Source organism: Paraburkholderia phytofirmans OLGA172 (genome assembly GCF_001634365.1).
In the GTDB taxonomy this organism is placed as follows: Bacteria; Pseudomonadota; Gammaproteobacteria; order Burkholderiales; family Burkholderiaceae; genus Paraburkholderia.
The window spans coordinates 4,145,740-4,202,714 of the sequence record NZ_CP014578.1 but is presented as its reverse complement, the minus strand read 5'-3'; the positions used below and the strand labels follow the sequence as shown (position 1 = coordinate 4,202,714).

The window sequence follows — 56,975 nt, the reverse complement described above, 5'->3', positions numbered from 1 at the left end:
CGGCAAGAATCGGCCCGCAGCCCGGGCCGTAGGTCTGGCTGGCCGCGTACACGCCTTCGATCATCAAAGCCAGCCCGTTGGCCAGCGCTACGGGATCATCGGCGTCCGCCGCGGTCGTCAGTTCCAGAAGCCGGGCCATCAGCCGTTCCTTGGTGCGGAACACGAATTGCCGCACCGGATGCGCCGGGTCCGGAAACTCAACCGATAAATTCACGAAAGGACAGCCGCGGTAGTCGTCAATCGATGCGCGCACCGTCAGGTCGTCGAAATATTGCTGAAGCTGTTTTGCCGGCTCGCCTGGATGCTTCGCAAAGCTCTTCTCTACGTTGCTGAAAAACTGCGCGTCGTTGCGCTCCAGATACGCCATCACCAGTTCGTCCTTCGACGAAAACTGGCGGTACAAGCTCATCTTGTTCACGCCCGCGCGCTCGACCACCGCGTCGACGCCGACCGCCCGCACACCCTCGCGATAAAACAGTTCGTCTGCGGCGCGCAACAGATGCTGCTGTGCCTCCGGGCCGGCCGTCTGCGCGCCGCGTGCTCGCCGTGCCGCGGCTGGTTTGAGGGTTTCTCTGTCGGACATGGCATGCCACCTGAATTGAATAGACGCCTTGACATGTTACCGACCAGTAACTAATATCGCAATACTCATTGTGACTGATCTGTCACAAATCCTTTACCAAAGTCGTAGCAATGCGAGCGGCGCGCCCTGTGGGGCGCGTGTCGATTGGAGAACCGATGAACTGGGTGGCGAGACTGATTGGCGGACGTTTCCACTACGCCTGGTTGACCGTGGCGGTGGTGTTTCTGGTATTGCTGGCAGCGGCCGGAACGCGCGCCACGCCGAGCGTGATGATGGTGCCGTTGGAGCATCAATTCGGCTGGAGCCGCGCGACGATTTCGCTCGCCATCTCTGTGAACATCGCGCTCTACGGCTTGATGGGGCCGTTCGCGGCCGCGGCGATGCAGCGCTTTGGCGTGCGTCCAACTTTGCTGGCCGCGCTCGGCACGATGGCGGCGGGCGTGGCGCTGTCGTCGCTGATGACGCATCCGTGGCAAATGGTTCTGATTTGGGGCGTGTTGGTGGGCGGCTCGACCGGGGTGGCGGCGCTGTCGTTGTCGGCGACCGTTGTGACGCGCTGGTTCACCACGCATCGTGGCCTCGTGATGGGGATTCTCACCGCCAGTTCGGCGACCGGCCAACTGGTGTTCCTGCCGATGCTCGCGGCCATCACCGAGCATTACGGCTGGCGCCAGGTGGTGTGGGTCGTCGCGGGCGCGGCGGCGATCGTCTTGCCACTGGTCGCGTTTCTACTCCCGGAGCGGCCCGCGGATATGCAACTGCGCCCGTTCGGTGAACCGGCCGATGCACCGGTCTCCACCTCGGTGACGAAGCAAAACCCGCTGGCCATCGCCTTCGGCACGCTCGCCATGGCGAGCAAGACCCGTGACTTCTGGCTGTTGTTCTTCAGCTTCTTTATTTGCGGCGCTAGCACCAATGGTTACGTCGGCACGCACCTGATCGCGATGTGCGGCGACTACGGCATGACCGAAGTGCAGGGCGCCTCTTTGCTCGCCGCCATGGGCATCTTCGATCTGTTCGGCACGACGCTGTCGGGCTGGCTGTCGGACCGCTTCGATAGCCGCGTGTTGCTGTTCTGGTATTACGGTCTGCGCGGTTTGTCGCTGATGTATCTGCCGCACGCGTTCGGCATCGATTTTTTCGGCCTGCCGTTGTTCGCCTTGTTTTATGGACTCGACTGGATCGCCACCGTGCCACCCACTGTGCGTCTCGCGACCGATGTCTACGGCGAGGAAGCGGCGCCGGTCGTGTTCGGCTGGGTGGTCGCCGGCCACCAGCTCGGCGCGGCCTTCGCGGCGCTCGGCGCGGGCATCCTGCGCGCGAGTCTCGGCACGTACACGGTGGCGTCGATGATTTCTGGCGGGCTGTGCCTGGGTGCTGCCGTGATCGTGCTGCGGATCAACCGGCAGGCTAAAGTGCCGGAGCCGCAAGCGGTATGAAGCTGCGCCCTTGCGCGCGGTGAATGAAGCGAAGCAGCGCAAACGGCCTCATACGAGGCCGTTTGCCATTGCAGCCGACGTGAAAACTAAAGCGCACTTGGTGGAGCGCGAGCGGCTCAGCCCGGTTATGCTATGAAACCCCGGGCAGCCGCCCGTCGATCATGAATTTCGACCGAGAGAAGCGCATGACCAACAAACCCGCCCCTACCGCAGTTGCCATTCACGAGCTGATTGCAGGTCGCTGGAGCCCGCGCGCGTATTCGAGCGAGCCGGTGAGCCGCGAGCATCTGCATTCGGTGCTCGAGGCGGCACGCTGGGCGCCGTCTTCGTATAACGCGCAGCCGTGGCGTTTCCTCGTATTCGACCGCCGTGTCGATGAAGTCTCGTTCAAGCAGGCCTTCGCCACACTGGTGCCGTTCAACCAGGGCTGGAATGCACCGGCGCCGGTGCTGATCGCGGTGACCACGCATACGCTCACCAACAAGGGTGAAGTGAACCGTTGCGCGCCGTACGACGCGGGTGCCGCGGCAATGGCGCTGGTGCTGCAGGCGCATGCGCTCGGTCTCGCCGCGCATCAGATGAGCGGCTTCGATCCGAACGCGTTCCGCGCGGCGTTCAAGCTGCCGCATGATGTCGACGTGATCGCCATCATTTCGCTCGGCCATTACGGCGAAGTCGACAAGCTCGATCCGGTGCTGCGCGAGCGCGAGAAGTCGGTGCGTCAGCGTTTGCCGCTTGCCGACATCGCTTATGGCGGCGGCTGGAAGAAGGCGTTCTGAGCGCCTTGCGGCCTTGGTGGTGATAAAAACGCGCGGTGCTGACCGTGCGTTTTTATTCCGCATTGCCCGCGACGCTACAAGGCGCGTGGTTCGTTCCCCGCAGCCCACGAGGCTCAAGGCGCGTGGTTCATTGCACGCCGTCCGCGACGCTCGAAAGCGGCGCGGCGACATTCTCGAGCGACTTGCGCTCCGCATCGATGCCCCAGATCGCGGCGATTACCGCAGCGGCTAGCATCAGCCCCGAGCCGACCAGATAGCCCAAAAACACTTCGCTGCGCTGATGCGTGTCGATCAGCCGGCCGAAGAACGCCGGGCCGATGATGCCGCCCAGCGCTGTGCCGAACGCGTAGAACACCGCGATCGCCAGCGCGCGGATTTCCAGCGGAAACGATTCGCTGACCGTCAGATACGCCGAACTCGCTGCCGCGGAGGCGAAGAAGAAGACCACCATCCAGGCGATCGTCTGCGTCACGACGGTGAGCATCTGCTGCTCGAACAGGTAGCCGCTTAGCGTCAGCAGGATGCCGGACAGAGCGTAAGTCACAGCGATCATCTTGCGTCGCCCGATTACGTCGAAGAGCCAGCCGAGCGCGAGCGGTCCAAGGAAGTTGCCGAGCGCGAACGGCAACAGATACCAGCCGATATGGTCGCCCGGCACATGATAGAAATCGGTCAGCACCAGCGCGTAGGTAAAGAAGATCGCGTTGTAGAAGAACGCCTGAGCGGTCATCAACGACAGGCCGACCAGCGCGCGCCGTCGGTGCACGTTGAACAGTGTGTGAAACACCTCGCGTAGCGGCGTAGGTCCGCGTGCCCGCAGTTTTAGCCGCGTGAGGTCATCGTCGGCGAGTGCATGGCCTTCGTCGCGAAAACGCGTTTCGATGCCCTCGACGATCGCGTGCGCATCGCGCTCGCCGCCATGCGTCAGCAACCAGCGCGGACTTTCGGGCACCCAGATGCGCATCGGCAGAATCCCCAGCGCCAGCACCGCGCCAATGAAGAAACAGGCGCGCCAGCCCCAGTCGCCCGGCAGCAGATTCGGATCGAGCAGGATCAGCGAGCCCGCCGCGCCGAGTCCCGCGCCGACCCAGAAGGTGCCGTTGATGCCGAGATCGGTCCAGCCGCGCACCCGCGCGGGCGTGAACTCCTGAATGGTCGAATTGATCGCCGTATATTCGCCGCCGATGCCTGCGCCGGTGAGAAAGCGAAACAGCAGGAAACTAGCGAGATTCCACGACAAAGCGGTCGCCGCGGTGGCGGCCAGGTACAACGCGAGCGTCATGAAGAACAGCTTGCGACGGCCGAGCCGGTCGGTCAGCCAGCCGAAGCCGAGCGCGCCGAGCACGGCGCCGGCAATATAAGCGCTGCCGGCGAGGCCCACGTCGGCGTTGGTAAAGTGCAGCGATGGACTAGACTTCAACGCACTTGCCACCGCGCCCGCCAGCGTCACTTCAAGACCGTCCAGCAGCCACGTGACACCCAGTGCAACGACGATCAGCGAGTGAAAGCGTCCCCACGGCAAACGGTCGAGCCGCGAAGGCAGGTCGGTGTCAATGACGGCAGCGGTTCTCTCGGGAACAACGGCAGTAGGCGGCGCGCTCATTGCTGTGAGTCTCCTGATTACCGAAAATTGGCGGCGTATCCTGTCGAATTCAGCAATTTTTGTTCCGCCGGGCGGGATTTGGACAGTGTTGCGGGCGTCCTGAAAGCGTCAGTTGATGCTGATTGGGCTTTCGTGATACAAAGCCGCTCCCCTTTCTGTCCGCGCCAGCCGTGAGCGGCGATTCCTGCCATGAACTATTGCGCGATTGACTTCGGTACTTCCAATTCGGCCGTGGCCGTCCCTGACGGCGCTGCGCTTAGGCTTGCGCCGGTCGAGGGCGCCTATACGACGCTGCCGACCGCCGTCTTTTTCAACACCGACGAGAACACCCGCGAGTTCGGGCGCGCGGCGTTGGCGGCGTACATCGACGGTTTCGACGGCCGTCTGATGCGTTCGATGAAAAGTATTCTCGGCTCGCCGCTCGCCGAGAATTCGACCGATCTGGGCGACGGCTCGGCGATCAAGTACACGGACATCATTGCGATTTTCGTCGACCATTTAAAGCGCTCGGCCGAGAAGAGCGCCGGCGGTCCGATCAGCCGCGCCGTGCTGGGCCGCCCGGTGTTCTTCGTCGACGACGATCCGCGCGCGGACCAGATGGCGCAGCAGCAGCTCGAAGCGGCGGCGCGCTCAGTCGGGTTGCGGGAAATTCACTTTCAGTATGAGCCGATCGCGGCCGCGTTCGACTACGAATCGCATCTTACCGAAGAGGGACTCGTGCTGGTGGCCGACATCGGCGGCGGTACGTCGGACTTCTCGCTGGTGCGGGTGGGACCGGAGCGGATGACGCGCGTCGAGCGTAAAGACGACGTGCTGGCCCACCACGGTGTGCACGTCGCGGGTACGGATTTCGACCGCCGCGTCGAACTGGTGACGATCCTGCGCGAACTCGGCTATCAGACGCTCGACCCTGAAGGCCGCGAGATTCCGAACCGCATCTATTTTGATCTCGCGACCTGGCACCTGATCAACACCGTCTACGCCCCGAAGCGCGTCAGCGAACTCGCGCTCATGCGGCATCTCTTTACCCAGGTCAAACATCACGACCGCCTGATGCGCGTCGTGGAACGCCGCTTGGGCCATGCATTGGCTGCTCATGCGGAAGAGGCGAAGATCGGCGTGGCGGCAGGCGGCGAGACCCTGATCGACCTCGACGAGGTAGAAGACGACCTGCGCCTCGCATTCGACGAAGCGCAGCTGATCAAGGCCGGCCAGGACGAGACGCAGCGCATCGTGCAGGCGGCGCGCGACACGGTGCAGGCGGCCGGCGTAGCCCCGCGCGACGTCGAGGCGATTTACTTCACGGGTGGCTCGACCGGATTGGCGTTTCTATCAGATGCGTTGGCAGCGGCATTTCCGGGTGCCAAAGCGGTATTCGGAGACCGTCTCGCCAGTGTCGCGACAGGTCTCGGTATTCACGCGCGCCGTCTGTTCGGATAACCAGACTAACCAATCGCATACAGCGAAGATAATCGCCGCATGTAGATGCCATTCAGTTGCGACGGATATAAAAAAACCCCGCCGAGGCGGGGTTTTTTGCGTCCAGAAGGAAGCGTGCTTGCTTACACCGGCTTGATGTTAGCAGCTTGCTTGCCCTTCGGGCCCGTCTTCACTTCAAACGTAACCTTTTGGTTTTCTTGCAGCGTCTTGAAGCCTTCCGTGCGGATTTCCGAGAAATGCGCGAACAGATCTTCGCCGCCGCCGTCCGGCGTGATGAAGCCAAAGCCCTTTGCGTCATTGAACCACTTGACGGTACCGGTTTCCATATTACTTGTTCCTAAAGATGGTAAATAAGGCCGAAGCCCAATGGGTGCGCATGAAAATCAAGGAAGGGGGTAATGGGACCAACCGGAGTACCGTTGATGGGCGAACTACGAAAGACCAATTCACTCGCCGCTTGAAATCCTGCCCGAACGTTATACGGCGATTTCGGGCGAAGGTCAACACTCTTATCCCATTTTTACAATGTTTTGATGGATTGGTGTAAAAATTGCTTACAAAGCTTGCTATTCGCCCGAAAATTTTGCCAGGGAGAACCCTTGGTTTCGCTGCAGCGTGAGGGTGCAACCGTTAAACTACGCGCCGCGCGTCGGTTGCACCTCATTGGAATGAGTCGTCGCGTATGCATGCGCGTCACCCCGTCTCCAGCGCCACAAGCGATGTCACGTGGTGCCGACGTGGTTATGATGCAATCTGCATGGGATCGGAGTCAGTGCTAAAGCACCGGCTCCGGTCGTCATACGGTGTATGGGACCAGAGTAAGTGCTAAAGCGCTAACGCTGGTCGACACAGGAGAAGATGTGAAAAGTTCTATACAACGGAACATTGGACCGGTCGCGCTGTTGCTGACCGGCTTGGGTTCGATCATCGGATCGGGCTGGCTGTTCGGCGCGTGGAAGGCTGCAAAAATTGCCGGGCCGGCTGCCATTTGTGCATGGATCATCGGCGCGGTTGTGATTCTCGCGATTGCCTTGACCTACGCAGAACTCGGCGCGATGTTCCCGGAGTCTGGCGGCATGGTGCGTTACGCGCGCTATTCGCACGGCGCGCTGGTTGGGTTCATCAGTGCATGGGCCAACTGGATCGCCATTGTCTCGGTGATTCCAATCGAGGCTGAAGCATCCATTCAATATATGAGCACCTGGCCGTATCCATGGGCGCATGCGTTATTCGTGGATGGGTCATTAACGACCAATGGGCTGTTGCTGTCCGCAGCCCTCGTGATCATTTACTTCCTGCTGAACTACTGGGGCGTGAAGCTGTTCGCGCGCGCCAATTCGGCGATTACGGTCTTCAAGTTCCTGATTCCGGCTGCGACAATCCTCGGCTTGATGCTGACGGGCTTCCACAAGGAAAACTTCGGCGAAGCGAGCACCTTTGCGCCGTACGGCTGGTCGGCGGTGCTGACGGCGGTGTCGACGAGCGGTATCGTGTTTGCGTTCAACGGTTTCCAGAGCCCGATCAACCTCGCCGGTGAAGCGCGCAATCCGGCGAAGAGCGTGCCGTTCGCGGTGATCGGCTCGATCCTGCTGGCGCTGGTGATCTACGTGCTGCTGCAGATCGCGTATATCGGCGCGGTGAACCCGAGCGACGTGATGAAGGGCTGGAGCCACTTCAACTTCGCCTCGCCGTTCGCTGAACTGGCGATCGCGCTGAACCTGAACTGGCTGGCGATCCTGCTGTACGTCGACGCATTCGTCAGCCCGAGCGGCACGGGCACGACCTACATGGCGACCACTACCCGCATGATCTACGCAATGGAGCGCAACAACACGATGCCGAAGATGTTCGGCAACGTGCACCCGTTCTACGGCGTGCCGCGTCAGGCAATGTGGTTCAACCTGCTGGTGTCGTTCATTTTCCTGTTCTTCTTCCGCGGCTGGAGCTCGTTGGCGGCGGTGATCTCGGTCGCGACCGTGATCTCGTACCTGACTGGCCCGATCAGCCTGATGGCGCTGCGCCGCGCGGCGACCGATCTGGAGCGCCCGCTGCACATTGTTGGCATGAAGATCATTGCGCCGTTCGCTTTCGTGTGCGCGTCGCTGATCCTGTACTGGGCGAAGTGGCCGCTGACGGGCGAAATCATTCTATTGATGGTCGTCGCGCTGCCGGTCTACTTCTACTTCCAGGCGAAGTCGGGTTTCGGCGGCTGGGGACGTGACCTGAAGGCTGCATGGTGGCTCGTGGCCTACCTGCCGGTGATGGCGATCCTGTCGCTGATCGGTAGCAAGGAATTCGGCGGCCGCGGCATTCTGCCGTATGGCTGGGACATGCTGGTGGTGATCGCGTTTTCGCTGGTGTTCTACTACTGGGGCGTGAATAGCGGCTATCGCTCGGAATACCTGGAAGAGCGTCAGACGCACGACGAAGTGCTCGAGGGCATGGGCGCACATTAAGTTGCTGCGCTGAGTCTCGCGCCGGGTCGTCGGACAGTCGGATCGACATTGTCCGGCAAAGCACGAAAAAAGCCTGCCTGAGTTGTGAGCTGCACCCCAAATCGTTGGGCGAGTGTCCAACTTTTGGGGTGCAGTTCATTTCTCAGGCGGCTTTGTTTACTGCGCCTCGATCGTGGTCCGACGCTGCGGTTGGCGTTGGGTTGGCGTTGAGTCAGGCAGTGCCGAACACGTAATTCGTCATGGCGAGCGAGCGCTGATAGGTTCCGAGCGACTGGATCGCCAGCGAATAATCATCGTCCGCCGCACCTAGCGCCGCGAATACGGGGAGCAGGTGTTCGTCGGTCGGATGCATCAGCACCGCATGCGGCGCCTGACGGCGGTAGTCGAGCAACGCGTCAATGTCATGCGCGGCGAGCCTGGCCTCGAACCAGTCGGTGAATTCGGCCACGCGCGGATCGGCGTCTTCGGGGCGCGCGGAAAAATCCGCAGCGCGCAGGTTGTGCGTGATCTGACCCGAGCCGATCACCATCACGCCATCGTCTTTCAGCGAGCGCAACGCGCGACCCACACGGAAGTGATGGGCGGCGTCCATGTGCGGCTGGATCGACAACTGTGCGACCGGCAGGTCGGCTTCCGGGAACATCAGCAGCATCGGCACCCACGCACCGTGGTCGAGCCCATGCGGCTGGGTGGTGGTGAGGATGCCGTGTTCACCGAGCAGCACAGCGGCACGGCGCGCCACGTCGGGCGCGCCCGGAGCCGGATATTGAATTTCATACAACTGACGCGGGAACCCATAGAAATCGTGGATGGTTTCCGGCGCCGTGGACGTGCTCGCCACAGGCTGCGCCGTGCCCCAATGTGCCGACAGCATCAGCACGGCTTCAGCGCGCGGCAATTGCGCCGATAGCGAGCCGAATTCGGTGGACGGCAGGGCAGGGTCGATCGGCAGCGTAGGCGCGCCGTGGGAGAGGAAAAGCGACGGTAAGCGATTCATGGCAGCAACGCCGCCGCGGGAACGCGGCGCGGAAGTGGGGTTGCTATCAATATAGGTCCATACCGACGTTTGATAAACGGGTAAAAACGGAATTGATTGTGTCGCAGTTGTTGTTAATCACTCTCGCGCAATCCTGGCCATGCCGGCGACATGGCGGGTCCCAACGCGAATAGATCTAACACGCGCGCCACCGTGTGATCGACCATTTCGTCGATCGTCGCCGGCTGGTTATAGAAAGCAGGCAAGGGCGGAAAGATCACGCCGCCCATTTCGGTGACGGCCGTCATGTTGCGCAGGTGCGCGAGATTGAACGGCGTTTCGCGCACGAGGAGCACGAGCCGGCGACGCTCCTTGAGCGTGACGTCGGCGGCGCGGGTGATCAGGTTGTCGGAAAAACCGTGTGCGACGCTTGCCAGCGTCTTCATCGAGCAGGGGGCGACCACCATGCCGTCGGTGGCAAACGAGCCGGACGCGATGCTCGCGCCGACGTCGCGGACCGAATGGACGACATCCGCGAGCGGATGCACGTCTTCTTTGCTCAACCGGAGTTCATGCTGGATATTGAGCCAGCCCGCGCTCGAAATCAGCAGATGGCTCTCGACGCCGCCGAGCCTGCGCAACGTCTCGAGCAACCGGATGCCGTAGATGGCGCCGGTCGCGCCGGTGATCGCGACGATCAGCCGGCGTGGCGCCGCAGCACGTGTTTCCATGGCTCGCGGCGTCTTATCGGAGGACAACAAACGTTCGGACGGCGGACGTTCAGGCCGCTGCGAACAGTTGCTGCAGTTCGCCCGATTCGTACATTTCCATCATGATGTCCGAGCCGCCGACGAATTCGCCCTTCACGTAGAGCTGCGGAATGGTCGGCCAGTTCGAGAAATGCTTGATGCCCTGGCGGACTTCGTCGTCTTCGAGCACGTTGACGGTTTTGATTTCGCCGACGCCGCACGCCTTCAGAATCTGGATGGCGCGGCCGGAAAAGCCGCACATCGGGAACTGGGCGGTGCCCTTCATGAAGAGCACGACATTGTTTTCGTCGACGATTTGCTTGATGCGTTGTTGCGTATCCATGACTGACCTTGCGGTTCCGTTATGTGTAGGGAATAGGCTGAAATGATAGCGGATTTCGGTAAGATCGGCCGAGAGCCGCTTTGCCACCCCGGCGATTAAGGCCATCCATCGAGGTCAGCCGGGTAACTGCCCGCCGCTGATTCGCTCAATACCGGCAAGATCCTGCTCCGAGCGGACGTGTGCAAAACCTTGCGACGTCAGCAGGTCGCGCACGGCTTCCGCCTGATCGTATCCGTGTTCGATCCACAATACGCCGTTGGCGGTCAAACGTGCGGGCGCGCCCGCGACAATCTTGCGGATCGCGCTGAGACCGTCGGCTTCGTCGGTGAGCGCGCCGCGCGGCTCGAAGCGCAGATCGCCTTCCGACAGATGCGGATCGCCGCTCGCGATATAGGGCGGATTGCTGACGATTACGTTAAAGCGCAACGCTGCGTCGAGCGAGCCGTACCAGTCGCTTTGCTGCAATACCACGGCGCCGCCGGGGCGTTGGGTATCCAGCAGATGTGCGGCGTTGCGTGTGGCCACCGCCAGCGCTTCGGCGGAACGGTCCAGTGCCCAAACCTGCGCGTCGGGCCGCATCGACGCAATCGCCATGGCAATCGCGCCGGTGCCGGTGCCCAGATCGAGCACGCGTGGCCGCGAGATGTCTTCCATCGCCGCCAACGCCGTTTCGACCAGCAATTCGGTTTCCGGACGTGGAATCAGCACATCCGGCGTCACTTCGAAATCGAGCCCGAAAAATTCGCGCGCGCCGACCAGTTGCGCCACCGGCTCACCGGCGACACGCCGCACTTCCAGGGTCCGGTATCGCTCGACGACCGCGCCGTTGAGCGCTTCTTCGCTGCGCGTAATCAATTGCGTATGCCGCCAGCCGAGCACATGCGTGAGCAGAATTCGCGCTTCGAGCGGCGGCAGTGGCGAGGCGCGCAACAGCGCGGCGGGCGTGACCGGATCCATCCGTGCTTAGTCCGCGTCGCCCAGCGAGGCCAGCAACTCGGCCTGATGCTCGCTGACCAAGGCTGCGATCAACTCGTCGAGATCGCCGTCCATGATTGCGTCGAGGCGATACAGCGTCAGATTGATCCGATGATCCGTCAGACGCCCCTGTGGGAAGTTGTAGGTGCGAATCCGCTCCGAGCGATCGCCCGAGCCGATCAGGCTCTTGCGCGTTGCGGCTTCTTTCGCCTGCTGCTCGTGCGACTGCTTGTCCTTGATGCGCGCGGCCAACACCTTCAGCGCGCGATCCTTGTTCTTGTGCTGCGACCGGTCGTCCTGACATTCGACGACGATGCCCGTCGGCAAGTGCGTGACGCGCACGGCCGAATCCGTCTTGTTGATGTGCTGGCCGCCCGCGCCCGACGCACGGAACGTGTCGATGCGCAGATCGGCTGGATTGATTTCGACTTCGCCGATTTCGTCCGCTTCCGGCATCACCGCGACCGTGCACGCCGACGTGTGAATGCGGCCCTGCGTTTCGGTGGCCGGCACGCGTTGCACGCGGTGGCCGCCCGATTCGAACTTGAGCTTGGAATAGGCCGCTTCGCCGGCGATCCGCACGATCACTTCCTTATAGCCGCCGAGGTCCGATTCGCTGGCCGACATCATCTCCGCTTGCCAGCGATTGCGCTCGGCAAAGCGCAGGTACATGCGCAGCAAATCGCCGGCGAACAGCGCGGATTCGTCGCCGCCCGTGCCGGCACGGATTTCGAGGAAGATGTTGCGGTCGTCGTTGGGGTCTTTCGGCAGCAGCATTTTCTGCAATTCCGCGCCGAGTTTTTCCATCCGCTCGCGCGACGTGCGAATTTCGTCTTCCGCGAAGTCGCGCATCGATGCGTCCGCCAGCAGTTCCTGCGCGGTCGCCGCGTCGTTCATCGCCTGGCGCCATAGCGCGTAATGCTCGACGACCGGTCCCAGCTCGGCGTGTTCACGCGTGAGCTTGCGGTATTGGTCGAGATTCGAGGTGACGTCCTCGCGGCTCAACAGGTCGTTCAGTTCGGCCAGCCGGGTAGTGAGCTGGTCGAGCTTGCGTTGCATGCTCGTTTTCATCGGACGGGTTTCGGAGCGGACTCCGGCAAGGACGGCAACTAGGGGAGTGGGCAGATGCCCTGGTCAGAAGCATGTCGCGGGCCACCTTCCGGTGACGCACGCGAACCGCGCGGCGGGGGCTGCGCCGCTAACGCTCCGAAGAACCGGAGTGTTTGTAGAAGCCGCTCATCAGTTCAATGAGCGTGTCACGGTTGTCGCTGCTCGCGCGATTGAGCGCGTGCGTCGGCCCGTGGATCAATTTATTGGTGAGCGATTGCGACAGCGCTTCGAGTACCGCTGCCGGGTCGTCGCCGCGCGCGAGCATTTTCTGCGCGCGTTCGACTTCGGCGCGACGCAGCACGTCGGCCTGCGTATGCATGTGGCGGATCACCGGCACGATGCTGCGCGCGTCGAGCCAATGCATGAAATTCTGCACGCGCGTCTCGATAATCGCTTCAGCTTGGGCGACCGCGGCTTGCCGCGACGCATTGCCTTCGCGCACGAGCGCGCCGAGGTCGTCTACGGTGTACAGGAACACGTCTTCGAGCTGTCCGACTTCGGGTTCGATGTCGCGCGGCACGGCCAGATCGACCATGAAAATCGGCCGGTGACGGCGCGCTTTCACGGCCCGCTCGACCGCGCCCAGACCGATGATCGGCAGGGTGGAAGCGGTACACGACACGATGATGTCGAACTCGTGCATGCGCGCGGGCAGTTCCGAGAGCGGAATGGCCCGGCCGTTGAAGCGTTCGGCGAGGCGGGTGCCGCGCTCGGCGGTGCGATTGGCGACGACGAGTTCACGTGGCTGCTGCGCGGCGAAGTGCGTAGCGCACAACTCGATCATTTCGCCCGCACCGATGAACAGCACGCGCTGGTTCGACACCTTGTCGAAAATCCGCTGCGCGAGCCGCACGGCGGCCGCCGCCATGGAAACCGACTGCGCGCCGATTTCAGTCGTGCTGCGCACTTCCTTCGCAACGGCGAAGGTGCGCTGGAACAGCTGGTTCAGATAGGTGCCGAGCGCACCGGCTTCAGACGCCGTGCGTACCGCATCCTTCATTTGTCCGACGATTTGCGTCTCGCCCAGCACCATCGAATCGAGTCCCGATGCGACGCGGAACGCGTGGCGCACGGCTTCCGACTGCGGCAGCGCATAGACATGCGGCGCAAGTTCGTTGACGGGCAGGTTGTGGTACTTCGAGAACCACTCGATCGCGGCTTCTCGCGCGGCCTGGTCGTCGGTCGCGCAGTAGAGTTCGGTGCGATTGCAGGTGGACAGAATCGCCGCTTCCGGCGCCGTGCGGGCGGTGCGGCCAAGCCAGACGCTCTTGAAGGTGTCCAGTGCAGGCTTGATCTGTTCGAGCGGAAACGCCACGCGTTCGCGCAAGGCGACAGGCGCAGTGTGGTGATTGATTCCGATCGTTAGAAGCTGCATATGGGGAGCTATGGTTTAGCCCAATATTATAGCGTTTTCACGATTCTTTCATTCTGCGCGCGTCATCGGCCTCCACAACGGCTTCCGGCGGGACCGCGTCGAGTTGATAGCCGTAGCCGTAAAGCGGTGTCAGGCAATAACCGTGCTCCGGGCGCAGTTGCAATTTGGTCCGCACGCGCGATGCATGGGTGTCGACAGTGCGCGACCTTACGTCACGGCGGCGTGTCCAGACGGTTTCGAGAATATGCGCGCGTGACACCGGCCGCGACAGATTGGTAAATAGCAGCAGCGCAAAGCGGAACTCCTTCGGCGTCAGGGCGACGGTGTGATTACGGAATGTGACAGCAAACTGCGCTGCGTCGAACGCATAGCCGCCGATCGTGTCGCGTCGCCGGTTGGGTAGTCGACGCAGGCCCGCACGCCGCAGCAGCGCGTCTACCCGGGCCAGCATTTCCGGACCGCGGACCGGTTTGGTGAGGCAGTCGTCGGCGCCGGCGTGCAGCGCGGCAACGATCTGGCTCTCGCGTGGCTCCGAGAGCAGCACAATCACCGGCAAGCCCGGCAGGATGGAGCGGGCGCGCGGGATCACGTCTTCGGCGGAATGGTCGCCCGCCCAGCTTTCTGTGATGAGAAGATCGAAGAATTCGTCGGCGGCGCGACGCAGGAACGGTGCGCTCGCGGAGAAGTGCTGGCACACATGGCCACCGGCAAAGATCAGCCGGCCGACCAAGGTGGCGTGCCGAAGGTCCGGCTCGATAAGGGCGATTCGCATGGCACGCTTTCAGCTTGGCAATTACCTCGGGCCAGGCTTCTCCGTAAGGCTTACAGCTTGCCTAACATCACCCCGACCCCTAAACTCAACCGCTATGCGGAAAGCGCCGTGCTGAACCTCTATAGTTAATGAGACAAAAATGCTAGCTGTCCCGGCCTCTTGCGCCCATGAGACGAATCTGAAACTGCGCGAGGCCTGCCGCTGATGGGGTGGCCTGGAATCCTGGTGCTGGGCGCGGGGATCGGTCTCGCGGGCTGGTTGCTGCATCCGCTGCGCCGTTCGAGCCGCGCCCGATGGTGGGTAGCGTTACTGGCCGGCGTGCTGGGCGCGGGTGTCGCGCGCATGGCCGGCAATGTGGTTGGTCTCTTTCATGATGGCGATACGTTCGAATGGCCGGTATGTACCGCCGTCGCGCTGGTCGCCGTTGCCGTGACGGTCGGCTTGCTTTCCCGTCGATGAATTTTTGCAGGTGACTCCGATGAATGCCCGACTCCCCGAAACCTCCTCTATCCCCGAACGGCTCGCGACATTGCGCAATGCGATGGCGCGTGAAGGCGTAGCCGCCTATCTGGTGCCGTCCGCAGATCCGCATCTTTCCGAATATCTACCTGGGCGCTGGCAAGGCCGACAGTGGTTGTCGGGCTTTACCGGCTCGGCCGGCACGCTGGTCGTGACCGCCGATTTCGCCGGCGTGTGGACCGACAGCCGCTATTGGGAGCAAGCCAACGCGCAACTGGCCGGCACCGGTGTTCAGTTGATGAAGATGACCGGCGGTCAGCAGACCGCGCCGCATTTCGAATGGCTTGCGCAGAACGTCGCGACCGGCGCCACGGTCGGTGTGGACGGCGCCGTGCTCGGTGTGTCGGCGGCGCGTGCGTTGAGCCAGGCGCTCACCGCGCGCGGCGTGAAGCTGCGCACCGACGTCGATCTGTTCGACGCGATCTGGCCGCAGCGCCCGTCGCTGCCCGCCGCCGCCGTGTTTGAGCATGCCGCGCCGCACGCGAGCGTCGCCCGTTCGGAAAAGCTCGGGCAGATTCGCCGCGCAATGGCGGAGAAGGACGCGCAGTGGCACTTCATTTCCACGCTTGACGATCTTGCATGGCTTTTGAATCTGCGTGGCGCCGATGTCAGCTACAACCCGGTATTCGTGGCGCACGCGCTGATCGGTCCGCAGAGCGTGTCGCTCTTCGTCGCCGACGGCAAGGTGCCGCAAGCGTTGGCCGACGCGCTCGCGCGCGACGGCATCAGCGTCGAGCCGTACGCCAAGGCGGCCGATGCGCTGGCCGCGCTGCCGGCCGGCAGCACGCTGCTGATCGACCCGCGCCGCATTACATATGGTTCGCTCCAATCCGTGCCGTCCACGGTGAACGTGGTCGAGGCGGTCAATCCGTCCACGTTTATCAAATCGCGCAAGACCGGGGCAGAAGCGGAGCATGTGCGCGAGACGATGGAACAGGACGGCGCGGCGCTCGCCGAATTCTTCGCGTGGTTCGAAGGTGCGTTGGGCCGCGAAACGATCACCGAACTGACGATCGACGAACGCCTGACGGCAGCCCGCGCGCGCCGTCCGGGCTTCGTGTCGCTCAGCTTTGCCACGATCGCCGGCTTCAACGCGAACGGCGCGATGCCGCACTACCGCGCGACCGAGGAATCGCATTCGGTGATCGAGGGCAATGGCCTGTTGCTGATCGATTCGGGCGCGCAGTATCTGAGCGGCACGACCGATATCACCCGCGTCGTGCCGATCGGCACCATCAGCGAGGCCCAGCGGCGCGATTTCACGATCGTGCTGAAAGGCACCATGGCGCTGTCGCGCGCAACATTCCCGCGCGGTATTCGTTCGCCGATGCTCGACGCGATCGCCCGTGCGCCGATCTGGGAAGCCGGCGCCGACTACGGTCATGGCACCGGTCACGGAGTGGGATATTTCCTGAACGTGCACGAAGGCCCGCAGGTGATTTCGCACTACGCGCCGGCCGAACCATGGACGGCGATGGAAGAAGGCATGATCACCTCGGTCGAGCCAGGCATTTACCGGCCGGGCAAGTGGGGCGTGCGGATCGAGAACCTGGTGCTGAACGTGCCCGGGGAGAAAACCGAGTTCGGCGATTTCCTCAAGTTCGAAACGCTGACGCTGTGCCCGATCGACACGCGCTGCCTCGACTTGCCGCTGCTGCGTGATGACGAGCGCGCATGGCTCAACGCGTATCACGAGATGGTGCGCGTGCGCCTTTCGCCGCATGTCTCGGGCGAGGCCAAGGCGTGGCTGGAACTGCGTACGCAACCTGTCTGATCTCGCCGCCAGGACCTTACTGACGGAGCGTGCATGGCCATCAAGGCAGTCGTGTTCGATTTCGGCGGCGTGCTGATCGACTGGAGCCCCGAGTACCTCTATCGTCAGTTGATTCCTGACGAAACGGAGCGCCGCTGGTTTCTCACCCACGTCTGTTCGATGGATTGGGTGATCCGCCAGGACTGCGGCCAGCCGATCGTCGAGGCGACAGACGAGTTGATCGCGAAGTTTCCCGATCACGAACCGCTGATCCGCGCGTTCTACGAGCGCTGGCACGAGATGGTAGCCGGCGTGCTGGAAGAGGGCGTGGCAATCATGGAGAAGCTCGAGGCGGCCGATGTGCCGCTGTTTGGGCTGACGAACTGGTCGGCAGAGACGTTTCCCTATGCGTGGGAGCATTACCCGGTGCTGCGGCGCTTCCGCGACATCGTCGTGTCGGGCAGGGTGAAGCTGGTTAAGCCTGATCCGGCGATTTTCGCGGCCATGCGTCAGCGCATCGAGGCGCAACTGCCGGGCATCCAGCCAGGCGAACTCGTCTTCATCGACGACAATCTGAAAAACGCCGAGGCCGCAACGGCACTTGGCTGGCACGGCGTGCATCACACGGGCGCCGCGCAAACCGAAGCTAAATTGCGCGAAATGGGGTTGCCGGTTTAAGCGGTGAGGAGTCGGCGTCTTGCGCCGACTCCTACTGCCCGAGCAGATTCTTCAACGCGTTACCCAAGCCTTTCACTGTTTCCCCGGCGCCCTTTGCCACGCCTTCGACGCTCACGCCTAGCGCATTTGCAAATCCTGCGCCGAGGCGCTTCATCAGCCCCTCCTGCACTGAAAACTTCGGGTCGCGGAGGTCTCCGTCGAGCTCGAAATGGAGCGTGATATCGCCGTTGTGCGTCTTGAGCGCCGCGATGGCAGCCTTGGTCGGAATCGACATGAAGGTGTCCAGCGGATTGTCGCTGTCGGCGAGCTGCAGATGGTGGATCGTCACCGTGCCGGGCGCGTGTAACCGATAGTTGCGCACCGTCGATTCGACGGTCAGGTCGAGCGTGCCGCCTGTCACTTGCGCCTTCGCACCGGCCTTCTTCAGCAGGTAAGGATCGAGCATCACGACATCGATGCCGCGCAGCTTGCTGGTGGTCTGCGAATCCTTGCTGGCGATCTTGATCCAGCCACCGAACGAGACCGTGCCCGTGTGCGACGGTCCCTTGATCGAGCCGGTGACGTCGACGTTGGTCGGTTCGGTAAGCGCGGGCAGTTGCAGGTGATCGACCGTCGCGTTGGCATGGCTCACCGTCACCTTGAATGGCGGCGGCCCGACGGACATATCGTAGAAATGGAAGTTGCCTTGCTCGAAGCTGATGTGGTCGATCAGCTTTTCGCGGGGGGCGGTCGCTGCGCCGCCGCCGGCTTCTTCGTCGGACTTGTTCACTGACTCGCGCAGATTCGGCACCAGGTGGATCGTGCCGTCCTTGGTGCGCAGCACGGCGATGTCGAAGCCGCGCACCACCACGCTACGAATATGCATGCGCCGCGCGAGCAAATCGCGGATATCGGGCGTGATGGTAATTTCATCGGCTCGCAAAGGATCGCCAGCGGGCCATCCGGCCGGCGCTTTGAGCAGAACGTTGGTGAGATGGACTGCGGTGAGGCCGACGTCGATGCTTTCGGCGCTGCCTAACGGACCGAGCGCCGCGATCACGCGCTCTTTGACTTCGCGCTGCGCGAACTGCAGCGCACCGACCGCGACGACGATCAGCACCAGCAGCACGCCACCTATGGCAATAGCCCAGCGCTTGCCCTTCGACATCGCCATGCTTGCCTCCTCGTCGCCGCGCGGGGCGCGGCGTGGCATTGATCGGCACGTGCATGCGCCGGTTTGACCGACGCTTGATTTGAAGCCGGAAACGTGTGCATCCGGCCGGGACGACGTGTATCACGTCCGTGGGACGCAAGGTGTGTGCCTTACCGCCCACCCTGTGCACGTCAGGCGTTTCCGGTGCGCGCTGTGGTGAGCAAAATGACCGGCACAGCGGCCAACAAAACAGCCCGCTCATCAGCCAACGAGCGGGCCACCGCGCTCGCGATTTATCGCGCGATTGGCTTGTAACGCAGGCGCTTCGGACGCGCAGCTTCTTCACCGAGGCGTGCGCGCTTATCCGCTTCGTATTCCTGGTAGTTGCCGTCGAAGAACGTGATTTGCGAATCGCCTTCGAACGCCAGGATGTGCGTCGCGATCCGGTCGAGGAACCAGCGATCGTGCGAGATCACCATGACGGAGCCGGCGAACTCGAGCAACGCGTCTTCCAGCGCGCGCAGCGTTTCGACGTCCAGGTCGTTCGACGGTTCGTCCAGCAGCAGCACGTTGCCGCCCGCGATCAGCGTCTTCGCCAGATGCAGCCGGCCGCGCTCACCGCCCGACAGATTGCCGACGGTCTTTTGCTGATCGCCGCCCTTGAAGTTGAAGCGGCCGATGTACGCCCGCGAAGGCGTTTCGTACTTGCCGACCGTCAACACGTCCGCTCCGCCGGAGATTTCTTCGAACACGGTCTTCGAGCCGTCGAGTGCATCGCGGCTTTGGTCCACGTACGCGAGCTTGACCGTCGGGCCTTGCACGATCTCGCCCGAATCGGGTTGTTCGCGGCCGGTCAGCATGCGGAACAGCGTGGACTTACCGGCGCCGTTCGGCCCGATGATCCCGACGATTGCGCCCGCCGGAATCTTGAAGCTGACGTCGTCGAGCAGCAAACGGTCGCCATACGACTTGGTGACGTTCTTGAACTCGATCACTTCGTTACCCAGGCGGTCGCCGACCGGGATGAAGATTTCCGACGTTTCGTTGCGCTTCTGATAGTCCTGGCTGTTCAGTTCCTCGAAGCGGGCAATACGCGCCTTCGACTTCGCCTGACGGCCCTTCGGGTTCTGGCGCACCCACTCCAGTTCCTTCTTGATCGCCTTCTGACGCGCCGATTCCGACGACTCTTCCTGCTTCAGACGCTCTTCCTTCTGGTCGAGCCAGCTGCTGTAGTTGCCCTTCCAGGGAATGCCGTGGCCGCGGTCGAGTTCGAGAATCCACTCGGCGGCGTTATCGAGGAAGTAGCGATCGTGGGTGACGGCGACGACCGTGCCCGGGAAGCGTGTGAGGAACTGTTCGAGCCAGTCGACCGATTCCGCGTCCAGGTGGTTGGTCGGTTCATCCAGCAGCAGCATGTCGGGCTTTTCGAGCAGCAGCTTGCACAGTGCCACGCGACGCTTTTCGCCACCCGACAGGTGTTCGATCTTCGCATCCCACGCCGGCAGACGCAGTGCGTCCGCGGCGATTTCGATCTGCTGTTCCGCGCTGCCGTCGGTGGTGGCCAGAATCGCTTCGTACTTCGCCTGCTCGGCGGCGAGTGCGTCGAAGTCGGCGTCCGGTTCCGCGTAAGCCGCGTAGATTTCGTCCAGTTTCTTCTGCGCGTTGAAAACGTCGCCGAGACCTTCTTCGACCGCTTCACGCACCGTCTTGCTCGGATCGAGCTTCGGTTCCTGCGGCAGATAGCCGATGTTCAGGTTCGGCATCGGCGTGGCTTCGCCTTCAATGTCCTTGTCCACACCAGCCATGATGCGGATCAGCGTCGACTTGCCCGAGCCGTTCAGGCCGAGCAGGCCGATCTTCGCGCCGGGGAAGAATGACAGCGAGATGTCTTTCAGGATTTGACGCTTGGGCGGCACGATTTTGCCGACCCGGTTCATGGTGAAGACGTATTGGGCCATTTGCTTGCAATAGACGTTGACGACGCCGGCCGCGTGGGGGCGGGCGGTCGTGGGTGGATGGGTAATGGGTGTTGTAGCCGGGCAGTGCGCCCGGCGCCGGCCGGCGCGGCGTCGAGCTCGGCGTCGAACTTCGCGACGCCCCGCGCGCGGGCGGGTGGATCAGGTGGCATTGTACTTCGGGGTGGGGGTGAGGCGGCAGAGGGGGCGCGGTGACGTCAGTTTGCTCGCCGCCCTGTCGACGGATCGAAGAAATGCAGATGCTGCGCCGGCAGCGCGACTTGCAGCGTTTCGGCGGCTGCGGGCCGATGCGTGTGCGGCAGGCGCACGGTCACGTCGTGTTTGCCCCAGCGGCAGTGCGCCAGGTTGTCCGCGCCGAGCAGTTCGCACGAATCGACGGTCAAAGTGGCGTGCGCAACGTCCGCTTGCCCCGGTGTCATATGCTCCGGACGAATGCCAAGCGTCCATTCGCGCCCTTTGGCCACTTCGCGCCCAATTGCCGCCACGCCTGTCAGCGGCAGCTTCGGCCCGTTGCCAGCCACTTCGAATGTTGAACCGTCATCCGACACCCGGCCTTCCAGCAGATTCATGCCCGGCGAGCCAATGAAGCTCGCGACGAACACCGTCGCCGGGCGTTCGTAGACCTCCGTCGGCGCGCCGATCTGTTCGGCGTGACCCTTGTTCATCACGATCACGCGTTGCGCGAGCGTCATCGCTTCGATCTGATCGTGCGTGACGTACAGGCTGGTGGTGGCGAGCCGCGCGTGCAGGCGCTGGATTTCGAGGCGCATCTGCACGCGCAGCCTTGCATCGAGGTTCGACAGCGGTTCATCGAACAGAAACACCGCCGGTTCGCGCACGATTGCGCGGCCCATTGCGACACGTTGCCGCTGTCCGCCCGACAACTCGCGCGGTTTGCGTGTGAGCAATGCTTCCAGTTCCAGAATCTGCGCCGCAGCCTGCACGCGCTTCGCAATCTGCGCACGATCGACGCCGGCGATCTTCAGCGCGTAGCCCATGTTCTCGGCGACGCTCATGTGCGGATACAGCGCGTAGTTCTGGAACACCATCGCGATGTTGCGATCCTTCGGCTCCAGTTGATTGACCACTTTGCCGGCGATCGAGACGGTGCCGTCGGAAATGCCTTCGAGCCCGGCCACCATGCGCAACAAGGTCGATTTGCCGCAACCCGACGGGCCGACCATTACGACGAACTCGCCGTCCGCGACCTCCACGTCGATGCCGTGCAACACGAACTGTTTGCCGTCGTAGGTCTTTTTAACGCTTTGCAGAGTCAGTGCAGCCATGCCGTTTTAGCCTTTTCGTTGCTTGCCGCGTAACGCGGTGTTCTTGATTCCATGTCCGGCGTCGAAGCTCGCCGAAGCTGCGCGAGTTACTTCTCCGAGTCCACCAGCCCGCGCACGAACCAGCGCTGCATCGTCAGCACGACGGCGAGCGGCGGCAGCATGGCGAGCAGCGTGGCGGTCATCACGAGATGCCATTCGGTTGCGGTGTCGCCGGATGCGATCATGCTTTTGATGCCGACCACGGCTGTCGTCAGCGATTGCTGGCTCGTAATCAGGATCGGCCATAGGTACTGATTCCAGCCATAAATGAACGTGATGACGAACAACGCCGCCATGTTCGTTTTCGACAGCGGCAGCACCACGTCCCAGAAGAAACGCATTGCGCCGGCACCGTCGATACGCGCCGCTTCCATCAGTTCGTCGGGCAGCGTCATGAAGAACTGGCGAAACAGGAAGGTGGCGGTGGCCGATGCGATCAGCGGCAAGGTCAGGCCGCTGTACGTATTGCTCAGATGCATCGACGACACGACCTGCACAGTTGGAAATATCCGCACTTCGACCGGCAGCATCAGCGTGATGAAGATCAGCCAGAATGACAGATTGCGAAACGGAAAGCGGAAAAACACGATCGCATACGCGGAGATCATTGAGATGGCGATCTTGCCGATCGAAATCACCAGCGCCATCACGAGGCTATTGAACAGCATGCGGCCGAACGGCGCCGCCGCATTGCCGCTGCCATGCGACCAGACAGTCGCGATGTTTTCGAACAGATGCGTGCTCGGCACCAGCGACAGCGGCACGCTGAACACCTCGTGCTCGCTCATCGTCGCCGCGCAAAATGCGACGTACACCGGAAACACCACCAGCACGACGCCGAGAATCAGCACCGCATGGCAGAAGAGGTCGAAACCGCGGCGGTTCTCGATCATGAGTATTGAACCCTGCGTTCGATAAAGCGGAATTGCACGACCGTCAACGCGACGACGATCACCATCAGGATGACGGACTGCGCGCCCGAGCTGCCGATGTCCAACCCCTGGAAGCCTTCGGCGAAGATCTTGTAGATCAGCGTGCGGGTCGATTGCGCGGGGCCGCCGCCGGTGGCGGCGTCGATCACCGGGAAGGTGTCGAAGAACGCGTACGTGATGTTGATCACCAGCAGGAAAAAGCTGGTCGGCGAGAGCAGCGGCAGCGCGATGCCGAAGAAACGCCGCACCGGACCGGCGCCATCGATGGCCGCCGCTTCGATCAGCGAACGTGGAATGGCCTGCAAGCCGGCATAAAAGAACAGAAAGTTATAGCTGACCTGTTTCCATACGGATGCCAGCACGACCAGAAACATCGCCTGACCCGCGTTCAACGCGTGATTCCACACAATGCCGTACTTCGCGAGTGCATAGGTGACGAGGCCGATGCTCGGGTTGAACAGGAACGACCACAACACGGCGGCGATCGCCGGAGCGACCGCATACGGCCAGATCAGTAGCGTCTGATAAGTCCTGGCGCCGCGGGTCACGCGATCCGCGCAGACTGCCAGCAAGAGCGAAATCACCAATCCGCAGACGGCGACGAGCGCGCAGAAAATCAGCGTCGTATTGAACGACGACAGATAAAGCGGATCGGCGAATAACTGCTTGAAATTGGCCAGGCCGACAAACTCGCTCGACGTGCCGAACGCGTCCTGGCTCTGTGTGGATTGCCACAACGCTTCACCCGCCGGCCACAGAAAGAACAGCAGTGTGATCAGAAGTTGCGGTGCAACGAGCAGGTAGGGCAGGACGCTGGTGCCGAAGCTAGAGCGCTTTTCCATCGAAGTTTCCCAGGTTTTGCTGCAACAACGGGTTTCGGTGCGGGCGCACCGAAACCTTGCCGGCTAGTGCTTAGTTAGTGCTTAGTTAGTGCTTAGTTAGCGGCTTTCTCGAAGCGGCGCAGCAACTCGTCGCCACGCGACACCGAAGAATCGAGCGCTTGTTGCGGCGTCTTCTTGTCCGCCCACACCTGTTCGAGTTCTTCGTCGATCACGGTGCGGATCTGCGGCATGTTGCCCAGACGCAAGCCCTTCGTGTACGGCAGGGGCGGCTTGTTGAGCATCTGCTTGATCGCGGTATCGCTGCCCGGATTCTTCTCGTAGAAACCTTGCTGCTGCGTCAGTTGATACGCGGCGGTCGTGACCGGCAGATAGCCGGTGTCCTGATGCCACTTCGCGGCAACCGGCGCCGACGATAGATAAGACAGGAATTTCGCCACGCCCTTGTACACCGCCGGATCTTTACCCGACAGCACCCACAGGCTTGCCCCGCCGATGATCGCGTTCTGCGGCGCGCCCTTCACGCTGGCGTCGTACGGCATCATGCCGGTGCCGAAGTTGAACTTCGCGTATTTCTTGATCGTCGCGAGCGAGCCGGACGAGTTCGTGATGATCCCGCAGTCGCCGCTATAGAACTTCGACACCGGTTCGTCCTTGCGGCCAACGTAAGTGAAGGTGCCTTCCTTCTGCATGTTCTGCAGGAACTGGATGTGCGCGACCTGCAGCGGCTTGTTGAATTCCAGCTGCGCGTCGGCGCCGTCGAAACCGTTGTTTTTCGACGCGAACGGCGCGCCATGCCAGGCGCTATAGTTTTCGAGTTGAATCCAGCTCTGCCAGCCTGACGAATAGCCGCATGCCATGCCCGACGCCTTCAGCTTTTGCGCGTCCACCTGCAATTCGGCCCAGGTTTTCGGCGGCTGATTCGGATCGAGCCCGGCCTTCTTGAAAGCGTCCTTGTTGTAGTACAACACCGGCGTCGAGCTATTGAAAGGCATCGAGATCAGTTCGCCGGTTTTGGCGTCGCTGTAGTAGCTGGCGATGGTCGGCACGAAGGCCTTTTCGTCGAGCGGTACGCCGGCTTGCTTGAACACTTCCGAGACCGGGATCACGGCTTTCTTCGCCTGCATCATCGTCGCGGTGCCGACTTCGTAGACCTGCAGAATGGCCGGTGCATTGCCGCTGCGATAAGCGGCGATGCCGGCGGCGAGGGTCTGGTCGTAAGTGCCTTTGAACACCGGCACGATCTTGTAGTCGCTTTGCGACGCGTTGAACGCGTTGGCGATGTCGTTCAAACGCTCGCCGAGGGCGGCTTCCATGCCGTGCCAGAACTGGATTTCAGTCGCGGCGTGGGCGGCCTGGCTGAGGCCGAAGCTCAATACGGCAGCGACGGAAAGCGAACGGAATAGCGGTTTGCAACTCACCGATTTGTCTCCTTTGTCGACCGGGCGCGAATGCGAATCGCGCGATTCTATTTGTGTTCGATGACAGTCCGGCGTCGGTTTCCGGGCGGCGGCCCACTTTTGACAGGCGCAGGATGCCGCAATTTAACATCGGCTGTCACGAAACGGAAACAATCCGCGTCTGAAGGCCCCGGTTTGCGCGAGGTCAAGGCAAAACCTCGACCGGCGAACATCGCTGCGAGCGCGTGGTCTCGATTGACATCGAGATGGGAAGAGGGGTGCCCGGGCGGTACTTGAATTGGGCACGCACTATCATGACGTTCGTCAATCAGGATTCCATATGCTTCGATCAATGCGATTTGCACTGTGTGGTGCGGTAATGGGCCTTGTGCTGGCCGGTTGCCCCTTGACGCGCGTGGCGGCGGACAGCGGCGCGCTGCCGGTTGCTACGTTGCCGAAGATCGTCGCCCATCGCGGCGGCACGGGCGACGCGCCCGAGAACACGCTCGAGGCGATTCGCCAGTCGATCGCGCATCATGCCGACGCCATGTGGCTCTCCGTCCAGTTGAGCAAGGACGGCGTGCCTGTCCTGTATCGTCCCGCCGACCTGTCGGCGCTGACTGACGCGAAAGGCCCGGTTTCCGCGCACACCGCTGCAGAGCTTGCGCGCGTGAACGCAGGCTGGACTTTCCGTCGTGGCGACACGTACCCGTATCGCACCCAGCCGGTGGGCATTCCAACCCTGCGTGAAGCACTGCGTGCGATCCCCTCGAGCATGCCGGTTGTGCTGGATATGAAGGCAATACCTGCGCAGCCGCAAGCTCAGGCGGTGGCCCAGGTGCTGAGCGAGGAGAATGCGTGGTCGCGCGTCACGATCTATTCGACCGATGCGCAGTACCAGCAGAGCTTCGGCATTTATACGCAGGCACAGCTTTATGAATCGCGCGACGCAACGCGCCAACGCTTGTTGGGCGTGCTGCTCAACCAGGGCTGTGTGGACGCTCCCGCGCAACACACGTCGACCGCGTTCGAGATGCACCGGGCACTGACGGTGGTCGAGCAGTTCACGTTGGGCGAGGGTCGTTCGGAAGTGACCGCGACGCTGTGGACGCCTGCAACGGTAGCCTGCTTCAGGCGGAACCCGGACGTGCGGATTCTCGCGATCGGGGTGAATAGCGCGGCCGATTATCTGGCGGCGGCGTGTATGGGGATCGATTCGGTGCTGGCGGATTCGCCATTGCAGATGGCCGCGATCAAGCTCGGTACGGTCATGCCGTTAAGGTGTTCAGCGCAAAATGTAGCCGCGGTTTCGCAGTAGAACAAATAGCCCGCAGCGAGCGGGCTATTTGTTCTATGGAGATACGGCTGCGGCTTTCAGCGTGTCGCCAATTGCCGCCTCACGGCGAGGCGAAGCCTCAAACGTTGAACAGGAAGTTCATCACGTCGCCATCGTGCACGACGTATTCCTTGCCTTCCGCGCGCATCTTGCCGGCTTCCTTCGCACCTTGCTCACCCTTGTAGGTGATGAAGTCGTTGAAGCCGATCGTCTGCGCGCGAATGAAGCCGCGCTCGAAGTCGGTGTGGATCGCGCCCGCTGCCTGCGGCGCGGTATCGCCGATATGGATGGTCCACGCGCGCACTTCCTTCACGCCGGCCGTGAAGTAGGTTTGCAGACCCAGCAGCTTGAAACCCGCACGAATCACGCGGTTCAGGCCCGGCTCTTCCATGCCCATGTCGGCGAGGAACACTTCCATGTCCGCTTCTTCGAGGTCGGCGATTTCCGCTTCGATCGCCGCGCACACGGCGACCACCGGCGCGCCTTCGGCTGCTGCGAACTTCGTGACTGCGTCGAGGTGCGGGTTGTTCTCGAAACCGTCGTCCTTGACGTTGGCGACGTACATGGTCGGCTTGGCGGTGATCAGGCAGAACGGCTTGAGCGTGGCCTTTTCCTCATCCGACAGGTCGAGCGCGCGGACCGGCTTGGCCTGGTCGAGCTGGGCACGCACTTTTTCCAGCACCGCGGCGTTCTTGATGGCTTCCTTGTCGTTCCCCGACTTGGCGGCCTTTGAATAGCGCGACAGCGCTTTTTCGACCGTAGCCAGGTCGGCCAGCGCCAACTCGGTGTTGATCACTTCGATATCCGACAGCGGATCGACCTTGTTCGCGACGTGGATCACGTTGTCGTCTTCGAAGCAGCGCACCACGTGCGTGATCGCATCGGTTTCGCGGATGTTCGCGAGGAACTGGTTGCCGAGACCTTCGCCCTTGCTCGCACCGGCCACGAGTCCGGCGATGTCGACGAACTCCACCACCGCCGGCAGGATGCGCTCAGGCTTGACGATTTCGGCGAGGGCCTTCAGGCGCGCGTCCGGCACTTCGACGATGCCGACGTTCGGCTCGATCGTGCAGAACGGATAGTTTTCGGCGGCAATGCCCGCCTTGGTCAGCGCGTTGAACAGGGTGGACTTGCCGACGTTAGGCAAGCCGACGATGCCGCATTTGAGGCTCATGGAAATCCTTCAGTGAATCAGTAAGTTGCGTGATGCGCTCGACGCTGTGTGCAGGATTCGAAAAGCCTTCGCGTTTGGCGTGGCGGAGGAAGCGCAGCGGAGCGGGACAAGACACCAGATCGGGGCGTTGCCTCGACGATTCTGGGCGAGTTTTGTCACGGAAAGCGCAATTGTAACCCGTTCGGATCGGGTTCTTGATCTGCCGGCGGTAAAGCCGGGGGCTCGATCCGTCCCCCGCAACCCCCGCGGCTATAATGCGCGGATGAACGCACACCACCAGACCTTTGATGCCGCCGTGATCGGCGGCGGGCTCGTCGGCAAGACCGCGGCGCTGGCGCTGACGCAAGGCGGGCTGCGCGTGGCGCTGCTCGCGCAACCCTGCGCGGCGCTGCCGCCGGGCGCTAGCTTCGACTCGCGGGTCTACGCGCTGTCGTCGAGTTCGCAGGCTCTGCTGGAGCGGTTGCGGGTCTGGCAGGCACTCGATCTGTCAAAGCTCGGGCCCGTCTACGACATGCGCGTCTACGGCGATGCACACGCCGAACTCCATTTTTCCGCGTTTCAGGCATCCGTGCCGCAACTGGCGTGGATCGTCGAGTCGTCGGTGATCGAGCGCGCGCTGGATGCCGCGCTGCGTTTCCAGCCGAATCTCGCCTCGATCGACTCGCGCGCGCAGGCGCTCGACTTTACCGCCGACGCCGCGAGCGTCGGTCTCGCCAACGGCAATGTGCTCGAGGCCGGTCTGGTGGTCGGTGCGGACGGGGCGCATTCATGGGTGCGCGCACAGATCGGCTCGAAAATGAACCGGCGCGACTATAAGCAAACCGGCGTGGTCGCGAATTTCAAGGCCGACAAGCCGCACGGCGAAACCGCTTACCAATGGTTCAGGGACGGCGAAATCATCGCGCTGCTGCCGATGCCGGCGGGCCACGTGTCGCTGGTCTGGTCGGCGCGCACCGAGCACGCCGAGCAGCTGCTCGCACTCGATCCGGCGCAACTCGCGGCTGAAGTCGAGCGCGTGACGGGCGAGCAGTTCGGCGCTTTGGAGTGCGTGACGCCCGCGCAAGGCTTCCCGCTCGCGCTGCAAACCGTCGACAAACTGGTGGCGCCGCGCGTCGCGCTGGTCGGCGATGCCGCGCATCTGATTCACCCGTTGGCGGGCCAGGGCATGAACCTCGGTTTGCGCGACGTCGCGGCGCTCGTCGAGACGGTCGCCGGTAAGGAAGCGTTCCGCGATTTCGGCGACATGGTGCTGCTGCGCCGCTACGAGCGCGCCCGCCGCGAAGATATCCGCGCGCTGATGATCGCCACCGACGGCCTGCAAAAGCTCTTCTCGGCGCCCGGGCCGTTTGCCAAGGTATTGCGCAATACCGGTATGGCATTTGTCGGCGCGCAGCCGTTCATCAAGCGCTGGCTGGTGTCGGCCGCGCTGGGGTAATGCGCCCCAGCCGGCATACCGGGCCGGCGAGACGGGTATCATGAACAGATGGACGCCATTCTGGTCAGACCACAAACGTCCCAAAAACGCGCAATGCGCGCGATTGAACTCCAGGAATTCAGCATGAAAAAATCCTTCCGCATCGCTGCAGTCGTGCTCGCGATCGCTGCCGTGGCAATCGGCTGCTCCGCGCAGGCCGATCAAACCACCGACAAGCTCAAAGCCACGCTGCAAACGCGTCTGACCGACGTGACGATCAAGAGCGTGACCAAGTCGCCAATTGCCGGGCTGTACGAAGTGAACCTCGGCACGCAGATCATCTATAGCGATGCGAACGGCGATTACCTCATGCTCGGCGACATGGTCGACGCAAAGACCCGCAAGAATCTGACCGAAGCGCGTCTGGCGGAAACCAACCGCATCGACTTCGCGAGCCTGCCGTTCGCGAACGCGGTGAAGGTTGTGAAGGGCAACGGCGCGCGCAAGATCGCCGTGTTCTCCGATCCGAACTGCCCGTACTGCAAGCAACTCGAAACCACGCTCAAGTCGATCGATAACGTCACGGTTTACACCTTCCTGTACCCGGTGCTGTCGCCGGATTCGACCGCCAAGTCGAAATCGATCTGGTGCTCGACCGACCGGGCGAAGGCGTGGGAATCGTGGATGCAGAATCATCAGGCGCCCACCGCAGCCGCCACCTGCGACACCGCCGCGATCGACAAGAACCTGGCGCTCGGCCACGCGATGAACGTCGACGGCACGCCGACCGTGTTCCTCGCCGACGGCCGCCGTCTGCCCGGCGCCGTGCCGGCAGACCGTCTGGACAAGGAAATGTCCGCCGTGCACTGAGCACGCAGCACAAGTCGAAGAAAGGAGGCGCGCAGTGCGCCTCCTTTCACATCAAGCCCTGAACCGCTCCGCCAGAAACTTCCTAATCGCCGCCGATGAAGCCGATCCGCTACACCATCGTTCCCAAACAACCCGCCGCCCATCTGTTCGAAGTCACCGTGACCGTTGCCGATCCCGATCCGGCCGGCCAGCGTTTCATGCTGCCGGTGTGGATTCCCGGCAGCTATATGGTGCGCGAATTTGCCCGCAACATCGTCACGCTGCGCGCCACCAATGACGCGGGGCGGAAGGTGCGCGTCGAAAAGACCGACAAGCACACGTGGCAGGCAGCGCCGGTCAAAGGCGCGCTAACGCTGCGCTACGAGGTGTATGCATGGGATCTGTCGGTGCGCGCGGCGCATCTTGACGAGACGACGGGCTTTTTCAACGGCACCAGCGTGTTCCTGTCGCCGCTCGGTCACGAGGAAGCACAGTGTGTGGTCGATATCCAGAAGCCGGAAGGCGCGGCGCATCGCAACTGGCGTGTCGCGACCGCGCTACCGGAGATGCGCGGCACGAAGCGCTACGGCTTCGGCGAGTATCGTGCGCAGAACTATGACGAGCTGATCGATCACCCGGTCACGTTGGGTGAGTTCGCGCTGGAGACGTTCAAGGCGCACGGCGTACCACACGATATCGTGGTCGCGGGGCGCGTGGTCGGGCTTGATATGGCGCGTCTGTCCGCCGATCTGAAGCGCATCTGCGAAGCGCAGATCGCGTTGTTCGAGCCGAAGTCGAAGAAGGCGCCCATGGACCGTTACGTGTTCATGACCCAGGCCGTCACCGATGGTTATGGCGGACTGGAACATCGCGCCTCGACCGCGCTGATCTGCAATCGCGGCGATCTGCCGGTGGTAGGCCGCGACGCGGCCACCGAGGGCTACCGAACCTACCTCGGCCTGTGCAGCCACGAATACTTTCACACCTGGAATGTGAAGCGCATCAAGCCGGCCGTGTTTGCGCCGTACGACTTGAGCGTCGAAAACTACACGCCGCTGCTGTGGCTGTTCGAAGGCTTCACCTCTTACTACGACGACCTGATCCTCGTGCGCAGCGGCCTGATCTCGCAAGACGAGTATTTCGGCATGCTCGGCAAGGTGATTGGCGGCGTGCTGCGGGGCAGTGGCCGTCTGAAGCAGACGGTGGCCGAAAGCTCGTTCGACGCCTGGGTCAAATACTATCGGCAGGATGAAAACGCGCCGAACGCGATTGTCAGCTATTACACCAAGGGCTCGCTGGTTGCGCTCGCGTTCGATCTGACGATTCGCGCGCAGACCAATAACCGCCAATCGCTCGACGACGTGATGCGCCTGCTGTGGCAGCGGTTTGGGCGCGACTTCTATCGTGGCAAGCCCGTCGGCGTCGAAGAAGGTGAGATCGAGGCGATTTTTGCCGAAGCGACCGGCGTGCAGCTGGGCGAATTGTTCGCCGAAGCCGTGTACGGCACGGGCGATCTGCCCCTCGAGACGCTGCTCGTGCCGTTCGGCGTCACGCTCGCGCCGGAATTGGAAAAGAACGGCAAGCCGTCGCTCGGCGCGCGCGTGCGCGGCGGCGCGGATTGCACACTGGCGGCGGTTCACGACGGCGGCGCCGCGCAAAAAGCCGGCCTCTCGGCGGGCGACGTGCTGATCGCGCTCGACGGTCTGCGCGTAACCGGCTCGAATCTTGATTCGCTGCTGTCGCGCTATTTGCCGGGTGCAAAAGTCGAAGTCCATGCCTTCCGCCGCGACGAACTGCGTACCGCGCAAGTCAAGCTGGACGGGCCTGAGGTGTCGCGCTACAAGCTCGCCGTGAGCGACAAGCGGGCTGCCGCGCGCAAGGCGCGGGAGCGCTGGATCGCAAGTTGATCGTAATCTCGGCGGTGCTAGTCGGCGGTTCAAAGCGGGGGATTGTTCTACCAGTGCAACAATCCTTCGCTGCCGGGTGGCTTTTTCCCGGGGCAGTAAAAAACCACAATGGCTCCACTCGCGCAACACTGCGCGCCCCTACTGGAGTCAACCATGACCACGATCCTGCAAATCAACTCGGCAGCCCGCTCGCAAGGCGCAAACTCGACGCTGCTCGTCAACGAGCTGACCGCAAAGCTGCAACAATCGAATCCGGGCGCGCAAGTCGTCGTCCGTAACCTGCAAGCTGAACCGCTGCCGCATCTGGACGACGCCGTCCTCGGCGCGTTCTTCACGCCGGCTGACCAGCGCACGCCGGAACAAGCCGCGATGTCTGCGCGCAGCGAAGCACTGATCGCCGAACTGCAAGCCGCCGACGTCGTCGTGATCGGCGCCCCGATGTACAACTTCGGCATCTCGTCGCAACTGAAGACGTACTTCGACTTCATCGCACGCGCCGGTATCACGTTCCAGTACACGGCGAATGGTCCGGAAGGTCTTGTGAAGGGCAAGAAGGTGTTCGTCGTTTCGGCTCGTGGCGGCAAGTATGCAGGCACCCCGAACGACAGCCAAACGCCGTATCTGAAGAGCTTCCTGGGCTTCCTCGGCATGACCGACGTGAACTTCATCTACGCCGAAGGCCTGAACATGGGCCCGGACGCTGCAGATGCAGCGCTGGCTAGCGCGCGTGAAGCGATCGCTGCTGCGTAAAGTTTGAGGTTTATCTCGCGCCGCGTGATCGCGGCGCGGTGGGATGAAAAAACGCCACGGGATATGAGTTCCGTGGCGTTTTGCTTTTGCGGCTGTGATCCTGGACTAGCGGTCCTTGGCCCCCGGTTTACAGTTGCTGCCCGGCGTCGGCGTGTCTCGCGCGATTAGCCTTACGCCAGCATCTGCGCTTCGTCGGGCAAGCGCCAATCGATCGGCGTACGGCCGTGCTTCACGAGATATTCGTTAGCCGACGCAAAGTGCCCACAGCCGAGAAAGCCGCGATGCGCCGACAGCGGCGACGGGTGCGGCGCCTCCAGCACATAATGCGACTTGCCGCCGAGCAGCGCGCGCTTGGCTTGCGCATGGGCGCCCCACAGCATGAATACGAGGCCGTCGTGGCGCATGGCCAGTTCGTGGATCAGCGTGTCGGTGCATTTCTCCCAGCCGCGTTTCGCGTGACTCGCGGCCGAATCGCGCTCGACGGTTAGCACGGTGTTCAACAGCAGCACGCCCTGTCGGGCCCATGTGTCGAGGCAGCCATGACGCGGCGGCTCGTGGCCGAGGCTCGCGGCGATTTCCTTGAAGATGTTGCGCAGCGACGGCGGCGTGCGCACGTTCGGCGCCACTGAAAACGCCAGGCCGTGTGCTTGCGGCGTGCCGCGGTCTTCGCCGTGATACGGGTCCTGGCCGAGGATCACGACTTTGACTTCGTCCGGACTGGTGAGGCGCAGAGCCCGGAAGACGTCGGCAGGATAGACGGTTTTGCCGGCCGCCCGCTCACCGTCGACGAAACGGCACAGCGGCGCGTAGGCGTCGCTTTCGATGAACGGCGTAAGGTGTGCGCGCCAGGCCGGGGGCAGGGCGGCGAATTGGGCTTCGAGCGTCGGCGGTGGTGCGCCGGCGGCTGCGGGTGTCTGCTGGGGCTGCGCTGTTGCGACGGCCGGCGTGGCAGACGCGTCGCCGAACAACGAGGCTTGCGACGGATTGGAGCGGGTGCGGGAAGCTGAGGTCATGGCGGGGAAGTGTCGCAGCAAACGCCGACTAGCTCAAGTTTGTGCGGCGCAAGACCGCGCATTGTGCTGGCGTGCGACCGGCGGCGGGGCTGGCTGTATTGCGAACAGAAATGCGGAAACAAACGTAGCGACACAAACCCACGCGTCGCAGACGCCGAGGGTCTAACCCGCCCGCAATTGATAGCCGCGCTGAGCTTTGCTCATATTGTCTGGAGCCAGCCCATCTACCTGCTTGCCGAGTTCTTTCGCCAGCACATTAAGCGCCGTTTCGTCGCCGGTTTTCAGTTCAAGTTCGACTTCGGAAATCGGAGCGCGGCGCGCCTCGCCGTTCACCTCAGCAATAACGTCGCCCTGGTCGATCGCGGCTTCGACTTCCGAGCCTTCCAGTTCGACATTCCACAGCGTGCGCGTGAAGTTCGTGCGGAACAGTTCGATCAACTCCGGCGCCGCCTGGCGCAAGGCCTCAGCGGCAGCAGGTTCGTCGCATGCGTGCAGCAGTGCGTCGATTTCGAGTTTTTCGCCTGCCACCGCCATTTCCCATTCGTGCCGGCTGTGCAGACCATCCTTGGCGTTGCCCACTGTCTTAAAGGTTTGCAGCCAGCCGTCCGGCGTATGCCGCAGACGCAGCGCGCTTTTCGAATTAGCCAGCGCCAGTTTCGGCGTGTCGAAGTAGATATTCGCCAACTCGATCGGGCGGCCCTCGTCGCCGGTGCGCGCGACGAACCACTGCGTCGCCGCGCTCACCTGGCTCACCGGCAGTGTCAGCTTGATTTCACGTTCCATGCCCATGACTTGCTCCGCTACGTAGCCTGCGTGTTGAACCTGCGTTTAGAAAAACATCCGCGCAAGTTCCACGCCCGGCTCTTCTGCGCGCATGAATGCCTCGCCGACGAGGAACGTATGCACGTCCATCGCCCGCAGACGCTCGACATCCTGACGCGACAGAATGCCCGACTCCGTAACGACGATACGGTCGTCAGGAATCGAGTCGAGCATGCCGATGGTCGTCTCGATCGACGTTTCGAAGGTGCGCAGATTGCGGTTGTTGATACCGATCAGGGGCGTCTTCAGCGTGAGCGCTTCCGTCAGCTCTTTGCTGTCGTGCACCTCGACCAGCACCGCGAGCCCCAGCGAATGCGCGAGCGCTTCCAGGTCCTGCATCTGCGAGGTTTCCAAAGCGGCGGCAATCAGCAGAATCGCGTCTGCACCCATCGCGCGGGCTTCGACGATCTGGTACGGATCGACGATGAAGTCTTTGCGCAGCACCGGCAGACTGCAGGCGGCGCGCGCTTCCTGCAGATACGCCACGCTGCCCTGGAAGAACTGCACGTCGGTGAGGACGGACAAGCAGGCTGCACCGTGCTTTTCATACGAACGGGCAATCTCGGCCGGCACGAAGTTTTCGCGCAGCACGCCTTTCGACGGGCTCGCTTTCTTCACTTCGGAAATGACAGCGGCCAGACCTGCCGCGTGTTTCGCGCGCAAGGCGCCGACGAAATCGCGGATGTCGCGCGACGAAGCTTCGAGGCGCAGTGCTTCGAGCGGCGCGCTCTGTTCGGCCGCGCGCACTTCTTCGCGTTTGACCGCGATGATGCGGTCGAGGATGTCGCTCATGAGTATCTCGCTACGTAGTTACTGCTTGAATTGCTGGGTGAAGCGGATCAGTTCGTCGACCTTCGCGCGAGCCTTGCCGCTCGCGATCGCTTCGCGCGCCAACTGGATGCCGTCTGCAATCGACGCCGCCACGTTCGCCGAATAGAGGGCCGTGCCCGCGTTCAGCGTGACGATTTCACGCGCGACGCCCGGCTTGTTGTCGAGCGCTTCGAGCAGCATCAGTTTGGATTCGGCCGCGTCGGCCACTTTCAGTGTGCGGTTCGACACCATCTGCATGCCGAAGTCCTCGGGATGGATCTCGTATTCGTGCACCTCGCCGTCACGCAGTTCGCCGACTTGCGTGGCTGCGCCGAGCGAGACTTCGTCCATGCCGTCCATACCGTACACCACCAGCACGTGTTTCGCGCCTAGGCGCTGCATCACGCGCACCTGAATGCCGACGAGGTCGGCGTGGAATACGCCCATCAGCTGATTCGGTGCGCCGGCCGGATTGGTCAGCGGCCCGAGAATATTGAAGATGGTCCGCACGCCGAGCTCGCGGCGCACCGGCGCGATGTTTTTCATCGCCGGATGATGGTTCGGCGCGAACATGAAGCCCATGCCGGTTTCCGCAATCGAAGCCGCCACCTGTTCCGGCTGCAGATCGATATTCACGCCGAGTGCTTCAAGGACGTCCGCGCTGCCCGACTTGCTCGACACGCTGCGGCCACCATGCTTCGCGACCTTGGCGCCCGCCGCAGCCGAAACGAACATGCTTGCAGTGGAAATGTTGAAGGTTTGCGAGCCGTCGCCGCCGGTGCCGACGATATCGACGAAGTTCGAGTTGTCCTGCACCTCGACGTGTCGGGCAAATTCACGCATCACCGTAGCGGCAGCGGTGATTTCGCCGATGGTCTCTTTTTTGACGCGCAAGCCGGTGATGATCGCCGCCGACATCACGGGCGACAGTTCGCCGCGCATGATGAGCCGCATCAGATGCAGCATTTCGTCGTGGAAAATTTCGCGGTGCTCGATCGTGCGTTGCAGCGCTTCCTGGGGCGTAATCGACATGATTTCGTCTCTCTTCATCAAGCGGTGCGGCGAGCTGTCTTCGACTGTTTCACGAAGTTTTCGAGCAAGGCGTGGCCGTGTTCCGACAGGATCGATTCCGGATGGAACTGCACGCCTTCAACGGCCAGTTCCTTGTGACGCACGCCCATGATTTCGCCGTCTTCGGTCCATGCGGACACTTCGAGGCAATCCGGCAGCGATTCGCGTTCGATCGCGAGCGAGTGATAACGCGTCACGACGAAATGCTTCGGCAGGTCGGCGAACACACCTTTGCAGTCGGTTTCGATCGTGCTGACCTTGCCGTGCATGATGGTTTGCGCGCGCACCACGCGGCCGCCGAATGCTTCACCGATTGCCTGATGGCCGAGGCAGACGCCGAGAATCGGCGTCTTGCCGGCGAACTCGCGCAGCACGTCGAGCGTGATGCCGGCATGTTGCGGGTTGCTCGGGCCGGGCGACAGGCAAATGCGTTCCGGGTTGAGCTTCGCGATTTCGTCCAGCGTGATTTCGTCGTTCCGATAAGTGCGTACGTCTTCGCCGAGTTCGCCGAAGTACTGCACCAGGTTGTAGGTGAACGAGTCGTAGTTGTCGATCATTAGCAGCATGGTGTATCTCCGGTCAGAAGTCGCTATCGAGGCCGTCTTGAACCTGCTCGGCGGCGCGCAGCACAGCACGCGCCTTGTTCTCGGTCTCTTGCCATTCGGATTCCGGCACCGAATCCGCGACTACACCCGCTGCCGCCTGCACATACAGATTGCCGTTTGCGATCACGCCGGTGCGGATCGTAATGGCGAGATCCATTTCGCCGGTGAACGACAGATAGCCGACGGCGCCGCCGTAGAGGCCACGCTTGACCGGTTCCAGTTCGTCGATCAATTCCATCGCGCGAACCTTCGGCGCGCCGGATAGCGTGCCGGCCGGGAAGGTGGCGCGCAGCACGTCGAAATTGGTGGTGCCCGGCTTCAGCTTGCCTTCGACCGAACTCACAATGTGCTGCACGTGCGAGTACTTTTCGATCACCATCTTGTCGGTGACGACCACCGAGCCGATCTGGGCGATGCGGCCCACGTCGTTACGCGCGAGGTCGATCAGCATGACGTGTTCGGCGATTTCCTTCGGATCGTTCAGCAGTTCGGTGGCGAGTTCTGCGTCGCGTTCCGGCGTGTTGCCACGCGGACGCGTGCCGGCGAGCGGCCGGATCGTCACGATGCGATCTTCGCCGCGCTTTTCCTGGCGCACCAGAATTTCCGGCGACGCGCCGACCACGTGGAAGTCGCCGAAGTTGTAGTAGTACATGTACGGCGACGGATTCAACGAGCGCAGCGCGCGATACAGCGACAGCGGATTGTCGCGGTAAGGCTTGATCAGACGCTGGCCGACCTGCACCTGCATCAACTCGCCGGCGGCGATGTATTCCTTCGCCTTGCGCACGGCGGCCAGGTAATCGTCTTTGGCGAACTCGCGGTAGGTGTCGGTGCGCACGCTGGCCGATGTGACCGGCGGTTGCACGGTCGTGCGCAAACGCTGACGCAATTCACGCAGACGCTGCTTGGCTTTTGTGTATGCCTCGGGCTGCGTCGGATCCGAGTACACCACCAGGTAGAGCTTGCCCGCGAGGTTGTCGATCACCGCGACTTCTTCGGTGAGCAGCAACTGAATGTCCGGCAAGTTCAGATCGTCTTTCGGTGCGGTGTGCGCGAGCTTTTTCTCGATGTAGCGCACCGCGTCATAGCCGAAGTAGCCTGCGAGCCCGCCCGCGAAACGCGGCAGACCGGGGCGCTGCGCCACTTTGAAGCGGCCCTGGAATTGCTGGATGAACTCGAGCGGATCGCCCTCATGCGTTTCGACGACTTTGCCGTCCTGCACCACTTCCGACACGCCGTTGCGGGTGCGCAGCAGCGTGCGCGCCGGCAGGCCGATGAACGAATAGCGGCCAAAGCGTTCGCCGCCCACCACCGATTCCAGCAGGAACGAGTTGGCGCCGTTGCGTTCGCTCTGCGCGAGCTTCAGGTACAGCGAGAGCGGCGTTTCGAGGTCGGCGAGCGCTTCGGCGATCAGCGGAATGCGGTTGAAACCCTCGTTGGCGAGGGACTGGAATTCGAGTTCGGTCATGTTCCGATCCTGTACGTACGTCAGACGACACTATGCGTCGGACAAAGCGGGGCGTTGCGCAGCCGGTCAGGCGTTCGTTCGACGTTTCGACACGATGATACCGACCGGCGCGAGTTTCCCATCGACGCATGCAAGGGGTTTCAGCGCATACATGTACTTTGCGGGTACACGAACGCCAAATCAACCAGTGCAGCGAAACAAGGTGATGGAAAAAACGCGTGAGCGCAGCGAAGTAAAAAACGGTTGCCGAAGACGAGCTTCAGCGTACCTCAGACGAGGTTAGCGCGACCAGCGACGCCAGGGCCAGGCTCCCCGGTCGATGCTAATCAGACTCCGTTTTTTATTCAGAAACATGAGGATGAGGGACTTTTCAAGTCGTGGAATGGTGCGCTGCAATAGCCTTCGCGGCGTCGAGCAGCGTGGCAACTATACCATCGGATTTTATTTCTTGTATAGATCGGCCGTGGTTGTAGCCGTACGGCAGCGTCAGCGTGGCCATGCCCGCCGCGCGGCCTGCCAGCGCATCGTTTTCCGAATCGCCGATGGCCACCGCGGTTTCCGGCGCGACGCCTAGCTGCACCGCGGCGGTGAGCATCGGCAGCGGATCCGGCTTCTTTTTCGGCAGGCTATCGCCGCCGAGCACGACGCTGAAATACTGGCTGAGCCCGTATTGCTCCAGCAATTCGACCGCGAAACGGTGCGGCTTGTTAGTGACGCAGGCGAGTTTGAGGCCGGCATCGCGCATGGCGCTGAGACCGGCTTCGACCTCGGGGTACAGCCGCGTGTGCACGCCGTTGATCTTGGCGTACTCCTCTTGATAGATCGCGAGCGCTTCGTCGAAACGGTCCTGTGCGTGGTCCGTTTCGAAGCGCTGAGCCAGCACATTGCGAATCAGATTCTCCGAGCCCTTGCCGATGTAGCCGATCACTTCCTCGCGCGATGTTTCCGCAGCGTCGAGTTGCGCAAGCATGCCGTTCAGGCCGGCGGTGAAATCGTCGACTGTATCGATCATCGTGCCGTCCAGATCGATGATCGCAGCTTGCAGGCGCGGGCCGGTGAAGGCCGGGGCAGGGTATGAAGTCGTCATGCTTGGTGCGTGCGGGATCCCGGTGATCGATCGGTGTCCGATCAGTGCTCGATATTGGCGAGTGCGGCGCGCATCTTGTCGATCACCGCCTTGTGGTCCGGCGCGCCGAAGATCGCAGAGCCTGCCACGAATGTGTCCGCGCCAGCCGCTGCGATTTCGGCGATGTTGTCGACCTTCACGCCACCGTCCACTTCGAGATGAATCTCGCGACCGGTCTTTTCCTTGTAGGCATCGATCCGCTTGCGCGCTTCGCGCAGTTTGACGAGCGCTTCAGGAATGAACGATTGACCGCCGAAGCCCGGATTCACCGACATGATCAGCACCAGATCGATCTTGTCCATCACGTAGTCCAGATGGCTCAGCGATGTGGCCGGGTTGAACACGAGGCCGGCCTTGCAACCGTGGTCGCGAATCAGCGACAGCGTGCGGTCGATATGGTCCGAGCCTTCCGGGTGAAAGCTGATCAGGTTCGCGCCGGCCTTGGCGAAGTCCGGCACGATGCGGTCGACGGGGCGCACCATCAGGTGCACGTCGATCGGCACGTCCACGTGCGGGCGGATCGCTTCGCAGACGAGCGGGCCGATCGTCAGGTTCGGCACGTAGTGGTTGTCCATCACGTCGAAGTGAATCCAGTCGGCGCCGGCGGCGACAACGTTGCGGACTTCTTCGCCGAGGCGGGCGAAATCGGCGGACAGGATGCTGGGGGCAATACGGAATTGCGTCATGGCGGGGGCGGATGCAAGCGGGAAAACGCCATTTTACCGTTTTGTGCGCGTCTGACCCGGCTCGCAAGCGGTTTGAGGCTGGCATCGACCAAGCGCGGCAAAAGGGACAAAACGTCTTACCGGCCCTTGGCCAGAGGGATTTGTCCGGTTGCGGGCGTGCCGCGCATCAAGCAGAATGCCAAACCATAAGCGCCGCCTAGCTAATGCGCCCGCAAACCATTGGCGTTCGGGGCTTCCCGCGATTTTTTAGCTCGTTTCACCAGACCGGAATCAGGATGAGCCAGTACGAATTCAGCGTCTCGGCGCAGGTGCAGTATCTGCCCGAAGAGTCGGACCCGGAGCGCCGCCAGTATGCGTTTGCATACACGCTGACTATCCGTAACAGCGGCCAGATGCCCGCGCAGTTGATTGCGCGTCACTGGGTGATTACCGACAGCGACAACAACGTGCAGGAAGTAAAAGGCCTGGGCGTGGTCGGACATCAGCCCCTGCTAAAACCGGGCGAGCACTTCGAATATACGAGTTGGGCGGTGATCGCCACGCCCGTCGGCACCATGCGCGGCGAGTATTTCTGCGTGGCGGAGGACGGCGAGCGCTTTGACGCACCCGTGCCCGAGTTCATTCTGCGTATGCCGCGTACTTTGCATTGAACCGGGAGCGCGGCTCGCGGTCTTTAACAAGCTTTACGGCGCAGCTTTACTGGCTTTTTTGCTGCTTTTGCTGTTCATTGGTAGCGGCGCGCGCGGCTTTTTTCTTGCCGGACGACGTCCATACAACGATAAAGACCAGCAGGAAGAGCGCGAGGAGCGATTCCAGCGCGAAGATGAGCATCGGGTATTCGTCGAACAGATCAGACATGGCGGTTTCCATCAAGAACGAACATTGTATGCGTTTTGTCCGCACGGTCGGAGCATGGCTTGGCGCGCTTTCGGTTGCGGTGATGCTGGCTTCCTGCGGCGGCGGCGGCGCGGTCCGACCCTCGGTTTCGCCGCCCACGGGTGCCGCGATCATACCCGGGCAGATTGCCGCGACGCGGCTCACAGCGGTAGCCTGGCAGCAGGTGCCGGGGTGGCAGGACGATTCGCTGATCGGCGCAACGGCGGCGTTGCGGCAAAACTGCCTGAGGCTTGCGCGTCAACCGAACTGGGCCCGCGCATGCGCGGCGGCCTCGCAGATCGACGATCTGGACGTTACCAGTGCGCGGGCGTTTTTCGAGGCGTATTTCACGCCGTTTCAGTTAGCTAACAACGACGGCACCCTCGATGGCCTCGTCACCGGCTACTACGAGCCGTTGCTGCGCGGTTCGCGCACGCGGCACGGCGTGTATCAGACGGCGCTGTACCGCTGGCCATCCGGTTATCGCTCGGGTGCTCCGCTGCCGGCGCGTGCGCAACTCGAGCGTGCGGGCGTGCTCAACGGCAACGAACTCGTGTGGGTCGACGATCCGATCGAAGCCTTCTTCCTGCAAGTGCAGGGGTCCGGGCGCGTTGTGATGGAAGACGGCAGCGTGATGCGGGTCGGCTTTGGCGGCACGAACAATCAACCGTACAAATCGATCGGGCGGTGGTTGCTCGATCGCGGCGAACTGACGCCGGCACAGGCAACCATGCAGGGGATTAAGGCATGGGCGCGCGCGAATCCCACGCGGGTCGACGCATTGCTCGATACCAATCCGCGCTTCGTGTTTTTCCGTGAGATGCCATCTGGCGAAAGTGCACCGAGCGGTGGCGCGGACGGCCCGATCGGCGCGCTGGGCGTGCCGTTGACACCGGAGCGGTCGATCGCGGTGGATCCGACCTCGATTCCGCTGGGTACGCCGGTGTTCTTGCAGACCACGCGTCCGTTGACGAACTCTCCGATGAATCGCCTCGTCTTTGCGCAGGACACGGGGTCCGCGATCAAAGGCGGCGTGCGCGCGGACTACTTTTGGGGTCTTGGCGACGATGCCGGCGATCTGGCCGGCAAGATGAAGCAGGGCGGTCGGATGTGGCTGTTGTTACCGAATTCGTGAGGGTTTGGCGGGGGCCGGGCGGCGGATTTCCTGGTTGAGAACCTGAGAACTGCCGTGTCTAATTTGCCTGGCGTCTGGCGTCTGGCGTCTGGCGTCTGGCACCCGACACCCGACACCCGACACCCGACACCCGACACCCGACACCCGGCAGCGGCGCGACTTCCAGATACGGACGCTGCCGCGTGAGTCGGCTCTCTCCGCTTCCGCTTGTCCAACACTCGCGTGCTTTGTCGACAGCGCTGTCAGCCCTGTTTACGGCGAGCACTTTTGATAACGGCGCTGACGCCGATCAGCGCCGTTATCAAGCATCGACCTTCGGCAATCTGGCGCTTCGCTTAAAGCTCCGACTTCCGCTTGTCCACCACCCGTCGAGCCTTGCCCACTGAACGCTCGATGCCGTTTACACCCAGCACGTTCACGATCGCGCTGACGCCGATCAGCGCCTTGATGTCATAGGTCAATGCCTGCTTCGCCGTGGTCAGCGCGGCAGTATCCGGTGCCGACTCCGGGCACGGTTCGACGTTCAACGTCAGGACATCAAGCGGCCCTTCCTTGGTTAACACGATCTGATAGTGAGGCGCGAGGGCGTGCTGCTTGAGCAGCAGTTCTTCAATCTGCGTCGGGAACACGTTGACGCCGCGCACGATCATCATGTCGTCCGAACGCCCCGTGATCTTTTCCATTCGGCGCATGGTGCGCGCGCTGCCCGGCAAGAGACGCGTCAGATCGCGCGTCCGGTATCGGACGATCGGCAGCGCTTCCTTGGTCAACGATGTGAATACCAGTTCGCCGAGTTCGCCGTCCGGCAGCACTTCGCCGGTTTCGGGGTCGATGATCTCGGGATAGAAATGGTCTTCCCAGATGGTTGGGCCGTCTTTGGTCTCGACGCATTCCGACGCGACACCAGGTCCCATCACTTCAGATAGGCCGTAGATATCGACAGCATCGATGCCCATGCGCTTTTCGATCGCCTGGCGCATGTCGTTGGTCCACGGTTCCGCGCCGAAGATGCCGATGCGCAGCGAGCAATTCGCCGGATCGACGCCCTGCCGTTCGAGTTCGTCGGCGATCGACAACATATAGCTCGGTGTCACCATGATGATGTCGGGCCGGAAGTCCTGAATCAGTTGCACCTGCTTTTCAGTCTGACCACCGCCAAACGGGATCACCGTCAGCCCCGCGCGCTCGGCGCCGTAATGTGCGCCCAGGCCGCCTGTGAACAAACCATAGCCGTAGCTGATGTGAACCTTGTCGCCGCGCTTTGCTCCTGCGGCGCGGATCGAACGTGCGACGAGATTCGCCCACGTATCGATATCGCGCGCCGTGTAGCCGACGACGGTCGGCTTGCCCGTCGTACCGGACGACGCGTGGATCCGCGAAATCTGCTCTTGCGGCACCGCGAACATGCCAAACGGGTAGTTGTCGCGCAGATCCTTTTTGGTGGTGAATGGGAAACGCGCCAGGTCCGCGAGGGTCTTCACTTCGCTTGGGTGGACGCCGGCTTCATCGAATTTTTGCCGATAGACCGGCGAATTCTCGTAAGCGTGGTTCAGCGACCACTTGAGCCGTTCGAGTTGGAGCGCGGCGAGTTCGTCGCGGCTGGCTGTCTCGATGGGATCGAGCGGAAGGGCGGTGGTCATCGAATGTCTCCTTGCTGCCTCAATGCTTGGGTCTGGGGTGCGGTGCGCTAGCGCGCAAAAACCCGGGACTCGTTGCTATATCTGGGGGCGCTGCCAATGTTGTCGCGGACGTACCGCGACTCTGCTGCGAATTTGGCGCGACTCTGCTGTTCAATCTGTTATTCAATCGCCTGTAGGAATCAGGTTGCCTTTGATCTGTGCAGATTTGCCGCGAAACATCGCCACGGTTTCTTCTGCGCGATTCGTGACGCGAATATCGTAAATGCCGGTGCGGCCGCTCAACGTTTGCTCAAACGCTTCGGCCGTCAACACGTCGCCGCCTTTTACCGGCCTCAGGAATTCGATCGAGCAGCCGGCTGCGACGGTGTTGATGTTGTGTGTGTTGCAGGCGAAAGCGAAGGTCGAATCAGCGAGCGTGAAAATCAGGCCGCCGTGGCAAATTTGATGGCCGTTCAGGAAGTCGTCGCGCACGGCCATGCGCAGGCGCGCGTACCCTGGGCGCACTTCTACGATTTCGAGTCCGAGTGCCCGGCTGCACGCGTCGTTTTCGTACATGGCGACCGCGGTTGCACGAGCGAGTTCGTCGGGTGTCATTTGGGCCGGGTGGTTCGACTGTGCGGACATATCAGCGACCCTCGAAGCGCGGCGCGCGTTTTTCCACGAATGCTTGCACACCTTCCGCGTAATCGTGCGAAGCGCCGAGTTCGCGTTGCAGATCGCGCTCGAGATCGAGCTGCTGATCCAGGGTTTGCGTCACGCCAGCGCGCATCGCCTGCTTGATTGCGGCGATGGCGCGCGTGGGTTGCTGCGCCAGTTGTGCTGCGAGTTTGCTTGCCGCGACGGCCAGTTCTGTGTCATCAACCGTTTGCCAGATCAGGCCCCAGCTTTCGGCTTTCTCCGCGCTCAGTTTGTCGCCGGTGATGGCGAGCCCCAAGGCGCGCGCCATGCCGACGCGTTGCGGCAGGAACCAGGTGCCGCCCGAGTCCGGTACGAGACCGATCTTCACGAATGCCTGGATGAAACTCGCCGAACGGGCGGCAAGCACCAGATCGCAAGCCAGCGCGAGATTGGCGCCGGCGCCTGCGGCCGTGCCGTTGACCGCAGCAATCACGGGCAATGACAGTGCTTGCAGGCGGCGAATCAGCGGATTGAAATGCTTGTCGATCAGCGCGCCCAGATCGGTCATCGCGCCCGGCGTGAAGTCGAGATCCGCGAGATCCTGTCCCGCGCAGAAGCCGCGGCCCGCGCCGGTCAGCACGAGCGCACGGGCGCTGGACGCCTCGACCTGGTCGAGTGCGGTGCTCAATTCCTGGTGCATCGCGCGCGTAAAGCTGTTGAGCTTGTCAGGGCGGTTCAGCGTGATGGTCGCTACGCGACTCGATGTATCTATGTCGAGGCGAATCGCTTCATATGACATTGGGTGTCTCCTCAAAGTCTCTTTGATCGGCGGCGCGGCGTTGGTGTCAGAGCCGCTCGATCACCAAGGCGATGCCTTGACCTACGCCGATACACATCGTGCAAAGCGCAAAGCGGCCGTTGATCCGCTCCAGCTGGTAAAGCGCGGTGGTGATCAAGCGCGCGCCCGATGCGCCGAGCGGGTGGCCGAGCGCGATCGCTCCGCCATTCGGATTGACGCGCGGATCGTCGTCGCGCAGACCGAGTGTGCGCAGGACGGCAAGCCCTTGCGATGCGAAGGCTTCGTTCAACTCGATCACGTCGAATTGCTCGAATGTCATGTTCAGTTGCTTCAACAGCTTTTGCGTGGCTGGCGCCGGGCCGATGCCCATGATGCGCGGCTCCACGCCCGCCGTCGCCATGCCCGCCACACGTGCACGGCGACGCAATCCATATTGATCGGCAGCCGCCTGATTCGCGAGCAGCAGTGCGCATGCGCCGTCGTTCACGCCCGATGCATTGCCGGCGGTCACGCTGCCGTCCGGGCGGACCACACCCTTGAGCTTGCCCAGGCTTTCGAGCGTCGTTTCGCGTGGATGCTCGTCGAGCGTCACGCGTACGGGGTCGCCTTTCTTCTGCGCAATTTCAACGCCGACGATTTCCTGTGCCAAAGTGCCATCGCGCTGCGCGCGGGCCGCTTTTTGCTGGCTCGACAGCGCAAAGGCGTCTTGATCCGCACGGCTTACGCTGAATTCGACGGCGACGTTTTCCGCGGTCTCCGGCATCGAATCGACGCCATATTGGCGCTTCATTAGCGGATTGATGAAGCGCCAGCCGATGGTCGTGTCGTAAATGTCGGCCTGCCGCGAGAACGCACTGGTGGCCTTGCCCATCACGAACGGCGCGCGGGTCATGCTTTCCACCCCGCCAGCGATCATCAACCGCGCTTCACCCGCTTTGATGGCGCGAGCAGCGGTGCCGACCGCGTCCATGCCCGAGCCGCACAGGCGGTTGATGGTTGCGCCGGGTGTGTCCGTGGGCAAGCCGGCCAGCAATGCGGACATGCGGGCGACGTTGCGGTTGTCTTCGCCGGCCTGATTGGCGCAGCCATAGATCACGTCGTCAATTGCCCGCCAGTCGACACCGGGATTGCGCTCGATCAGCGCTTTGATCGGCACCGCACCCAGGTCATCGGCGCGGACATCTTTCAGGGCGCCGCCGTAACGGCCGATTGGGGTGCGAATCGCGTCGCAAATGAAGGCGTCGTTCATGTGGGTTCCTACTGGGACGGTTCGGCGGGACATGCCGAACCGATGTCTCATGTTAGTTGGGGCGCACGGCTCGGTCCATTCGGCCAAACGGCATAGGACGAAAGCCGTGCTTTTGTCTTACGCCATTCAGCCAGCTACCGCCGGTGCCGCTTTCGGTTCAACATGAACTCGACTTTGAACGACGCGGAAGCGGTTCGCGACAAAGGCCGCATCGGCCAGCGCGGCATTTGCTGCCGGGTTTGCGCCCGTGCCGTGGAAGTCGGAGAAAGCAGCGGACTGATTGACGAAAACGCTGCCCGTCAAATTGATCGAGAGTGCTACGCCACCGCGGATCGATGCTTCGTGCGCCTCGTCGAGCACAGCTTCATCCGTGCTGTAGACCGACAGCGTCAGCGCGCCGTGCTCGGCGGCGATCGCGCCAGCAAGGTCGAGCGACTGAGCTGTAGAGTCCGTCGCGATCACGAACGAGATCGGGCCGAACCATTCTTTGGTGAACTGCGCGTGGTCGGTTGCAGCATCCAGTTGGAGCACGAGCGGTGTGCGTACGCGGGCGCCGGCAAAAGCTGGATGCTCGAGCGATTGGCTTTCTACCAGAACGCGGCCGAGCTTGACGGCTTCGTCGATACGTTGGGTTACGCCTTCGTTCTGGATCGCGCCGAGCAGTTCGACGGCGCGCGCCGGGTCTGCAACCAGTTTTTGCACTGCGCCGGCGATAGCTTGAGCAACTTCGTCGAAACCCAGTGTGCCTTCAGCGGTGCGGATGCCGGCGCGCGGTACGTAGATGTTTTGCGGCGCGGTGCACATCTGGCCCGAGTACAGCGCGAGTGAGAAGGCGATATTGCGAGCGGCGGCTTTGATGTCGTCCACCGAGTCGATCACGATCTGGTTGACGCCGGCCTTTTCGGTGTAGACCTGAGCCTGATGCGCATTGCGCTCAAGCCAGGTGCCGTTTTGTGTGCTACCCGTGAAGTCGATCAATTTGATTTCCGGACGCAGCGCCAGATCTTGGACGAGCGGGCCATCGTTCGGTTCGGTCGCCAGCAGCGTGACGATGTTCGGATCGAAACCGGCTTCGCGCAGCACGTCACGCGCGATTCGTACGGTCAGCGCGAGCGGCAGGATCGCGCCCGGATGCGGCTTGACGATGACCGTGTTGCCTGTTGCCAGATCAGCGAAGAGGCCCGGATAGCCGTTCCACGTCGGAAAGGTGCAGCAGCCGAGCACGAGACCGGTGCCGCGCGGTACGACGGTGTAGCGTTTGTGCATCGCGAGCGGCGGATTTTTGCCTTGCGGCTTTTCCCAATGGGCACCGGCGGGAATGCCGCGCAGTTGATCCCATGCGTACACGACCGCTTCGAGTGCACGGTCTTGCGCATGCGGGCCGCCGGCCTGGAAGGCCATCATGAATGCCTGACCGGTTGTGTGCATCACGCTGTAGCCGATTTCGAAGCTGGCGCGATTCACGCGCGCGAGGATTTCGAGGCATACGCCGATCCATGCCTGCGGGCCGGCTTTGCGCCAATCGCGCTGTGCCGCGGCGGCGGCGGAGATCAGCGCATCGGGATCGGCTTTCGGATAGCGCACGCCAAGCGGGAACCCGAACGGCGAGACTTCAGCGCCGACGGTTTCCCCAGTTGACGGCTGGTCGAGTTCGAACGTCTTGTTCAGGTGCGCTTTGAATGCGGTTTCGCCGTCGGCGCTGGCTGTTTCCCCGTACACTTTCGGACTGGGCATCTCGACGAACGGGCTCCAGTAGCCGCGCGTCTCAATCGCGGTGAGTGCCTTTTGCAGCGTGTCTTCGTGCTTGGTGAATAGCGGATGTGTCATGGCAGAGGGGCTTGTCTGTACGTTGGGAAAAGCCTGTCGAATAATTGACCGACCGGTTGGTTGGTGAATGGTAGCATTATTAAGACGGCCGCGCGAAGCGTTTTCGCGCGCCATTAACCATTAGGAGGCGGCATGGCTTACGAGAACATTCAGGTTGAGACGCGGGGGCGGGTCGGTTTGGTCACGTTGAATCGCCCGAAGGCGTTGAACGCGCTGAACGACGCGTTGATGGACGAACTGGGCGCTGCGCTGCGCGAGTTCGATGCCGACGAAGCGATTGGTGCGATCGTGGTGACGGGCAGCGAGAAAGCGTTTGCCGCCGGCGCCGACATCGGCATGATGGCGACCTACACCTATATGGATGTCTACAAAGGCGACTACATCACTCGCAACTGGGAAACGGTGCGCTCCATCCGCAAGCCGATCATTGCGGCGGTGGCGGGCTTCGCGCTTGGCGGTGGTTGCGAGTTGGCGATGATGTGCGACATTATTTTCGCCGCCGACACTGCGAAATTCGGCCAGCCGGAAATCAAGCTCGGCATCATGCCGGGTGCTGGCGGTACGCAGCGACTGCCGCGCGCCGTCTCAAAGGCGAAGGCGATGGACCTATGCCTGACCGCCCGCTTCATGGACGCTGCTGAGGCGGAGCGCGCTGGATTGGTCTCGCGGGTGATTCCCGCGGCTTCGCTGCTCGACGAGGCAGTGGCTGCGGCCGCAACCATCGCTGAATTCCCGCTGCCGGCGGTGATGATGGTCAAGGAGTCGGTTAACCGTGCGTACGAAACGACGCTTGCGGAAGGCGTGCATTTCGAGCGCCGTCTCTTCCATTCGCTCTTCGCTACGGAGGATCAGAAGGAGGGGATGGCCGCGTTTGTTGAGAAGCGCAAACCGGTTTTCAAGCATCGTTAATACGCTTGTCAAAATAACGCTTGCAAGGGGCCGTGCGGCTCGCTAGAATCTCGCTCTTTCGTGCTTCGGACACCGGGGCACGGGAGGCGGGAGAGCCAGTAGTGGCAAGGCTTTGCGCGAAGTGAGCGGGTTGAGAAAGTTGGAAAAACCTGTTGACGGCGTAGCGAAAGTTCTTCATAATCTCGTTTCTCTGCTGCTGATGCAGCGACGCAGAACGAAGCGGTGCCGGGTGGTTGTGATGTGATGCAACGCGGTGCTGGTTCGGTAGTGAATGCGTACTCGATCTTTAAAAATTAACAGCCGATAAGTGTGGGCGCTTGATGCGCGACGCGCCGGTGGATTCTTCGGAGTCTGCCGGGAAGCGAAAGTATCAAGTCTCACACTAGTATTAAAGGAAAGTTTTCCTGCTGGGGTGGATTCACGCCGGCAGGATGATCATTCGTCAGTACGTTGAGTGAGCGACCGGTTCGTAGGCAGGAAACTGCGTGAACCGAAAAACAGTAACAGGTTTGAACTGAAGAGTTTGATCCTGGCTCAGATTGAACGCTGGCGGCATGCCTTACACATGCAAGTCGAACGGCAGCACGGGGGCAACCCTGGTGGCGAGTGGCGAACGGGTGAGTAATACATCGGAACGTGTCCTGTAGTGGGGGATAGCCCGGCGAAAGCCGGATTAATACCGCATACGCTCTACGGAGGAAAGGGGGGGATCGCAAGACCTCCCGCTACAGGGGCGGCCGATGGCAGATTAGCTAGTTGGTGGGGTAAAGGCCTACCAAGGCGACGATCTGTAGCTGGTCTGAGAGGACGACCAGCCACACTGGGACTGAGACACGGCCCAGACTCCTACGGGAGGCAGCAGTGGGGAATTTTGGACAATGGGGGAAACCCTGATCCAGCAATGCCGCGTGTGTGAAGAAGGCCTTCGGGTTGTAAAGCACTTTTGTCCGGAAAGAAAACCTCCGCCCTAATATGGTGGGGGGATGACGGTACCGGAAGAATAAGCACCGGCTAACTACGTGCCAGCAGCCGCGGTAATACGTAGGGTGCAAGCGTTAATCGGAATTACTGGGCGTAAAGCGTGCGCAGGCGGTCCGCTAAGACAGATGTGAAATCCCCGGGCTTAACCTGGGAACTGCATTTGTGACTGGCGGGCTAGAGTATGGCAGAGGGGGGTAGAATTCCACGTGTAGCAGTGAAATGCGTAGAGATGTGGAGGAATACCGATGGCGAAGGCAGCCCCCTGGGCCAATACTGACGCTCATGCACGAAAGCGTGGGGAGCAAACAGGATTAGATACCCTGGTAGTCCACGCCCTAAACGATGTCAACTAGTTGTTGGGTCTTCATTGACTTAGTAACGTAGCTAACGCGTGAAGTTGACCGCCTGGGGAGTACGGTCGCAAGATTAAAACTCAAAGGAATTGACGGGGACCCGCACAAGCGGTGGATGATGTGGATTAATTCGATGCAACGCGAAAAACCTTACCTACCCTTGACATGTATGGAATCCTGCTGAGAGGTGGGAGTGCCCGAAAGGGAGCCGTAACACAGGTGCTGCATGGCTGTCGTCAGCTCGTGTCGTGAGATGTTGGGTTAAGTCCCGCAACGAGCGCAACCCTTGTCCCTAGTTGCTACGCAAGAGCACTCTAGGGAGACTGCCGGTGACAAACCGGAGGAAGGTGGGGATGACGTCAAGTCCTCATGGCCCTTATGGGTAGGGCTTCACACGTCATACAATGGTCGGAACAGAGGGTCGCCAACCCGCGAGGGGGAGCCAATCCCAGAAAACCGATCGTAGTCCGGATCGCACTCTGCAACTCGAGTGCGTGAAGCTGGAATCGCTAGTAATCGCGGATCAGCATGCCGCGGTGAATACGTTCCCGGGTCTTGTACACACCGCCCGTCACACCATGGGAGTGGGTTTTACCAGAAGTGGCTAGTCTAACCGCAAGGAGGACGGTCACCACGGTAGGATTCATGACTGGGGTGAAGTCGTAACAAGGTAGCCGTATCGGAAGGTGCGGCTGGATCACCTCCTTTCTCGAGCTAACGTGTCAATGCGTTGAGCGCTCACGCTTATCGGCTGTGAATCAGGACAGACTCAGGGGTCTGTAGCTCAGTTGGTTAGAGCACCGTCTTGATAAGGCGGGGGTCGATGGTTCGAATCCATCCAGACCCACCACTGTTTCTGCGGTGGCTGCGCTAATGACTGAAACCCCTGGGTAGATCAGTACGGATAGGGATGTATTGATATCTGTGTGACTGGGGGATTAGCTCAGCTGGGAGAGCACCTGCTTTGCAAGCAGGGGGTCGTCGGTTCGATCCCGTCATCCTCCACCAATCTTCAATGCTGGTTTATCTGCAGCGCACGTTGAAAGACGTTGGCGGTGTAGTGAAACAAGCATTGGCGATTGAGCCAGTCAGAGTGATACGTGGTTATAGCAACCGCGATATCGGCTGTCGTTCTTTAACAATCAGGAAGAAGTAGTAAAGAGATTCACGAAAGATCACTTAGAGATGGGTGATCGAGTAGGTGAATCAGGGTTGTGATTGTATCAATGTATGAAAAGGTGATCGAAAGATCGCTTTGGAATACGGCGCAACACGAATACTCAACCTGTAGCGATTGTGGCGAGCGTTGCATTCCCAGTGGATGCGACATGAGACACACCCGTTATAGGGTCAAGCGAACAAGTGCATGTGGTGGATGCCTTGGCGATCACAGGCGATGAAGGACGCGGTAGCCTGCGAAAAGCGGTGGGGAGCTGGCAAACGAGCTTTGATCCACCGATATCCGAATGGGGAAACCCACTCCTTATGGAGTATCCATAGCTGAATACATAGGCTATGCGAAGCGAACGCGGTGAACTGAAACATCTAAGTAACCGCAGGAAAAGAAATCAACCGAGATTCCCAGAGTAGTGGCGAGCGAAATGGGATCAGCCTGTACTCTTTATCTTCATTGTTAGTCGAAGGCTCTGGAAAGTGCCGCCATAGCAGGTGATAGCCCTGTAGACGAAAACAGCGGGGAAGAACTAGGTGTACGACAAGTAGGGCGGGACACGTGAAATCCTGTCTGAAGATGGGGGGACCATCCTCCAAGGCTAAATACTCGTGATCGACCGATAGTGAACCAGTACCGTGAGGGAAAGGCGAAAAGAACCCCGGGAGGGGAGTGAAATAGATCCTGAAACCGCATGCATACAAACAGTCGGAGCCTTTGAAAGAGGGTGACGGCGTACCTTTTGTATAATGGGTCAGCGACTTACATTCAGTGGCAAGCTTAACCGATTAGGGCAGGCGTAGCGAAAGCGAGTCCGAACAGGGCGTTCAGTCGCTGGGTGTAGACCCGAAACCAGGTGATCTATCCATGGCCAGGATGAAGGTGCGGTAACACGTACTGGAGGTCCGAACCCACTAACGTTGAAAAGTTAGGGGATGAGCTGTGGATAGGGGTGAAAGGCTAAACAAACCTGGAAATAGCTGGTTCTCTCCGAAAACTATTTAGGTAGTGCCTCGTGTATCACCTTCGGGGGTAGAGCACTGTCATGGTTGTGGGGTCCATTGCGGATTACTACGCCATAGCAAACTCCGAATACCGAAGAGTGCAATCACGGGAGACAGACATCGGGTGCTAACGTCCGGTGTCAAGAGGGAAACAACCCAGACCGCCAGCTAAGGTCCCCAAATATTGCTAAGTGGGAAACGAAGTGGGAAGGCTAAAACAGTCAGGAGGTTGGCTTAGAAGCAGCCATCCTTTAAAGAAAGCGTAATAGCTCACTGATCGAGTCGTCCTGCGCGGAAGATGTAACGGGGCTAAGCAATATACCGAAGCTGCGGATGCACATTTATGTGCATGGTAGGAGAGCGTTCCGTAAGCCTGCGAAGGTGCATTGAAAAGTGCGCTGGAGGTATCGGAAGTGCGAATGCTGACATGAGTAGCGATAAAGGGGGTGAAAGGCCCCCTCGCCGTAAGCCCAAGGTTTCCTACGCAACGTTCATCGGCGTAGGGTGAGTCGGCCCCTAAGGCGAGGCAGAAATGCGTAGCTGATGGGAAGCAGGTTAATATTCCTGCACCATTGTTAAATGCGATGGGGGGACGGATCGCGGAAGGTTGTCCGGGTGTTGGAAGTCCCGGTTCCTGTGTTGGAGAAGGCGCTTAGGCAAATCCGGGCGCGGAATTCAAGGGCATGGGACGAGTGATCTAGGTCACGAAGCAACTGGAAGTGGTTCCAAGAAAAGCCTCTAAGCTTCAGTTTAACAAGACCGTACCGCAAACCGACACAGGTGGGCGAGATGAGTATTCTAAGGCGCTTGAGAGAACTCGGGAGAAGGAACTCGGCAAATTGGTACCGTAACTTCGGGATAAGGTACGCCCCTGTAGCTTGACTGGCCTGCGCCAGAAGGGTGAAGGGGTTGCAATAAACTGGTGGCTGCGACTGTTTAATAAAAACACAGCACTCTGCAAACACGAAAGTGGACGTATAGGGTGTGACGCCTGCCCGGTGCCGGAAGATTAAATGATGGGGTGCAAGCTCTTGATTGAAGTCCCGGTAAACGGCGGCCGTAACTATAACGGTCCTAAGGTAGCGAAATTCCTTGTCGGGTAAGTTCCGACCTGCACGAATGGCGTAACGATGGCCACACTGTCTCCTCCCGAGACTCAGCGAAGTTGAAGTGTTTGTGATGATGCAATCTCCCCGCGGCTAGACGGAAAGACCCCATGAACCTTTACTGTAGCTTTGCATTGGACTTTGAACCGGTCTGTGTAGGATAGGTGGGAGGCTTTGAAGCGTGGACGCCAGTCTGCGTGGAGCCGACCTTGAAATACCACCCTGGTTTGTTTGAGGTTCTAACCTTGGTCCGTGATCCGGATCGGGGACAGTGCATGGTAGGCAGTTTGACTGGGGCGGTCTCCTCCCAAAGTGTAACGGAGGAGTACGAAGGTACGCTAGGTACGGTCGGAAATCGTGCTGATAGTGCAATGGCATAAGCGTGCTTAACTGCGAGACCGACAAGTCGAGCAGGTGCGAAAGCAGGTCATAGTGATCCGGTGGTTCTGTATGGAAGGGCCATCGCTCAACGGATAAAAGGTACTCTGGGGATAACAGGCTGATACCGCCCAAGAGTTCATATCGACGGCGGTGTTTGGCACCTCGATGTCGGCTCATCTCATCCTGGGGCTGTAGCCGGTCCCAAGGGTATGGCTGTTCGCCATTTAAAGAGGTACGTGAGCTGGGTTTAAAACGTCGTGAGACAGTTTGGTCCCTATCTGCCGTGGGCGCTGGATATTTGAAGGGGGCTGCTCCTAGTACGAGAGGACCGGAGTGGACGAACCTCTGGTGTACCGGTTGTCACGCCAGTGGCATCGCCGGGTAGCTATGTTCGGAAGAGATAACCGCTGAAAGCATCTAAGCGGGAAACTCGCCTTAAGATGAGATATCCCCGGGGCTTCGAGCCCCTTGAAGGGTCGTTCAAGACCAGGACGTTGATAGGTCAGGTGTGGAAGCGCAGTAATGCGTTAAGCTAACTGATACTAATTGCCCGTAAGGCTTGATCCTATAACAGGTGTGTGTCGGCAGCCGTTAGTGCTTCAGCACTTATGGATGCCCCACCCTGCGCCATGCGCAGGGTCTTGAGACCACATGCACAGGTTGAGATCGATGTTGTGCCTCGAACAACACAGCCCGAGCTTGCTGAAAGCTCCTCTGGTGAGCATCACCAGAAACTACTTCTTCCAGATTGGTTGTGTTGACAAAGTCAACACGACAACAAGTCATGCCTGATGACCATAGCGAGTCGGTCCCACCCCTTCCCATCCCGAACAGGACCGTGAAACGACTCCACGCCGATGATAGTGCGGATTCCCGTGTGAAAGTAGGTAATCGTCAGGCTCCCCAGCATGTCCAGAAACCCCACCCCACAAAGGTGGGGTTTTTGCGTTTACGGCCGTAAAAACAGCGTCAATACGGCCCCGGCAACATCACCCCGGGAAATACGTGGCCGTTTCTGCCGATCCGGAGCGCGCTCGCGTAACCCGTCAGCTCCAGATAAGCGCGTCCGGCGTCAGTGACGCCGCCGCGAATTGACATGCGCGGAGGTGAAGCGGAGAGCCGACGTATAAGCCGTTGCCCCGATCCACCCAACCGCCTTATTTTCCTGGTGCCAGGAATCGTTGTGCCAGACGGACCCAGTACGTCGCCCCGATCGGCAATAGCTCGTCGTTGAAGTCATAGCTCGCGTTATGCAGCATGCAAGGCCCGGCACCATGTCCTGAGTCCCGGTGACCACCGTCTCCATTGCCGAGAAACGCGTAACAGCCCGGCTTCGCCAGCAGCATGAACGAAAAATCCTCGGCGCCCATCGTCGGTTCGACCGAGTCGTCGACATTTTCCGCACCGACAATTTCCTTCATGACTGCCGCAGCGAAGCGGGTCTCTTCGCTACTGTTGACGGTTGGCGGATAGTTGCGATGGAAATGGATTTCAACCGAGCAATCGTAAGCCTCGGCCGTGCTCTCAGCGATCTTGCGCATGCGCGATTCGATCAGATCGAGCGTTTCGGTGGTAAAAGTGCGCACGGTGCCTGAAATCCACGCATCGTTCGGGACGACATTGACGGCGTCGCCGGCGTGGATCTGGGTGATCGACAGTACCGCGGTATCGAGCGGCTTCTTGTTTCGCGTGATGATGCTCTGCAGTCCGTTCGCGATCTGCACTGCTGTGAACACGGGGTCGCGGCCGTTGTGCGGCAGCGCTGCATGCGAACCCACACCTTTGATTTCAATACGAAATTCGTTGCTTGAGGCCATAATCGGCCCTTCGGTCACGCCGAAGTGGCCTGCCGCCATGCCCGGCCAGTTGTGGATTCCGAAAACCGTATCGACCGGAAACTTCGTGAACAGGCCGTCATCGATCATTGCCTGTGCGCCGGCACCACCTTCTTCTGCCGGTTGAAAGATGAACACGATCGTGCCGTCAAAATCTCCGTGCTTGACGAGATGTCGCGCCGCGCCAAGCAGCATCGCGGTATGTCCGTCATGACCGCACGCATGCATTTTGCCGTCGTTCTGCGAGCGATGGTCGAAACTGTTGAGCTCCTGAATCGGCAGCGCATCCATGTCGGCGCGCAGTCCGATCGAGCGCGATCCGTTGCCGCGTTTCAGTACGCCAACTACGCCTGTTTTGCCCAATCCGCGATGCGTTTCGATGCCCCAGGACTCAAGTGTCCTCGCAACCAGATCCGCTGTTGCAGTTTCTTCGTAACGCAGTTCGGGGTGCGCATGAATCGTTCGTCGAAGGGCCTGAATTTCGCCGTGAGCGGCCTGGATTTCTGGGATCAGTTTCATGATGGTGCGCGTGTGCTTTGCTTTGCGTGGAGTCGCCCGGGGCCATATCACCCGGGCACGTTGATAACTGATTCTACGCCGAAGGCATTTTTGGCGGCACTATGCGGTTCAGCGGGCAACGCGCGTAATAAAATTCGGGGTCACCCCACCCATTACCGCTCTCTTCGACGGATCGCCGATGAATGCTCCGACTGAATTCGCCCGCGCGGTATGCCCGCACGATTGCCCTGATACCTGCGCGATGCGCGTGACCGTCGAAGACGGACGGGCGATCAAGGTCACCGGCGATCCCGATCATCCTCCGACTCAGGGCGTGCTATGTACCAAAGTCAGCCGCTATGCCGAGCGGGTGCACCATCCTCATCGGTTGACGACACCGATGAAGCG

Annotated in this window: 48 protein-coding genes, 2 tRNA genes and 3 rRNA genes (2 of these 53 only partly in view); 21 read left to right on the top strand and 32 right to left on the bottom strand. The window is 61.3% G+C overall.

The features are described from left to right. On the bottom strand, positions 1 to 583 hold the 5' portion of the coding sequence (locus AYM40_RS18460; RefSeq protein WP_063497481.1) for a TetR/AcrR family transcriptional regulator. It extends 59 nt beyond the left edge of the window; the window shows 583 of its 642 coding nt (coding positions 1-583); its start codon is at positions 581 to 583; the stop codon falls past the left edge of the window. A gap of 155 nt (positions 584 to 738) precedes the next feature. On the opposite strand from AYM40_RS18460, the gene AYM40_RS18455 reads away from it, so the two are divergent. Beyond that, the gene (locus tag AYM40_RS18455) at positions 739 to 2,022 is read left to right on the top strand and encodes an MFS transporter (protein WP_063497480.1); all 1,284 of its coding nucleotides are present in this window, start codon (positions 739 to 741) and stop codon (positions 2,020 to 2,022) included. Between the two features lie 185 nt (positions 2,023 to 2,207). Then, positions 2,208 to 2,801, top strand: a complete 594-nt coding sequence (locus AYM40_RS18450) for a nitroreductase family protein (protein ID WP_181448383.1) — start codon at positions 2,208 to 2,210, stop codon at positions 2,799 to 2,801. A gap of 127 nt (positions 2,802 to 2,928) precedes the next feature. On the opposite strand, the gene AYM40_RS18445 is transcribed toward AYM40_RS18450, so the two are convergent. Then, positions 2,929 to 4,404, bottom strand: coding sequence for an MFS transporter (locus AYM40_RS18445; RefSeq protein WP_063497478.1), 1,476 nt, complete (start codon positions 4,402 to 4,404; stop codon positions 2,929 to 2,931). A 189-nt stretch (positions 4,405 to 4,593) separates the two neighbouring features. Here AYM40_RS18445 and AYM40_RS18440 point away from each other — a divergent pair, with 189 nt between their 5' ends. Further along, entirely contained in the window at positions 4,594 to 5,844 is a 1,251-nt protein-coding gene (locus AYM40_RS18440) for an Hsp70 family protein (protein ID WP_063497477.1), read from the top strand. Between the two features lie 122 nt (positions 5,845 to 5,966). On the opposite strand, the gene AYM40_RS18435 is transcribed toward AYM40_RS18440, so the two are convergent. Beyond that, complete coding sequence (locus AYM40_RS18435; protein ID WP_007180251.1) at positions 5,967 to 6,170, bottom strand: cold-shock protein; 204 nt, start codon at positions 6,168 to 6,170, stop codon at positions 5,967 to 5,969. 534 nt (positions 6,171 to 6,704) lie between these two features. On the opposite strand from AYM40_RS18435, the gene AYM40_RS18430 reads away from it, so the two are divergent. After that, positions 6,705 to 8,300, top strand: a complete 1,596-nt coding sequence (locus AYM40_RS18430) for an APC family permease (RefSeq protein WP_063497476.1) — start codon at positions 6,705 to 6,707, stop codon at positions 8,298 to 8,300. A gap of 211 nt (positions 8,301 to 8,511) precedes the next feature. Here AYM40_RS18430 and AYM40_RS18425 read toward each other — a convergent pair whose 3' ends face one another. The 7 genes from AYM40_RS18425 to AYM40_RS18395 form a co-directional block, all read right to left on the bottom strand. Next, positions 8,512 to 9,297 (bottom strand): DODA-type extradiol aromatic ring-opening family dioxygenase, encoded by a 786-nt coding sequence (locus AYM40_RS18425; protein WP_063497475.1) that lies wholly within the window; start codon positions 9,295 to 9,297, stop codon positions 8,512 to 8,514. A gap of 113 nt (positions 9,298 to 9,410) precedes the next feature. Next, positions 9,411 to 10,007 (bottom strand): UbiX family flavin prenyltransferase, encoded by a 597-nt coding sequence (locus tag AYM40_RS18420; RefSeq protein ID WP_063497474.1) that lies wholly within the window; start codon positions 10,005 to 10,007, stop codon positions 9,411 to 9,413. 49 nt (positions 10,008 to 10,056) lie between these two features. After that, the gene (grxD, locus tag AYM40_RS18415) at positions 10,057 to 10,368 is read right to left on the bottom strand and encodes a Grx4 family monothiol glutaredoxin (RefSeq protein WP_063497473.1); all 312 of its coding nucleotides are present in this window, start codon (positions 10,366 to 10,368) and stop codon (positions 10,057 to 10,059) included. 114 nt (positions 10,369 to 10,482) lie between these two features. Then, positions 10,483 to 11,325, bottom strand: coding sequence for a peptide chain release factor N(5)-glutamine methyltransferase (prmC, locus tag AYM40_RS18410; RefSeq protein WP_063497472.1), 843 nt, complete (start codon positions 11,323 to 11,325; stop codon positions 10,483 to 10,485). A gap of 6 nt (positions 11,326 to 11,331) precedes the next feature. Beyond that, positions 11,332 to 12,414: a peptide chain release factor 1 gene (prfA, locus tag AYM40_RS18405; protein ID WP_063497471.1), complete on the bottom strand. Its 1,083-nt coding sequence runs from the start codon at positions 12,412 to 12,414 to the stop codon at positions 11,332 to 11,334. A gap of 127 nt (positions 12,415 to 12,541) precedes the next feature. After that, positions 12,542 to 13,828, bottom strand: coding sequence for a glutamyl-tRNA reductase (gene hemA / locus AYM40_RS18400; protein ID WP_063497470.1), 1,287 nt, complete (start codon positions 13,826 to 13,828; stop codon positions 12,542 to 12,544). Between the two features lie 37 nt (positions 13,829 to 13,865). Further along, positions 13,866 to 14,600, bottom strand: a complete 735-nt coding sequence (locus AYM40_RS18395) for a response regulator transcription factor (RefSeq protein WP_063497469.1) — start codon at positions 14,598 to 14,600, stop codon at positions 13,866 to 13,868. 204 nt (positions 14,601 to 14,804) lie between these two features. Between AYM40_RS18395 and AYM40_RS18390 the strand changes: the two genes are divergently transcribed. From AYM40_RS18390 to AYM40_RS18380, 3 genes are read left to right on the top strand one after another with little or no spacing between them, the layout of a single operon-like run. Continuing rightward, on the top strand, positions 14,805 to 15,059 hold the full coding sequence (locus AYM40_RS18390; protein ID WP_063497468.1) for a hypothetical protein: 255 nt from the start codon (positions 14,805 to 14,807) through the stop codon (positions 15,057 to 15,059). A gap of 19 nt (positions 15,060 to 15,078) precedes the next feature. After that, the gene (locus tag AYM40_RS18385) at positions 15,079 to 16,893 is read left to right on the top strand and encodes an aminopeptidase P family protein (protein WP_063497467.1); all 1,815 of its coding nucleotides are present in this window, start codon (positions 15,079 to 15,081) and stop codon (positions 16,891 to 16,893) included. A gap of 33 nt (positions 16,894 to 16,926) precedes the next feature. Next, positions 16,927 to 17,550 carry an HAD family hydrolase gene (locus AYM40_RS18380; RefSeq protein ID WP_063497466.1) on the top strand — a complete coding sequence of 208 codons (624 nt, stop codon included), beginning with the start codon at positions 16,927 to 16,929 and terminating at the stop codon, positions 17,548 to 17,550. 31 nt (positions 17,551 to 17,581) lie between these two features. Here the strand turns inward: AYM40_RS18380 and AYM40_RS18375 are convergent, their stop codons facing one another. The 6 genes from AYM40_RS18375 to ugpB all read right to left on the bottom strand — a co-directional run bounded on the left by AYM40_RS18375 (position 17,582) and on the right by ugpB (position 25,175). Beyond that, positions 17,582 to 18,703 (bottom strand): DUF748 domain-containing protein, encoded by a 1,122-nt coding sequence (locus AYM40_RS18375; protein WP_063497465.1) that lies wholly within the window; start codon positions 18,701 to 18,703, stop codon positions 17,582 to 17,584. 272 nt (positions 18,704 to 18,975) lie between these two features. After that, positions 18,976 to 20,640, bottom strand: a complete 1,665-nt coding sequence (ettA, locus tag AYM40_RS18370) for an energy-dependent translational throttle protein EttA (protein WP_063497464.1) — start codon at positions 20,638 to 20,640, stop codon at positions 18,976 to 18,978. A gap of 215 nt (positions 20,641 to 20,855) precedes the next feature. Further along, the gene (locus AYM40_RS18365) at positions 20,856 to 21,944 is read right to left on the bottom strand and encodes a sn-glycerol-3-phosphate import ATP-binding protein UgpC (protein WP_063497463.1); all 1,089 of its coding nucleotides are present in this window, start codon (positions 21,942 to 21,944) and stop codon (positions 20,856 to 20,858) included. Positions 21,945 to 22,030: 86 nt separating this feature from the next. Further along, entirely contained in the window at positions 22,031 to 22,876 is an 846-nt protein-coding gene (ugpE, locus tag AYM40_RS18360; protein WP_063497462.1) for a sn-glycerol-3-phosphate ABC transporter permease UgpE, read from the bottom strand. After that, on the bottom strand, positions 22,873 to 23,757 hold the full coding sequence (ugpA, locus tag AYM40_RS18355; RefSeq protein ID WP_063497461.1) for a sn-glycerol-3-phosphate ABC transporter permease UgpA: 885 nt from the start codon (positions 23,755 to 23,757) through the stop codon (positions 22,873 to 22,875). The genes ugpE and ugpA overlap by 4 nt, the downstream gene beginning before the upstream one ends. A gap of 92 nt (positions 23,758 to 23,849) precedes the next feature. Next, positions 23,850 to 25,175, bottom strand: coding sequence for a sn-glycerol-3-phosphate ABC transporter substrate-binding protein UgpB (ugpB, locus tag AYM40_RS18350; protein WP_063497460.1), 1,326 nt, complete (start codon positions 25,173 to 25,175; stop codon positions 23,850 to 23,852). A gap of 319 nt (positions 25,176 to 25,494) precedes the next feature. Between ugpB and AYM40_RS18345 the strand changes: the two genes are divergently transcribed. After that, positions 25,495 to 26,472: a glycerophosphodiester phosphodiesterase family protein gene (locus AYM40_RS18345; protein WP_063497459.1), complete on the top strand. Its 978-nt coding sequence runs from the start codon at positions 25,495 to 25,497 to the stop codon at positions 26,470 to 26,472. Between the two features lie 97 nt (positions 26,473 to 26,569). Here AYM40_RS18345 and ychF read toward each other — a convergent pair whose 3' ends face one another. Continuing rightward, complete coding sequence (gene ychF / locus AYM40_RS18340; RefSeq protein ID WP_063497458.1) at positions 26,570 to 27,664, bottom strand: redox-regulated ATPase YchF; 1,095 nt, start codon at positions 27,662 to 27,664, stop codon at positions 26,570 to 26,572. A gap of 262 nt (positions 27,665 to 27,926) precedes the next feature. Between ychF and AYM40_RS18335 the strand changes: the two genes are divergently transcribed. The 4 genes from AYM40_RS18335 (at position 27,927) to AYM40_RS18320 (ending at position 32,584) form a co-directional block, all read left to right on the top strand. Further along, complete coding sequence (locus tag AYM40_RS18335) at positions 27,927 to 29,099, top strand: UbiH/UbiF family hydroxylase (protein WP_063497457.1); 1,173 nt, start codon at positions 27,927 to 27,929, stop codon at positions 29,097 to 29,099. 123 nt (positions 29,100 to 29,222) lie between these two features. Continuing rightward, positions 29,223 to 29,948: a DsbC family protein gene (locus tag AYM40_RS18330; protein WP_063498098.1), complete on the top strand. Its 726-nt coding sequence runs from the start codon at positions 29,223 to 29,225 to the stop codon at positions 29,946 to 29,948. 95 nt (positions 29,949 to 30,043) lie between these two features. Next, entirely contained in the window at positions 30,044 to 31,834 is a 1,791-nt protein-coding gene (locus tag AYM40_RS18325; protein ID WP_063497456.1) for a M61 family metallopeptidase, read from the top strand. A gap of 153 nt (positions 31,835 to 31,987) precedes the next feature. Then, positions 31,988 to 32,584 carry an FMN-dependent NADH-azoreductase gene (locus AYM40_RS18320; RefSeq protein WP_063497455.1) on the top strand — a complete coding sequence of 199 codons (597 nt, stop codon included), beginning with the start codon at positions 31,988 to 31,990 and terminating at the stop codon, positions 32,582 to 32,584. A 170-nt stretch (positions 32,585 to 32,754) separates the two neighbouring features. Here the strand turns inward: AYM40_RS18320 and AYM40_RS18315 are convergent, their stop codons facing one another. From AYM40_RS18315 to rpe, 8 genes are all read right to left on the bottom strand, one after another. Next, positions 32,755 to 33,597: a uracil-DNA glycosylase gene (locus tag AYM40_RS18315; RefSeq protein WP_063497454.1), complete on the bottom strand. Its 843-nt coding sequence runs from the start codon at positions 33,595 to 33,597 to the stop codon at positions 32,755 to 32,757. A gap of 162 nt (positions 33,598 to 33,759) precedes the next feature. Then, positions 33,760 to 34,386 (bottom strand): CYTH domain-containing protein, encoded by a 627-nt coding sequence (locus AYM40_RS18310; protein ID WP_063497453.1) that lies wholly within the window; start codon positions 34,384 to 34,386, stop codon positions 33,760 to 33,762. A gap of 39 nt (positions 34,387 to 34,425) precedes the next feature. Then, a complete protein-coding gene (gene trpC / locus AYM40_RS18305; RefSeq protein ID WP_063497452.1) occupies positions 34,426 to 35,211 on the bottom strand; it encodes an indole-3-glycerol phosphate synthase TrpC in 786 nt (261 codons plus the stop codon). Between the two features lie 18 nt (positions 35,212 to 35,229). Further along, on the bottom strand, positions 35,230 to 36,261 hold the full coding sequence (gene trpD / locus AYM40_RS18300) for an anthranilate phosphoribosyltransferase (RefSeq protein WP_063498097.1): 1,032 nt from the start codon (positions 36,259 to 36,261) through the stop codon (positions 35,230 to 35,232). A 17-nt stretch (positions 36,262 to 36,278) separates the two neighbouring features. Beyond that, positions 36,279 to 36,866 (bottom strand): aminodeoxychorismate/anthranilate synthase component II, encoded by a 588-nt coding sequence (locus AYM40_RS18295; RefSeq protein ID WP_063497451.1) that lies wholly within the window; start codon positions 36,864 to 36,866, stop codon positions 36,279 to 36,281. Between the two features lie 13 nt (positions 36,867 to 36,879). After that, entirely contained in the window at positions 36,880 to 38,373 is a 1,494-nt protein-coding gene (gene trpE, locus AYM40_RS18290) for an anthranilate synthase component I (RefSeq protein WP_063497450.1), read from the bottom strand. Between the two features lie 370 nt (positions 38,374 to 38,743). Then, complete coding sequence (locus AYM40_RS18285; protein WP_063497449.1) at positions 38,744 to 39,460, bottom strand: phosphoglycolate phosphatase; 717 nt, start codon at positions 39,458 to 39,460, stop codon at positions 38,744 to 38,746. A gap of 41 nt (positions 39,461 to 39,501) precedes the next feature. After that, on the bottom strand, positions 39,502 to 40,185 hold the full coding sequence (gene rpe / locus AYM40_RS18280; RefSeq protein WP_063497448.1) for a ribulose-phosphate 3-epimerase: 684 nt from the start codon (positions 40,183 to 40,185) through the stop codon (positions 39,502 to 39,504). A 275-nt stretch (positions 40,186 to 40,460) separates the two neighbouring features. Here rpe and apaG point away from each other — a divergent pair, with 275 nt between their 5' ends. Continuing rightward, complete coding sequence (gene apaG, locus AYM40_RS18275) at positions 40,461 to 40,835, top strand: Co2+/Mg2+ efflux protein ApaG (RefSeq protein ID WP_063497447.1); 375 nt, start codon at positions 40,461 to 40,463, stop codon at positions 40,833 to 40,835. A gap of 46 nt (positions 40,836 to 40,881) precedes the next feature. Here apaG and AYM40_RS41940 read toward each other — a convergent pair whose 3' ends face one another. Then, entirely contained in the window at positions 40,882 to 41,043 is a 162-nt protein-coding gene (locus AYM40_RS41940) for a hypothetical protein (RefSeq protein ID WP_181448382.1), read from the bottom strand. A gap of 28 nt (positions 41,044 to 41,071) precedes the next feature. Between AYM40_RS41940 and AYM40_RS18270 the strand changes: the two genes are divergently transcribed. Next, positions 41,072 to 42,196: a murein transglycosylase A gene (locus tag AYM40_RS18270; protein WP_063497446.1), complete on the top strand. Its 1,125-nt coding sequence runs from the start codon at positions 41,072 to 41,074 to the stop codon at positions 42,194 to 42,196. A 335-nt stretch (positions 42,197 to 42,531) separates the two neighbouring features. Here the strand turns inward: AYM40_RS18270 and paaK are convergent, their stop codons facing one another. The 5 genes from paaK to paaN form a co-directional block, all read right to left on the bottom strand. Beyond that, positions 42,532 to 43,836 carry a phenylacetate--CoA ligase PaaK gene (gene paaK, locus AYM40_RS18265; protein WP_063497445.1) on the bottom strand — a complete coding sequence of 435 codons (1,305 nt, stop codon included), beginning with the start codon at positions 43,834 to 43,836 and terminating at the stop codon, positions 42,532 to 42,534. A gap of 162 nt (positions 43,837 to 43,998) precedes the next feature. Beyond that, a complete protein-coding gene (gene paaI, locus AYM40_RS18260) occupies positions 43,999 to 44,460 on the bottom strand; it encodes a hydroxyphenylacetyl-CoA thioesterase PaaI (RefSeq protein ID WP_063497444.1) in 462 nt (153 codons plus the stop codon). Position 44,461: 1 nt separating this feature from the next. Next, positions 44,462 to 45,253 (bottom strand): 2-(1,2-epoxy-1,2-dihydrophenyl)acetyl-CoA isomerase PaaG, encoded by a 792-nt coding sequence (gene paaG / locus AYM40_RS18255; RefSeq protein WP_063497443.1) that lies wholly within the window; start codon positions 45,251 to 45,253, stop codon positions 44,462 to 44,464. Between the two features lie 46 nt (positions 45,254 to 45,299). Further along, on the bottom strand, positions 45,300 to 46,502 hold the full coding sequence (gene pcaF, locus AYM40_RS18250; protein ID WP_063497442.1) for a 3-oxoadipyl-CoA thiolase: 1,203 nt from the start codon (positions 46,500 to 46,502) through the stop codon (positions 45,300 to 45,302). A gap of 126 nt (positions 46,503 to 46,628) precedes the next feature. Beyond that, positions 46,629 to 48,329, bottom strand: coding sequence for a phenylacetic acid degradation protein PaaN (paaN, locus tag AYM40_RS18245; RefSeq protein ID WP_063497441.1), 1,701 nt, complete (start codon positions 48,327 to 48,329; stop codon positions 46,629 to 46,631). A gap of 132 nt (positions 48,330 to 48,461) precedes the next feature. On the opposite strand from paaN, the gene AYM40_RS18240 reads away from it, so the two are divergent. From AYM40_RS18240 to rrf, 6 genes are all read left to right on the top strand, one after another. Then, a complete protein-coding gene (locus AYM40_RS18240) occupies positions 48,462 to 49,238 on the top strand; it encodes an enoyl-CoA hydratase (protein ID WP_063497440.1) in 777 nt (258 codons plus the stop codon). Between the two features lie 511 nt (positions 49,239 to 49,749). After that, positions 49,750 to 51,280: ribosomal RNA gene (locus tag AYM40_RS18235) — 16S ribosomal RNA — on the top strand. 65 nt (positions 51,281 to 51,345) lie between these two features. Beyond that, a tRNA-Ile gene (locus tag AYM40_RS18230) sits at positions 51,346 to 51,422 on the top strand. Positions 51,423 to 51,504: 82 nt separating this feature from the next. After that, a tRNA-Ala gene (locus AYM40_RS18225) sits at positions 51,505 to 51,580 on the top strand. A 340-nt stretch (positions 51,581 to 51,920) separates the two neighbouring features. Beyond that, positions 51,921 to 54,801: ribosomal RNA gene (locus AYM40_RS18220) — 23S ribosomal RNA — on the top strand. A gap of 220 nt (positions 54,802 to 55,021) precedes the next feature. Then, positions 55,022 to 55,134 (top strand): 5S ribosomal RNA (gene rrf / locus AYM40_RS18215). Together the 16S, 23S and 5S rRNA genes with 2 tRNA genes alongside form the textbook arrangement of a ribosomal RNA operon. Positions 55,135 to 55,391: 257 nt before the next feature. Here the strand turns inward: rrf and AYM40_RS18210 are convergent. Next, a complete protein-coding gene (locus tag AYM40_RS18210; protein ID WP_063497439.1) occupies positions 55,392 to 56,588 on the bottom strand; it encodes a M20 aminoacylase family protein in 1,197 nt (398 codons plus the stop codon). A 178-nt stretch (positions 56,589 to 56,766) separates the two neighbouring features. Here AYM40_RS18210 and AYM40_RS18205 point away from each other — a divergent pair, with 178 nt between their 5' ends. Further along, on the top strand, positions 56,767 to 56,975 hold the beginning of the coding sequence (locus AYM40_RS18205) for a molybdopterin-containing oxidoreductase family protein (RefSeq protein ID WP_063497438.1). Its footprint extends 1,870 nt past the window's final position; only the first 209 of its 2,079 coding nucleotides appear in the window; it begins with the start codon at positions 56,767 to 56,769; the stop codon falls past the right edge of the window.

What these genes read in the sequence shown, in the direction of transcription:
- AYM40_RS18455 (WP_063497480.1), top strand. Translation starts at nt 739, where the DNA reads ATGAACTGGGTGGCGAGACTGATTGGCGGACGTTTCCACTACGCCTGG.
- AYM40_RS18450 (WP_181448383.1), top strand. Translation starts at nt 2,208, where the DNA reads ATGACCAACAAACCCGCCCCTACCGCAGTTGCCATTCACGAGCTGATT.
- AYM40_RS18445 (WP_063497478.1), bottom strand. Translation starts at nt 4,404, where the DNA reads ATGAGCGCGCCGCCTACTGCCGTTGTTCCCGAGAGAACCGCTGCCGTC.
- AYM40_RS18440 (WP_063497477.1), top strand. Translation starts at nt 4,594, where the DNA reads ATGAACTATTGCGCGATTGACTTCGGTACTTCCAATTCGGCCGTGGCC.
- AYM40_RS18435 (WP_007180251.1), bottom strand. Translation starts at nt 6,170, where the DNA reads ATGGAAACCGGTACCGTCAAGTGGTTCAATGACGCAAAGGGCTTTGGC.
- AYM40_RS18425 (WP_063497475.1), bottom strand. Translation starts at nt 9,297, where the DNA reads ATGAATCGCTTACCGTCGCTTTTCCTCTCCCACGGCGCGCCTACGCTG.
- AYM40_RS18420 (WP_063497474.1), bottom strand. Translation starts at nt 10,007, where the DNA reads ATGGAAACACGTGCTGCGGCGCCACGCCGGCTGATCGTCGCGATCACC.
- grxD (WP_063497473.1), bottom strand. Translation starts at nt 10,368, where the DNA reads ATGGATACGCAACAACGCATCAAGCAAATCGTCGACGAAAACAATGTC.
- prmC (WP_063497472.1), bottom strand. Translation starts at nt 11,325, where the DNA reads ATGGATCCGGTCACGCCCGCCGCGCTGTTGCGCGCCTCGCCACTGCCG.
- prfA (WP_063497471.1), bottom strand. Translation starts at nt 12,414, where the DNA reads ATGAAAACGAGCATGCAACGCAAGCTCGACCAGCTCACTACCCGGCTG.
- hemA (WP_063497470.1), bottom strand. Translation starts at nt 13,828, where the DNA reads ATGCAGCTTCTAACGATCGGAATCAATCACCACACTGCGCCTGTCGCC.
- AYM40_RS18395 (WP_063497469.1), bottom strand. Translation starts at nt 14,600, where the DNA reads ATGCGAATCGCCCTTATCGAGCCGGACCTTCGGCACGCCACCTTGGTC.
- AYM40_RS18390 (WP_063497468.1), top strand. Translation starts at nt 14,805, where the DNA reads ATGGGGTGGCCTGGAATCCTGGTGCTGGGCGCGGGGATCGGTCTCGCG.
- AYM40_RS18385 (WP_063497467.1), top strand. Translation starts at nt 15,079, where the DNA reads ATGAATGCCCGACTCCCCGAAACCTCCTCTATCCCCGAACGGCTCGCG.
- AYM40_RS18380 (WP_063497466.1), top strand. Translation starts at nt 16,927, where the DNA reads ATGGCCATCAAGGCAGTCGTGTTCGATTTCGGCGGCGTGCTGATCGAC.
- AYM40_RS18375 (WP_063497465.1), bottom strand. Translation starts at nt 18,703, where the DNA reads ATGGCGATGTCGAAGGGCAAGCGCTGGGCTATTGCCATAGGTGGCGTG.
- ettA (WP_063497464.1), bottom strand. Translation starts at nt 20,640, where the DNA reads ATGGCCCAATACGTCTTCACCATGAACCGGGTCGGCAAAATCGTGCCG.
- AYM40_RS18365 (WP_063497463.1), bottom strand. Translation starts at nt 21,944, where the DNA reads ATGGCTGCACTGACTCTGCAAAGCGTTAAAAAGACCTACGACGGCAAA.
- ugpE (WP_063497462.1), bottom strand. Translation starts at nt 22,876, where the DNA reads ATGATCGAGAACCGCCGCGGTTTCGACCTCTTCTGCCATGCGGTGCTG.
- ugpA (WP_063497461.1), bottom strand. Translation starts at nt 23,757, where the DNA reads ATGGAAAAGCGCTCTAGCTTCGGCACCAGCGTCCTGCCCTACCTGCTC.
- AYM40_RS18345 (WP_063497459.1), top strand. Translation starts at nt 25,495, where the DNA reads ATGCTTCGATCAATGCGATTTGCACTGTGTGGTGCGGTAATGGGCCTT.
- ychF (WP_063497458.1), bottom strand. Translation starts at nt 27,664, where the DNA reads ATGAGCCTCAAATGCGGCATCGTCGGCTTGCCTAACGTCGGCAAGTCC.
- AYM40_RS18335 (WP_063497457.1), top strand. Translation starts at nt 27,927, where the DNA reads ATGAACGCACACCACCAGACCTTTGATGCCGCCGTGATCGGCGGCGGG.
- AYM40_RS18330 (WP_063498098.1), top strand. Translation starts at nt 29,223, where the DNA reads ATGAAAAAATCCTTCCGCATCGCTGCAGTCGTGCTCGCGATCGCTGCC.
- AYM40_RS18325 (WP_063497456.1), top strand. Translation starts at nt 30,044, where the DNA reads ATGAAGCCGATCCGCTACACCATCGTTCCCAAACAACCCGCCGCCCAT.
- AYM40_RS18320 (WP_063497455.1), top strand. Translation starts at nt 31,988, where the DNA reads ATGACCACGATCCTGCAAATCAACTCGGCAGCCCGCTCGCAAGGCGCA.
- AYM40_RS18315 (WP_063497454.1), bottom strand. Translation starts at nt 33,597, where the DNA reads ATGACCTCAGCTTCCCGCACCCGCTCCAATCCGTCGCAAGCCTCGTTG.
- AYM40_RS18310 (WP_063497453.1), bottom strand. Translation starts at nt 34,386, where the DNA reads ATGGGCATGGAACGTGAAATCAAGCTGACACTGCCGGTGAGCCAGGTG.
- trpC (WP_063497452.1), bottom strand. Translation starts at nt 35,211, where the DNA reads ATGAGCGACATCCTCGACCGCATCATCGCGGTCAAACGCGAAGAAGTG.
- trpD (WP_063498097.1), bottom strand. Translation starts at nt 36,261, where the DNA reads ATGTCGATTACGCCCCAGGAAGCGCTGCAACGCACGATCGAGCACCGC.
- AYM40_RS18295 (WP_063497451.1), bottom strand. Translation starts at nt 36,866, where the DNA reads ATGCTGCTAATGATCGACAACTACGACTCGTTCACCTACAACCTGGTG.
- trpE (WP_063497450.1), bottom strand. Translation starts at nt 38,373, where the DNA reads ATGACCGAACTCGAATTCCAGTCCCTCGCCAACGAGGGTTTCAACCGC.
- AYM40_RS18285 (WP_063497449.1), bottom strand. Translation starts at nt 39,460, where the DNA reads ATGACGACTTCATACCCTGCCCCGGCCTTCACCGGCCCGCGCCTGCAA.
- rpe (WP_063497448.1), bottom strand. Translation starts at nt 40,185, where the DNA reads ATGACGCAATTCCGTATTGCCCCCAGCATCCTGTCCGCCGATTTCGCC.
- apaG (WP_063497447.1), top strand. Translation starts at nt 40,461, where the DNA reads ATGAGCCAGTACGAATTCAGCGTCTCGGCGCAGGTGCAGTATCTGCCC.
- AYM40_RS41940 (WP_181448382.1), bottom strand. Translation starts at nt 41,043, where the DNA reads ATGTCTGATCTGTTCGACGAATACCCGATGCTCATCTTCGCGCTGGAA.
- AYM40_RS18270 (WP_063497446.1), top strand. Translation starts at nt 41,072, where the DNA reads ATGCGTTTTGTCCGCACGGTCGGAGCATGGCTTGGCGCGCTTTCGGTT.
- paaK (WP_063497445.1), bottom strand. Translation starts at nt 43,836, where the DNA reads ATGACCACCGCCCTTCCGCTCGATCCCATCGAGACAGCCAGCCGCGAC.
- paaI (WP_063497444.1), bottom strand. Translation starts at nt 44,460, where the DNA reads ATGTCCGCACAGTCGAACCACCCGGCCCAAATGACACCCGACGAACTC.
- paaG (WP_063497443.1), bottom strand. Translation starts at nt 45,253, where the DNA reads ATGTCATATGAAGCGATTCGCCTCGACATAGATACATCGAGTCGCGTA.
- pcaF (WP_063497442.1), bottom strand. Translation starts at nt 46,502, where the DNA reads ATGAACGACGCCTTCATTTGCGACGCGATTCGCACCCCAATCGGCCGT.
- paaN (WP_063497441.1), bottom strand. Translation starts at nt 48,329, where the DNA reads ATGACACATCCGCTATTCACCAAGCACGAAGACACGCTGCAAAAGGCA.
- AYM40_RS18240 (WP_063497440.1), top strand. Translation starts at nt 48,462, where the DNA reads ATGGCTTACGAGAACATTCAGGTTGAGACGCGGGGGCGGGTCGGTTTG.
- AYM40_RS18210 (WP_063497439.1), bottom strand. Translation starts at nt 56,588, where the DNA reads ATGAAACTGATCCCAGAAATCCAGGCCGCTCACGGCGAAATTCAGGCC.